69 protein-coding genes and 5 tRNA genes (2 of these 74 running past the window's edge) are annotated in these 55,452 nt (G+C 30.5%); 18 read left to right on the top strand and 56 right to left on the bottom strand.

All coding sequences use genetic code 11. From position 1 onward, the window contains the following. The 5 genes in view from AC5SLT_RS02775 to AC5SLT_RS02755 are tightly spaced (at most 40 nt apart) and all read left to right on the top strand, a layout consistent with a single transcriptional unit that may run on beyond the window. Positions 1-521: the 3' portion of a sarcosine oxidase subunit alpha family protein gene (locus tag AC5SLT_RS02775; RefSeq protein ID WP_006996860.1), read on the top strand. The gene continues 2,488 nt to the left of window position 1, outside the view; only the last 521 of its 3,009 coding nucleotides appear in the window; the start codon falls outside the window, past its left edge; the stop codon is at positions 519-521. After that, positions 514-1,077 (top strand): sarcosine oxidase subunit gamma, encoded by a 564-nt coding sequence (locus AC5SLT_RS02770; RefSeq protein ID WP_006996859.1) that lies wholly within the window; start codon positions 514-516, stop codon positions 1,075-1,077. Before AC5SLT_RS02775 ends, AC5SLT_RS02770 begins: the two co-directional genes overlap by 8 nt. 36 nt (positions 1,078-1,113) lie before the next feature. Next, a complete protein-coding gene (locus AC5SLT_RS02765) occupies positions 1,114-1,881 on the top strand; it encodes a transporter substrate-binding domain-containing protein (RefSeq protein WP_018414158.1) in 768 nt (255 codons plus the stop codon). A gap of 40 nt (positions 1,882-1,921) precedes the next feature. Next, a complete protein-coding gene (locus AC5SLT_RS02760) occupies positions 1,922-2,662 on the top strand; it encodes an amino acid ABC transporter permease (protein ID WP_006996857.1) in 741 nt (246 codons plus the stop codon). Continuing rightward, positions 2,662-2,925 (top strand): GNAT family N-acetyltransferase, encoded by a 264-nt coding sequence (locus AC5SLT_RS02755; RefSeq protein ID WP_006996856.1) that lies wholly within the window; start codon positions 2,662-2,664, stop codon positions 2,923-2,925. The genes AC5SLT_RS02760 and AC5SLT_RS02755 overlap by 1 nt, the downstream gene beginning before the upstream one ends. A gap of 39 nt (positions 2,926-2,964) precedes the next feature. Here AC5SLT_RS02755 and AC5SLT_RS02750 read toward each other — a convergent pair whose 3' ends face one another. From AC5SLT_RS02750 to gatC, 7 genes are read right to left on the bottom strand one after another with little or no spacing between them, the layout of a single operon-like run. Further along, complete coding sequence (locus AC5SLT_RS02750; protein ID WP_006996855.1) at positions 2,965-3,450, bottom strand: thermonuclease family protein; 486 nt, start codon at positions 3,448-3,450, stop codon at positions 2,965-2,967. After that, the gene (locus AC5SLT_RS02745; RefSeq protein ID WP_494592435.1) at positions 3,413-4,783 is read right to left on the bottom strand and encodes an MATE family efflux transporter; all 1,371 of its coding nucleotides are present in this window, start codon (positions 4,781-4,783) and stop codon (positions 3,413-3,415) included. The genes AC5SLT_RS02750 and AC5SLT_RS02745 overlap by 38 nt, the downstream gene beginning before the upstream one ends. Positions 4,784-4,792: 9 nt before the next feature. Further along, a complete protein-coding gene (gene trhO, locus AC5SLT_RS02740; RefSeq protein WP_006996853.1) occupies positions 4,793-5,698 on the bottom strand; it encodes an oxygen-dependent tRNA uridine(34) hydroxylase TrhO in 906 nt (301 codons plus the stop codon). Continuing rightward, on the bottom strand, positions 5,698-6,348 hold the full coding sequence (locus tag AC5SLT_RS02735) for an O-methyltransferase (RefSeq protein ID WP_006996852.1): 651 nt from the start codon (positions 6,346-6,348) through the stop codon (positions 5,698-5,700). The genes trhO and AC5SLT_RS02735 overlap by 1 nt, the downstream gene beginning before the upstream one ends. Before the next feature lie 36 nt (positions 6,349-6,384). Then, entirely contained in the window at positions 6,385-7,863 is a 1,479-nt protein-coding gene (gatB, locus tag AC5SLT_RS02730) for an Asp-tRNA(Asn)/Glu-tRNA(Gln) amidotransferase subunit GatB (protein ID WP_006996851.1), read from the bottom strand. Beyond that, entirely contained in the window at positions 7,864-9,321 is a 1,458-nt protein-coding gene (gene gatA, locus AC5SLT_RS02725; protein ID WP_494592433.1) for an Asp-tRNA(Asn)/Glu-tRNA(Gln) amidotransferase subunit GatA, read from the bottom strand. Continuing rightward, positions 9,321-9,608, bottom strand: a complete 288-nt coding sequence (gatC, locus tag AC5SLT_RS02720; protein WP_006996849.1) for an Asp-tRNA(Asn)/Glu-tRNA(Gln) amidotransferase subunit GatC — start codon at positions 9,606-9,608, stop codon at positions 9,321-9,323. The genes gatA and gatC overlap by 1 nt, the downstream gene beginning before the upstream one ends. A 51-nt stretch (positions 9,609-9,659) precedes the next feature. On the opposite strand from gatC, the gene ruvX reads away from it, so the two are divergent. The 7 genes from ruvX to AC5SLT_RS02685 are packed head-to-tail and all read left to right on the top strand — an operon-like array spanning position 9,660 to position 16,356. After that, complete coding sequence (gene ruvX / locus AC5SLT_RS02715) at positions 9,660-10,115, top strand: Holliday junction resolvase RuvX (protein WP_006996848.1); 456 nt, start codon at positions 9,660-9,662, stop codon at positions 10,113-10,115. 42 nt (positions 10,116-10,157) lie between these two features. Next, the gene (locus tag AC5SLT_RS02710; RefSeq protein ID WP_006996847.1) at positions 10,158-11,099 is read left to right on the top strand and encodes an aspartate carbamoyltransferase catalytic subunit; all 942 of its coding nucleotides are present in this window, start codon (positions 10,158-10,160) and stop codon (positions 11,097-11,099) included. Then, complete coding sequence (pyrC, locus tag AC5SLT_RS02705; RefSeq protein ID WP_494592431.1) at positions 11,100-12,386, top strand: dihydroorotase; 1,287 nt, start codon at positions 11,100-11,102, stop codon at positions 12,384-12,386. 2 nt (positions 12,387-12,388) lie between these two features. Then, positions 12,389-12,964, top strand: coding sequence for a glycerol-3-phosphate 1-O-acyltransferase PlsY (gene plsY, locus AC5SLT_RS02700; protein WP_494592429.1), 576 nt, complete (start codon positions 12,389-12,391; stop codon positions 12,962-12,964). Positions 12,965-13,001: 37 nt separating this feature from the next. Further along, the gene (topA, locus tag AC5SLT_RS02695; protein WP_494592428.1) at positions 13,002-15,593 is read left to right on the top strand and encodes a type I DNA topoisomerase; all 2,592 of its coding nucleotides are present in this window, start codon (positions 13,002-13,004) and stop codon (positions 15,591-15,593) included. Further along, the gene (locus tag AC5SLT_RS02690; protein ID WP_494592426.1) at positions 15,590-15,892 is read left to right on the top strand and encodes a hypothetical protein; all 303 of its coding nucleotides are present in this window, start codon (positions 15,590-15,592) and stop codon (positions 15,890-15,892) included. The genes topA and AC5SLT_RS02690 overlap by 4 nt, the downstream gene beginning before the upstream one ends. Before the next feature lie 2 nt (positions 15,893-15,894). Continuing rightward, positions 15,895-16,356, top strand: coding sequence for a RidA family protein (locus AC5SLT_RS02685; RefSeq protein ID WP_271479709.1), 462 nt, complete (start codon positions 15,895-15,897; stop codon positions 16,354-16,356). Here the strand turns inward: AC5SLT_RS02685 and AC5SLT_RS02680 are convergent. Continuing rightward, positions 16,353-17,651 carry a UDP-glucose dehydrogenase family protein gene (locus AC5SLT_RS02680; protein ID WP_494592424.1) on the bottom strand — a complete coding sequence of 433 codons (1,299 nt, stop codon included), beginning with the start codon at positions 17,649-17,651 and terminating at the stop codon, positions 16,353-16,355. The two genes, AC5SLT_RS02685 and AC5SLT_RS02680, sit on opposite strands and share 4 nt — an antisense overlap. Beyond that, the gene (locus tag AC5SLT_RS02675; protein WP_494592423.1) at positions 17,651-18,463 is read right to left on the bottom strand and encodes a sugar phosphate nucleotidyltransferase; all 813 of its coding nucleotides are present in this window, start codon (positions 18,461-18,463) and stop codon (positions 17,651-17,653) included. Before AC5SLT_RS02675 ends, AC5SLT_RS02680 begins: the two co-directional genes overlap by 1 nt. Before the next feature lie 4 nt (positions 18,464-18,467). Between AC5SLT_RS02675 and panC the strand changes: the two genes are divergently transcribed. After that, on the top strand, positions 18,468-19,310 hold the full coding sequence (gene panC / locus AC5SLT_RS02670; RefSeq protein ID WP_494592421.1) for a pantoate--beta-alanine ligase: 843 nt from the start codon (positions 18,468-18,470) through the stop codon (positions 19,308-19,310). On the opposite strand, the gene mgtE is transcribed toward panC, so the two are convergent. Further along, a complete protein-coding gene (gene mgtE / locus AC5SLT_RS02665) occupies positions 19,307-20,680 on the bottom strand; it encodes a magnesium transporter (protein ID WP_271563419.1) in 1,374 nt (457 codons plus the stop codon). The genes panC and mgtE overlap by 4 nt on opposite strands. A 61-nt stretch (positions 20,681-20,741) precedes the next feature. Between mgtE and lipB the strand changes: the two genes are divergently transcribed. Then, positions 20,742-21,362, top strand: coding sequence for a lipoyl(octanoyl) transferase LipB (gene lipB / locus AC5SLT_RS02660; protein WP_494592419.1), 621 nt, complete (start codon positions 20,742-20,744; stop codon positions 21,360-21,362). Here lipB and AC5SLT_RS02655 read toward each other — a convergent pair. The 42 genes from AC5SLT_RS02655 to AC5SLT_RS02450 form a co-directional block, all read right to left on the bottom strand. Next, a complete protein-coding gene (locus AC5SLT_RS02655) occupies positions 21,343-22,257 on the bottom strand; it encodes an RluA family pseudouridine synthase (protein ID WP_494592417.1) in 915 nt (304 codons plus the stop codon). The genes lipB and AC5SLT_RS02655 overlap by 20 nt on opposite strands. Before the next feature lie 24 nt (positions 22,258-22,281). Beyond that, positions 22,282-22,719 (bottom strand): 50S ribosomal protein L17, encoded by a 438-nt coding sequence (gene rplQ, locus AC5SLT_RS02650; RefSeq protein WP_006996835.1) that lies wholly within the window; start codon positions 22,717-22,719, stop codon positions 22,282-22,284. Next, positions 22,719-23,747 (bottom strand): DNA-directed RNA polymerase subunit alpha, encoded by a 1,029-nt coding sequence (locus tag AC5SLT_RS02645; protein WP_271487074.1) that lies wholly within the window; start codon positions 23,745-23,747, stop codon positions 22,719-22,721. Before AC5SLT_RS02645 ends, rplQ begins: the two co-directional genes overlap by 1 nt. Positions 23,748-23,750: 3 nt before the next feature. Further along, on the bottom strand, positions 23,751-24,203 hold the full coding sequence (gene rpsK, locus AC5SLT_RS02640) for a 30S ribosomal protein S11 (protein WP_006996833.1): 453 nt from the start codon (positions 24,201-24,203) through the stop codon (positions 23,751-23,753). A gap of 7 nt (positions 24,204-24,210) precedes the next feature. Then, positions 24,211-24,594: a 30S ribosomal protein S13 gene (gene rpsM, locus AC5SLT_RS02635; RefSeq protein WP_006996832.1), complete on the bottom strand. Its 384-nt coding sequence runs from the start codon at positions 24,592-24,594 to the stop codon at positions 24,211-24,213. A gap of 55 nt (positions 24,595-24,649) precedes the next feature. Continuing rightward, positions 24,650-25,291 (bottom strand): adenylate kinase, encoded by a 642-nt coding sequence (locus AC5SLT_RS02630; RefSeq protein ID WP_494592415.1) that lies wholly within the window; start codon positions 25,289-25,291, stop codon positions 24,650-24,652. A 4-nt stretch (positions 25,292-25,295) separates the two neighbouring features. Further along, on the bottom strand, positions 25,296-26,576 hold the full coding sequence (secY, locus tag AC5SLT_RS02625; RefSeq protein WP_006996830.1) for a preprotein translocase subunit SecY: 1,281 nt from the start codon (positions 26,574-26,576) through the stop codon (positions 25,296-25,298). A 10-nt stretch (positions 26,577-26,586) separates the two neighbouring features. Further along, positions 26,587-27,048: a 50S ribosomal protein L15 gene (rplO, locus tag AC5SLT_RS02620; RefSeq protein WP_006996829.1), complete on the bottom strand. Its 462-nt coding sequence runs from the start codon at positions 27,046-27,048 to the stop codon at positions 26,587-26,589. Further along, positions 27,048-27,560, bottom strand: coding sequence for a 30S ribosomal protein S5 (gene rpsE, locus AC5SLT_RS02615; protein WP_006996828.1), 513 nt, complete (start codon positions 27,558-27,560; stop codon positions 27,048-27,050). The genes rplO and rpsE overlap by 1 nt, the downstream gene beginning before the upstream one ends. A gap of 2 nt (positions 27,561-27,562) precedes the next feature. Beyond that, the gene (gene rplR, locus AC5SLT_RS02610) at positions 27,563-27,919 is read right to left on the bottom strand and encodes a 50S ribosomal protein L18 (RefSeq protein ID WP_006996827.1); all 357 of its coding nucleotides are present in this window, start codon (positions 27,917-27,919) and stop codon (positions 27,563-27,565) included. Next, on the bottom strand, positions 27,919-28,458 hold the full coding sequence (rplF, locus tag AC5SLT_RS02605; RefSeq protein ID WP_006996826.1) for a 50S ribosomal protein L6: 540 nt from the start codon (positions 28,456-28,458) through the stop codon (positions 27,919-27,921). Before rplF ends, rplR begins: the two co-directional genes overlap by 1 nt. Further along, positions 28,458-28,853, bottom strand: coding sequence for a 30S ribosomal protein S8 (rpsH, locus tag AC5SLT_RS02600; protein WP_006996825.1), 396 nt, complete (start codon positions 28,851-28,853; stop codon positions 28,458-28,460). Before rpsH ends, rplF begins: the two co-directional genes overlap by 1 nt. A 10-nt stretch (positions 28,854-28,863) precedes the next feature. After that, positions 28,864-29,169 carry a 30S ribosomal protein S14 gene (gene rpsN / locus AC5SLT_RS02595; protein WP_006996824.1) on the bottom strand — a complete coding sequence of 102 codons (306 nt, stop codon included), beginning with the start codon at positions 29,167-29,169 and terminating at the stop codon, positions 28,864-28,866. Positions 29,170-29,171: 2 nt separating this feature from the next. Next, positions 29,172-29,726: a 50S ribosomal protein L5 gene (gene rplE, locus AC5SLT_RS02590; RefSeq protein ID WP_494592413.1), complete on the bottom strand. Its 555-nt coding sequence runs from the start codon at positions 29,724-29,726 to the stop codon at positions 29,172-29,174. Then, a complete protein-coding gene (gene rplX / locus AC5SLT_RS02585) occupies positions 29,726-29,974 on the bottom strand; it encodes a 50S ribosomal protein L24 (RefSeq protein ID WP_494592412.1) in 249 nt (82 codons plus the stop codon). Before rplX ends, rplE begins: the two co-directional genes overlap by 1 nt. Further along, the gene (rplN, locus tag AC5SLT_RS02580) at positions 29,975-30,343 is read right to left on the bottom strand and encodes a 50S ribosomal protein L14 (protein ID WP_006996821.1); all 369 of its coding nucleotides are present in this window, start codon (positions 30,341-30,343) and stop codon (positions 29,975-29,977) included. Continuing rightward, a complete protein-coding gene (gene rpsQ, locus AC5SLT_RS02575; protein ID WP_006996820.1) occupies positions 30,340-30,576 on the bottom strand; it encodes a 30S ribosomal protein S17 in 237 nt (78 codons plus the stop codon). The genes rplN and rpsQ overlap by 4 nt, the downstream gene beginning before the upstream one ends. Then, positions 30,569-30,760, bottom strand: coding sequence for a 50S ribosomal protein L29 (rpmC, locus tag AC5SLT_RS02570; protein ID WP_006996819.1), 192 nt, complete (start codon positions 30,758-30,760; stop codon positions 30,569-30,571). Before rpmC ends, rpsQ begins: the two co-directional genes overlap by 8 nt. A gap of 1 nt (position 30,761) precedes the next feature. Then, positions 30,762-31,172 (bottom strand): 50S ribosomal protein L16, encoded by a 411-nt coding sequence (gene rplP / locus AC5SLT_RS02565; protein WP_006996818.1) that lies wholly within the window; start codon positions 31,170-31,172, stop codon positions 30,762-30,764. 2 nt (positions 31,173-31,174) lie between these two features. Beyond that, the gene (gene rpsC, locus AC5SLT_RS02560; RefSeq protein WP_011282155.1) at positions 31,175-31,855 is read right to left on the bottom strand and encodes a 30S ribosomal protein S3; all 681 of its coding nucleotides are present in this window, start codon (positions 31,853-31,855) and stop codon (positions 31,175-31,177) included. Then, a complete protein-coding gene (rplV, locus tag AC5SLT_RS02555) occupies positions 31,839-32,237 on the bottom strand; it encodes a 50S ribosomal protein L22 (RefSeq protein ID WP_006996816.1) in 399 nt (132 codons plus the stop codon). The genes rpsC and rplV overlap by 17 nt, the downstream gene beginning before the upstream one ends. A 2-nt stretch (positions 32,238-32,239) precedes the next feature. Beyond that, positions 32,240-32,533 carry a 30S ribosomal protein S19 gene (gene rpsS, locus AC5SLT_RS02550; protein WP_494592410.1) on the bottom strand — a complete coding sequence of 98 codons (294 nt, stop codon included), beginning with the start codon at positions 32,531-32,533 and terminating at the stop codon, positions 32,240-32,242. After that, complete coding sequence (rplB, locus tag AC5SLT_RS02545) at positions 32,533-33,378, bottom strand: 50S ribosomal protein L2 (protein ID WP_494592408.1); 846 nt, start codon at positions 33,376-33,378, stop codon at positions 32,533-32,535. Before rplB ends, rpsS begins: the two co-directional genes overlap by 1 nt. A 2-nt stretch (positions 33,379-33,380) precedes the next feature. Then, positions 33,381-33,674, bottom strand: coding sequence for a 50S ribosomal protein L23 (gene rplW, locus AC5SLT_RS02540; protein WP_020169482.1), 294 nt, complete (start codon positions 33,672-33,674; stop codon positions 33,381-33,383). 1 nt (position 33,675) lies between these two features. After that, the gene (gene rplD, locus AC5SLT_RS02535; RefSeq protein WP_494592406.1) at positions 33,676-34,299 is read right to left on the bottom strand and encodes a 50S ribosomal protein L4; all 624 of its coding nucleotides are present in this window, start codon (positions 34,297-34,299) and stop codon (positions 33,676-33,678) included. Then, positions 34,299-35,009 (bottom strand): 50S ribosomal protein L3, encoded by a 711-nt coding sequence (rplC, locus tag AC5SLT_RS02530; protein ID WP_494592404.1) that lies wholly within the window; start codon positions 35,007-35,009, stop codon positions 34,299-34,301. Before rplC ends, rplD begins: the two co-directional genes overlap by 1 nt. Positions 35,010-35,011: 2 nt before the next feature. Continuing rightward, the gene (gene rpsJ / locus AC5SLT_RS02525) at positions 35,012-35,320 is read right to left on the bottom strand and encodes a 30S ribosomal protein S10 (protein ID WP_006996810.1); all 309 of its coding nucleotides are present in this window, start codon (positions 35,318-35,320) and stop codon (positions 35,012-35,014) included. Positions 35,321-35,325: 5 nt separating this feature from the next. Next, complete coding sequence (fusA, locus tag AC5SLT_RS02520) at positions 35,326-37,404, bottom strand: elongation factor G (RefSeq protein ID WP_494592402.1); 2,079 nt, start codon at positions 37,402-37,404, stop codon at positions 35,326-35,328. 6 nt (positions 37,405-37,410) lie between these two features. Continuing rightward, positions 37,411-37,881, bottom strand: coding sequence for a 30S ribosomal protein S7 (gene rpsG, locus AC5SLT_RS02515; RefSeq protein WP_006996808.1), 471 nt, complete (start codon positions 37,879-37,881; stop codon positions 37,411-37,413). A 2-nt stretch (positions 37,882-37,883) separates the two neighbouring features. Then, positions 37,884-38,255 (bottom strand): 30S ribosomal protein S12, encoded by a 372-nt coding sequence (gene rpsL, locus AC5SLT_RS02510; RefSeq protein ID WP_006996807.1) that lies wholly within the window; start codon positions 38,253-38,255, stop codon positions 37,884-37,886. A 171-nt stretch (positions 38,256-38,426) separates the two neighbouring features. Next, positions 38,427-42,596: a DNA-directed RNA polymerase subunit beta' gene (gene rpoC / locus AC5SLT_RS02505; protein ID WP_006996806.1), complete on the bottom strand. Its 4,170-nt coding sequence runs from the start codon at positions 42,594-42,596 to the stop codon at positions 38,427-38,429. 2 nt (positions 42,597-42,598) lie between these two features. Continuing rightward, positions 42,599-46,690 carry a DNA-directed RNA polymerase subunit beta gene (gene rpoB, locus AC5SLT_RS02500; RefSeq protein ID WP_494592400.1) on the bottom strand — a complete coding sequence of 1,364 codons (4,092 nt, stop codon included), beginning with the start codon at positions 46,688-46,690 and terminating at the stop codon, positions 42,599-42,601. Positions 46,691-46,745: 55 nt separating this feature from the next. Further along, positions 46,746-47,111 (bottom strand): 50S ribosomal protein L7/L12, encoded by a 366-nt coding sequence (gene rplL / locus AC5SLT_RS02495; RefSeq protein WP_006996804.1) that lies wholly within the window; start codon positions 47,109-47,111, stop codon positions 46,746-46,748. A gap of 27 nt (positions 47,112-47,138) precedes the next feature. Continuing rightward, a complete protein-coding gene (gene rplJ / locus AC5SLT_RS02490) occupies positions 47,139-47,639 on the bottom strand; it encodes a 50S ribosomal protein L10 (RefSeq protein WP_006996803.1) in 501 nt (166 codons plus the stop codon). 5 nt (positions 47,640-47,644) lie between these two features. Further along, positions 47,645-48,334 carry a 50S ribosomal protein L1 gene (rplA, locus tag AC5SLT_RS02485; protein ID WP_494592398.1) on the bottom strand — a complete coding sequence of 230 codons (690 nt, stop codon included), beginning with the start codon at positions 48,332-48,334 and terminating at the stop codon, positions 47,645-47,647. Continuing rightward, positions 48,334-48,759, bottom strand: a complete 426-nt coding sequence (rplK, locus tag AC5SLT_RS02480; RefSeq protein ID WP_006996801.1) for a 50S ribosomal protein L11 — start codon at positions 48,757-48,759, stop codon at positions 48,334-48,336. Before rplK ends, rplA begins: the two co-directional genes overlap by 1 nt. Further along, the gene (gene nusG / locus AC5SLT_RS02475) at positions 48,759-49,289 is read right to left on the bottom strand and encodes a transcription termination/antitermination protein NusG (protein WP_006996800.1); all 531 of its coding nucleotides are present in this window, start codon (positions 49,287-49,289) and stop codon (positions 48,759-48,761) included. The genes rplK and nusG overlap by 1 nt, the downstream gene beginning before the upstream one ends. Next, the gene (gene secE / locus AC5SLT_RS02470; protein ID WP_006996799.1) at positions 49,289-49,480 is read right to left on the bottom strand and encodes a preprotein translocase subunit SecE; all 192 of its coding nucleotides are present in this window, start codon (positions 49,478-49,480) and stop codon (positions 49,289-49,291) included. Before secE ends, nusG begins: the two co-directional genes overlap by 1 nt. A 19-nt stretch (positions 49,481-49,499) precedes the next feature. Beyond that, positions 49,500-49,575, bottom strand: a tRNA-Trp gene (locus tag AC5SLT_RS02465). Positions 49,576-49,582: 7 nt separating this feature from the next. After that, a complete protein-coding gene (gene tuf / locus AC5SLT_RS02460) occupies positions 49,583-50,773 on the bottom strand; it encodes an elongation factor Tu (protein ID WP_271563404.1) in 1,191 nt (396 codons plus the stop codon). Between the two features lie 47 nt (positions 50,774-50,820). Continuing rightward, positions 50,821-50,894: transfer RNA gene (locus tag AC5SLT_RS02455), tRNA-Gly, on the bottom strand. 46 nt (positions 50,895-50,940) lie between these two features. Next, positions 50,941-51,026 (bottom strand) — tRNA-Tyr (locus AC5SLT_RS02450). A 131-nt stretch (positions 51,027-51,157) separates the two neighbouring features. Between AC5SLT_RS02450 and rlmB the strand changes: the two genes are divergently transcribed. Together rlmB and AC5SLT_RS02440 are read left to right on the top strand one after the other, a co-directional pair. Further along, on the top strand, positions 51,158-51,901 hold the full coding sequence (gene rlmB, locus AC5SLT_RS02445; RefSeq protein ID WP_018414179.1) for a 23S rRNA (guanosine(2251)-2'-O)-methyltransferase RlmB: 744 nt from the start codon (positions 51,158-51,160) through the stop codon (positions 51,899-51,901). Positions 51,902-51,934: 33 nt separating this feature from the next. After that, a tRNA-Thr gene (locus AC5SLT_RS02440) sits at positions 51,935-52,010 on the top strand. A gap of 4 nt (positions 52,011-52,014) precedes the next feature. Here AC5SLT_RS02440 and AC5SLT_RS02435 read toward each other — a convergent pair. The 4 genes from AC5SLT_RS02435 to AC5SLT_RS02420 form a co-directional block, all read right to left on the bottom strand. Next, the gene (locus AC5SLT_RS02435; protein ID WP_494592396.1) at positions 52,015-52,794 is read right to left on the bottom strand and encodes an NAD kinase; all 780 of its coding nucleotides are present in this window, start codon (positions 52,792-52,794) and stop codon (positions 52,015-52,017) included. 4 nt (positions 52,795-52,798) lie between these two features. Then, positions 52,799-52,883, bottom strand: a tRNA-Leu gene (locus AC5SLT_RS02430). Between the two features lie 79 nt (positions 52,884-52,962). Next, complete coding sequence (locus tag AC5SLT_RS02425; RefSeq protein WP_011282161.1) at positions 52,963-53,364, bottom strand: gamma-glutamylcyclotransferase family protein; 402 nt, start codon at positions 53,362-53,364, stop codon at positions 52,963-52,965. Between the two features lie 4 nt (positions 53,365-53,368). Next, positions 53,369-54,118, bottom strand: a complete 750-nt coding sequence (locus AC5SLT_RS02420) for a competence/damage-inducible protein A (RefSeq protein WP_494592394.1) — start codon at positions 54,116-54,118, stop codon at positions 53,369-53,371. A 21-nt stretch (positions 54,119-54,139) separates the two neighbouring features. Between AC5SLT_RS02420 and sfsA the strand changes: the two genes are divergently transcribed. Continuing rightward, positions 54,140-54,838 (top strand): DNA/RNA nuclease SfsA, encoded by a 699-nt coding sequence (gene sfsA / locus AC5SLT_RS02415; RefSeq protein WP_494592392.1) that lies wholly within the window; start codon positions 54,140-54,142, stop codon positions 54,836-54,838. Then, on the top strand, positions 54,831-55,452 hold the 5' portion of the coding sequence (gene map, locus AC5SLT_RS02410) for a type I methionyl aminopeptidase (RefSeq protein ID WP_271485654.1). Its footprint extends 149 nt past the window's final position; the window shows 622 of its 771 coding nt (coding positions 1-622); its start codon is at positions 54,831-54,833; the stop codon falls past the right edge of the window. Before sfsA ends, map begins: the two co-directional genes overlap by 8 nt.

The raw sequence follows: 55,452 nt of genomic DNA, 5'->3' as shown, positions 1-55,452 counted from the left end.
ATGGTGAAGACTTATGGAAAAAATGCATGGAAGCAGGTAAAGAATTTAACATCACTCCTTATGGCACTGAGACAATGCACTTATTAAGAGCAGAAAAAGGATTTATTATTGTTGGCCAAGATACGGATGCAACGATGACACCTATAGATTTACAGATGGATTGGATTGTTAGTAAAAAGAAATATGACTTTATTGGTAAAAGATCTCTTTATAGATCTGACACCATGAAAGAAGATAGAAAACAATTAGTAGGTTTACTGACAGATAATCCAAGTGAAGTTTTAGAAGAAGGAGCTCAAATAGTTGCTGACACTAGTTTAAAACCAGTTGAAATGCTAGGTCATGTAACTTCAAGTTACTATAGCCCTAATTTAAATAAATCAATTGCCCTAGCAGTAGTTAGAGGTGGAAAAAATATGCTAGGTCAAAAATTATTTATCCCAATGGAAAATAAAAATATTAATGTGACGATTGTTGATCCTGTTTTTTTTGACAAAGAAAATTTGAGGTTAAATGCTTAATTATAAAACTTCTATTAAAGGGGATATAACATATTCTGATTTAGAAATTAAAGAAATCAAACCTATTATGAAATTAATCATAAGAGGTAAAACAAAAGATTTTATTACTGCAGTAGGTAAAAATCTTAATATGGTTTTACCCACTGAGGCTAATACGTCTACATCAGCAGAGAAATTAACTGCATTTTGGTTAAGTCCCGATGAATGGATGTTAATATCAAATGAAACTGTGAGTGAGGAAAGTAACACTTATCAAGTTGAAGATGAATTAATTAAAAATATATCTAAAGTTAAATTGGGCGCTGTAACTGATGTTAGCGACCAATTTGTAATGTTAAATATCAAAGGTGGTAAGGTTTTTGATTTATTTGCTACAGGTTCCCCTTTCAATTTTAATGATTTTAAAACAAAAAAAGGACCAGTTGTTCAAACAATATTATCTCATATTGATGTAATTATTCATCATAAAGAGATTAATGAGGTAAATTTATTTGTTAGAAGGTCTTTTTCTGAGCATTTACACTCTTGGTTGAGTGATAGTGCGTCAAGGTTATAAGCTTATATTTATTAAAATTATTGTTATAAAAAGTTTATGAAAAAAATACTTCTTGTGGTGCTATTAGCACTTTTACCCTTCTCTCTTAACGCAGAATCAAAACTTGATCAGATTTTATCCTCTGGTGAGTTAAAAGTTGGAACAACAGGCGACTGGGATCCAATGACCATGAAAGATCCTGCTACAAATAAATATAAGGGATTTGATATTGATGTCATGCAAGAATTAGCAAAAGATATGGGTGTGAAAATTACCTTTGTACCAACTGAATGGAAAACAATTGTTTCAGGAATTACCGCAGGAAGATATGATATTTCCACAAGTGTCACTAAAACTCCAAAAAGAGCAGAAGTTGCTGGATTTACAGATTCTTATTACAAGTATGGAACTGTTCCATTGGTACTTAAAAAGAATTTAAAAAAATATTCAACATGGAAATCTTTAAACAATAAAGATGTAACGATTGCTACAACACTTGGGACTTCTCAAGAGGAAAAAGCTAAAGAGTTCTTTCCTTTGTCTAAATTACAATCAGTTGAGTCACCTGCAAGAGACTTTCAAGAAGTATTAGCTGGTAGAGCTGATGGAAACATTACAAGTTCAACAGAGGCTAATAAATTAGTTGTCAAGTACCCTCAATTAGCAATTGTTCCTGATGGAGAAAAAAATCCTGCCTTTTTAGCAATGATGGTTAGTAAAAATGATCAAGTTTGGAATGATTATGTAAATGAGTGGATCAAAAGTAAAAAATCCTCTGGTTTCTTTAATAAACTACTCGCTAAATATAATTTAAAAAGCTTATAAAAAATTAGATATTAATCTCTAATTCATTATAACTTTAAGAGTGAAAAATTTACTTTTTTTACTTTTAATTTTACCCCTTACCTCTTGTAGTGGTCAGGAATTGGGTTGGTTTATTCTATCACCTAACAATGTTGAAGGTTTAACAAACCTAAAATTTTTATTAAGTGGTTTAACTACAACTATTTATATTTCAGTAGTATCTATAATTATATCTGCAATTTTAGGGTTTATCGTTGCAATTCCTTCTTTAGCTAAGAATAAATTTTTAACATACATAAATATTGGATATGTGGAAATTGTAAGAGCAATACCGTTACTTGTTTTAATATTATGGATTTATTATGGTTTACCTATAATGACTGGATTAAGTTTCAGTCCATTTGTGTCTGGAATAATTGCGCTGGCAATAAGTGAAAGTGCTTTTCAAGCAGAAATTTTTAGAGCAGGAATAAACTCAATTAAAAAATCACAATGGGAAGCAGGCTCATCACTGGGTTTAACTTTTTATAAAAGGTTAAGATTAGTAATTCTTCCACAAGCAATTAAAAATATCCTTCCTGCATTAGGCAACCAGTTTGTATATGTATTAAAAATGTCTTCATTGGTATCAATTATAGGTATTGGTGACTTAACAAGAAAAGCAAATGAATTAGTTGTGTCAACCTATAGACCATTAGAAATTTATACATTTTTAATCTTGGAATATTTAATTTTGATATTAATTGTTTCTTTCATAGTAAGAAAATTTGAAAAAAAACTTAAACAAGATGGTAATAATTAATGAGTAATTTAGACTATGATGTTGAACTAAATGATGGTGTTATTACTTTTAAAAACATTAATACTACACTTGGTTTTGTTCGGTATAATGAGACAGCCGAAGTGGAGTATATTTTTGTTAACCCTATGTTTAGACGTCAAGGACTTGCTAAAAAACTATTAAGTATCGTTGAGGAAAAAACTAAAATCAAACCCACACCTCAAGACCCAATCAGTCCTTTAGGTGAAAAGCTCTTTAAAATTAATAAACAAGAGATTAACTAGAATTTTGGAGCACCTGTTAACAGAACTACCCTATTAGCTTTAATTTTTCTTAGATTTTCTGTAATCCCAAGGATAATCAAATTCCATAGACCACATACCTATTTTATTAATTCTTGCATAATCTTCATCAGATACAAATTTTTTTGAATACCTTCTATAGGCAAATGCATAGCCACTTCTAACTAAATAACTTGATAAGCTTTCGTTATTAACAAAACATTCAGCCAGTGTTCTTTTGTATTGATCTTTTCCTTCACTAATACATTCAACGCTATTGTTTGAAATTTTATCAATAAGGATTTGTTTTGCTGTAATTCCACAAGGATCCTTAGCTCCTTCGTTAAGGCAAGTTTGTTTTAATTCAGGTGTATCTATCCCTGTAAATCTAATTTTTTCTCCATTAAGATGAATTGTGTCTCCATCTACAATTTTAATTGTTTGAGATTTGACTTGGTTAATAGTTAAAATAAATATTAGTGCGGAAACACTAATAAGAAAAATGGCTTTTTTTTTGTTTAAAAACATTATTTAAAAAATATCCAATAAAGATGATTACTGCAATACCCATAAACCAATTGGTTGCCATGATGGTATAAAAAATATCCACATAATCTCCTCCTCTAATATTAATTACATACCATAATGATAAGAACGGAAATGCAGTTAACCTTAGAACGCTTAAGTAAAGACTATAAATTGGTTTTTTAAGTGCCTGAAAGACTGCTGTTGTAATAAAGAATACTGGGTAAATAGGAGCTATTAATGCAGCAACTTTTAAATATATAGCACCATGATAAATAGCTTCTACATTATCTGTAAACTGAGATACAAAAAACTCTGCACCGAAGAATAAAACCACACCTGCTACGGCCATAAACGATGATCCAAAAAATAATGCCTTAGTATAAAGCTCTCTAATACGGTTATAATTTTTAGCACCAAAGTTTTGTCCACCGATAGAAAGTACTGCTGTATTTAAACCAATTACTGGAAGTAAGAAGACTTGCTCAACTCTTAAAGCTGCACCATAGCCTGCTGTTGCAAGATCACCAAATTGTCCAATAAAATATAATATGTTAAAAATACCTACTCCAATAAACAACATACTAATCATAATTGGCATTGCTTGTGCGAACAATTCTTTAAGAAGAATAAACTTAGGAATAAAGCATTTAATAGATAAATACTTTCTTAATTTACATGAGTTAATTTTATAGGCTAAATAAATAGTACCAATAGATTGAGCGATAACAGTTGCTATTGCAAGGCCACCTATACCATAAGCTGGAACAATTCCGTATCCCCAGATAAATAATGGGTTTAAAAAAATATTTAAAAAGAAGCTAAAGATAAGAACATTTCTATAACTTTTAGTATCTCCCTGTGCATTTAAAGCTCCATTTAAAGAGATTTGGATCATAACTATAAATGTTCCATAAAAAATTATATCTAAATACTCTCTAGTTAAAGCGATACCAGCAGCATCAGAGCCCATAACACTCAAGAGAAAATTAGAGGCGTTTAATCCAAATAAAGTAACTACAATAGAAGTAACCAATGAAAAAATTACTGATTGAGCAATAAGTAGTGAAGCTTTATTAATTTTTTTAGCACCTAATAAATTGCCAATACATGAGTTCGTTGCAGCTCCAATACCAACACCAACAGCAATGATAACAAAATATATGGGAAATGACTTAGCAATAGCACCTATAGCTTCTGCAGAAATTCTACCCGCAAACCATGTATCAACTAAATTATAAAATGTTTGAAATAATGAACCAACACTTGCTGGGATAGTTACTTTTCTAAGTAATTCCCAAATTGGATCTTTAGTTAATTTAATGGCTTTGGACAATTATTTTTCCTATTTAAATTCTTTTTGAAATATATGCTTCGATCCAGTCTTTTTAGCAAGGTTTATTTGCTTTTGTCTCATTCGAAATCTCTCTTTTTGAGTTTGAGTTAAATTATCATGACAGTTTACGCATGAAACACCCTCCTCATATTTTTTAGACTTCTTATCTTTTGGTGAAACCGGTTTTCTACATCCACTACACATTGAGTATGTGCCAGTTATTAATCCATGTTTAACACTGATTCTGTTATCAAAGACAAAACATTCCCCATTCCATAAACTTTCCTTTTTCTTAATATTTTTTAAATAATTTAAAATTCCACCTTTTAACTGATAAACATTTTTAAAACCTTTTTTTTCTAAAAATACTGAAGCTTTCTCACATCTTATTCCACCAGTACAAAACATTGCAATTGGTTTTGTTTTTTTTAGTTTATTCAGGTATTTTGGAAATTCTCTAAAATTAGCAACATCAGGATTAACTGATCTTTTAAAGGTACCCACATTATATTCAAATGGTTTTCTTGAATCTAAAACTAATGTGTCTTTATCATTAATTAACTTATTCCATTTTTTAGGATCTATATGATTATTTTTCTTATTTTTTGATGACAAAGAAAGACCCATGGGAACTACTTCTTTTTTAATTTTTACTTTTGGCTTATGAAATGGTTGAAATTTACTTTTTGAAATATTTTCACTATCAAACTTTTTAAAATTCAATATCTTTTTAATCTTGGTGATAGTTGACTTTAGATCGTTATCTTTTCCTGAGATTGTTGCATTTACTCCTTCATTAGCTATAATTATTGTTCCTCGAATATTTTTTTTAATCAAATAATCCTGTAGTAAAATCTTATTTTTTTTTAAAGAAGTGAGTTTTTTAAATTTGTAAAAACCAAAAACATCAAACATTATATCACTCTACAAACAGTCATACCGTCACCTAAAGGGACAATGATTTGTTCCACTCTTTTATCGTTTGCAACATAAGTATTAAAATCTCTAATATTTACAGTGAATTTATCTAAATTATCTTCATCAGCGACCTCACCATGCCATAAAACATTGTCTACAATAATCAATCCTCCTTTATCTAATAACTTCAGTGATCTTTCATAATATTCTTTATAATTCATTTTATCGGCATCAATAAAAACCATATCAAATTTACTATTCTTTAATTCATCTAAACTATCTAATGCAGGCTTAACAATTGTTTGAATTTTATTATTAAGATTAGCTTTTTTAAAAAAATTTACTGCAATCTTGTTGGTTTCTTTGTCTTTATCTAGCGCTATAAGTTTGCCATCATCTGGTAGTGCTAAAGCTATTGAAAGTGCACTTAACCCAGTAAAAGTACCAATTTCAAGTACATTTTTAATGTTAGAAGTTTTTATAATTAAATGAAGAAAATGACATTGAGATGTTGCTACTTGCATTCTCTTAACGTCTCCAAGTGTATTATTGTATTCGATTATTTCTTGCTGGATGGGATTTAACTTTAAACTAAAATTATTTATATATTTTTCAAGCTTTTCAGTAATTCTAATTGCTTTACCCATGGTATTTTAAGTCCTTTGTATCTACCTATTTTAAGACTATTGAAGTTTTTTCTTTAATATTTCATTTATTAGTTGTGGATTAGCTTTACCACCTGAAACTTTCATTGCTTGACCTACAAAGAAACCAAATAGCTTTTCTTTACCATTCTTATATTCAATAGCTTTTTCTCTATTAGTATCAATTATTTTATCTATTAACGCCTCTAAAGCTTTAGGGTCACTTTCCTGTTTTAAACCTTTTTCTTCAACAATTATTTGAGGATCTATGTCTCCATCAATCATCAATTCAAATATTGTTTTAGCTATTTTTCCAGAAATTGTTCCATTCTTAATTAGATTAATTAACTTTGCTAAATTTTTGGCACTTACTGGGCTTTCAGATATTTCTAAATTTTTATTATTTAAAACAGCAAATAATTCACCTGTAATCCAGTTAACTGCTAACTTCATATCTTTGTTTTTGCCCATTTTAGCAACTACCTCTTCAAAATATTTAGCTGTTTCAATATCTGATACTAAAATTGTTGCTTCGTAAGCAGAGACTTTAAACTCATCAATAAATCTTTTTTTCTTATCGTCTGGTAATTCTGGGATATCTGCTTTAAGTTTTTCTATAAATTCATCTGTTACTTCTAATGGTAATAAATCTGGATCTGGAAAATATCTATAATCATGAGCATCTTCTTTAGATCTCATAGATCTTGTTTCATTTTTCTTAGTATCAAATAATCTTGTTTCTTGATCAATTGTTTTACCTTCTTCAATTAAATCAACTTGTCTATTAGCTTCATAATCAATAGCCATTTGCATAAATTTAATTGAGTTAACATTTTTAATCTCACAACGAGTTCCAAGTTTATCAGAACCTTTAATTCTAACAGAAATATTGACATCAGCTCTTAAAGAGCCTTCCTGCATATTTCCATCACACGTACCAAGGTATCTCATAATAGATCTTAATTTTTTAATATAAGCACTAACTTCATCTGGAGTTCTCATGTCTGGTTTGCTAACAATTTCCATCAAAGCTACACCAGATCTATTTAAGTCAACCAATGTATTTTGTGGGTCCATATCATGAATACTTTTTCCAGCATCTTGTTCTAGGTGTAATCTTTCAATCCCTACTTCTTTTTGGCCATGTGCCATATCAAGAATTACAGTACCCTCTCCTACTATTGGATACTTAAACTGTGAGATCTGATAACCTTGTGGAAGATCTGCATAAAAATAATTTTTTCTATCGAAAACTGATCTTTTATTAATTTGAGCTCTTAAGCCTATTCCCGTTTTAATTGCTTGCTTTACACAGTACTCATTAATAACCGGAAGCATTCCTGGAAATGCTGCATCTACTAAACTTACTTGTGTATTAGGTTCGGCACCGAATGTTGTTGATGAAGATGAAAATAATTTTGAATTTGATGTAACCTGAGCATGAACTTCAAGACCAATTACAACTTCGTAAACATTGTCTCGTCTTTCGATTAAGTATTCTGAATTATCTTTAGTCATTTATTTAATCCACCAGTCAGTAATTTTGTTTTTAAACTGGATTTTTTCTTCCATAGCATAAGCAATATTTAAAATATTTTGCTCATCAAATGCTTTACCAATAATTTGTAGTCCCAATGGATAACCTTTAACATCTATTCCTGCTGGAATTGAAATTGCTGGTAAACCAGCTAAATTCACTGGAACTGTAAATATATCATTTAAATACATTGAAACTGGGTCATTAGTTTTTTCACCAATTTTAAAAGCAGCACTTGGTGTTGATGGAGTTAAAATTGCATCAACTTTTTTGTAAGCTTCATCAAAATCGTTTTTTATTAATTTTCTAACTTTTTGTGCCTTTAGATAATAAGCATCATAATAACCAGAGGATAAAACATAAGTTCCAATCATTATTCTTCTTTGAACTTCGCTACCAAAACCTTCAGATCTTGTCTTTTCATACATATCAATAAGGTTTTCACCTTTAGATCTAAAACCATACTTAACACCATCATATCTTGCTAAGTTTGAAGAAGCTTCCGCAGGGGCCACTATATAATAAGTAGGTAGAGCATAGTTTGTATGAGGTAATGAAATTTCTACAATTTCAGCACCACAATCTTTTGCATACTCAATGCCCTTCGTCCATAAATCCTCTATTTCTTTTGGCATTCCATCAACTCTATATTCTTTAGGAATTCCAATTTTCTTACCTTTAATATTATTTGTTAATTCTTTACTGTATTCATTTCTTTTAAAATCAATTGATGTTGAGTCTTTTTCATCATAAGTACTAATTATTTCTTGAAGCAATGCGCAATCTTTTACATCTTGAGACATTGGTCCTGCTTGATCTAATGAAGATGCAAAAGCAACAATTCCATATCGTGAACAACTTCCATAAGTAGGCTTTAATCCAACGGTACCTGTAAATGAAGCAGGTTGTCTAATAGAGCCACCTGTATCAGTTCCAATTGTAATAGGCGTTAAATTAGCTGCTAGAGCTGATGCAGAGCCTCCTGAAGAGCCACCTGGTACTAAACCTTTGTCTATTGGACTTTGTACATTTCCAAAAAAACTAGTTTCATTAGATGAGCCCATTGCAAATTCATCACAATTTAACTTACCAAGTAATATCGCACCTTCATTCCAAATATTTTGAGTAACAGTAGATTCGTACGGCGGAATAAAATTATTTAAAATTTTACTACCTGCTGTAGTTTTAACATCATTGGTACAAAACAAATCCTTAACAGCTATTGGAACACCCGGAAGTTTTAAATCAAAATTTGGTTTTTGATCAAAACTTTTAGCTTTCAAAAGTGCATTAGAAAAATCTTCTGTTATGTATGTATTTAAATCTCTAGATTTTTCTCCTCTATCAATAAAAGCTTTTGTAGTTTCTTCAGAAGAAATCTTTTTATCTTTAATATTTTTAACTAATTCAGTTAAAGTGAGTGATGTAATATCAGACATTATTCAACAACCCTTGGTACTACAAAAAAATCTTCATTTTCCTCTGGTGAGTTTTTTAATATTTGATCTCTAATATTTTCACTTTTAACCTCGTCGGCTCTTAATTTTAATGTTGTCTCTGCAACAGAAGTTAAAGGCTCAATATTATCAGTATTGAGTTCATTTAATTTTTCAATAAAATCAAATATAGAGTTAAGATCTCCAGCTAATTTATTAGCTTTTGCATCATCAACTGAGATTCTTGATAATTTAGATATATGCTTTATTGTTTTAAGATCAATTGTCATGTGGTAATTAAATATGTCGGCAAACTATCACTTAAGTATAAAATATACAATATGATCACAATTGAAGATTTTAAAATAAAACACACAAATAAGGTGAGATTTATTGGTTTAGATTTAGGGTCTAAAAGAATTGGCGTCTCAATTTGTGATGAAAGACAATCCATAGCCACACCCTTTAAAACCATAAACAAAACCAACACAAACGAACTAATTGATGAACTTAAGATAATAATTAAAGATAATAATATTGGTGGAATAATTGTAGGGAACCCAGTTAATATGGATGGCAGTCTAGGTAGATCCGCTCAATCAGTTAATGATGTTGCATCAAATATATCAAAATCTATAGACCTACCAGTAATTTTGTGGGATGAGAGACTTTCAACAGTTGGAGCATTTAATCTATCGAGTTTATTAGACGTTAACGTTTCAAAAAGAGTTAAAACAATTGATCAAAATGCTGCGGCCTTTATTTTACAAGGGGCAATAGACTTTTTAAATAATTAATACTTGCCATAGTGATGGTTAATAGTTATAGAGTTAATTTTAATGGCAACCAAAATAAATAAAGCTATTAAAATCTCTCAAAAACACCTCCTAGGGATTCAAGATCTATCAATTAATGATGTTAATTTTATTTTAGAAGAAGCTAAAAGTTTCATCAAATTAAATCAAAGTAAAAACAAAAGATTAAATGTCTTAAGTGGTAAAACTCAAATTAATTTGTTTTTTGAGCCTTCTACTAGAACACAGAGTTCATTTGAATTAGCTGGAAAAAGATTAGGTGCAGATGTTATGTCAATGAATATGGCAAATTCAGCTATTAAGAAAGGTGAAACACTAATAGATACCGCAATGACTTTAAATGCAATGCATCCTGATATAATTGTAATTAGACACCAAGACTCAGGAGCATGTAATCTTTTATCTCAAAAAGTAAATTGTGCAGTACTTAATGCTGGTGATGGAAGCCGTGAACACCCTACTCAAGCTTTATTAGACGCTTTAACAATTATAAATCGTAAAAAGAAAATTGAAGGTTTAAGAGTTGCGATTTGTGGTGACATAACTCATTCACGTGTTGCAAGATCAAATATTTATCTTTTAAATATGTTAGGTGCAGAAGTTAACATTATTGCACCATCAAATTTAATGCCAAAAGAAATAGAAAAGTTTGGGGTTAATACTTTTACAGATATGAAAAAAGGTTTGAAAGATTGTGATATTGTAATGATGTTAAGGTTACAAAATGAAAGGATGACTAGTTCTTTCTTGTCTTCTAATAGAGAGTACTATGAATATTATGGACTAACTCCAGATAAACTTGCTCATGCAAAAGATGATGCTTTAATTATGCATCCAGGCCCTATGAATAGAGGGATCGAAATTGACACTAAATTAGCAGATGACATTAACAGAAGCGTAATTAAGGAACAGGTTGAACTAGGTGTTGCAGTAAGAATGGCTTGTTTAAAAATATTTTGTGAATAAATGAAAAAACAATACTTTATAAATGCAAATATAATTGACCCTTATAACTCTATCAATGAGAATGGCGGATTAATTATTGGAGAAGATGGCTTTATTGAAGCTGTTGGTAAAAAAGTAAATATTAATAACATTCCTTCAAGAGAAAAAGTAATAGATTTAAATGGCAAATATATATTCCCAGGTCTAGTTGATATGCGTGTCTTTGCAGGTGAGCCTGGTTATGAATATAAAGAAAATTTTAGAACGCTAAGTAATGCAGCTCTTGCAGGAGGTGTTACTTCAGTTGTTACTATGCCAAATACAGATCCAATTATTGATAACGTTTCAATAGTAGATTTTTTAAAAAGACGTGGAAGAGATAAATCTAAAATTAATGTTTTTCCAAGTGCAGCCCTTACCAAAAATATTGAAGGAACTACCATGACTGAATTTGGTCTACTTCAAAGCAGAGGAATAATTGGATTTACTGATGGAGTTAAAACAATTCAAAATACTAGATTAATGTCACGTATAATGAATTCAGCTAAAGACTTGGGCACACTAATCATGCAACATGCTGAAGATTATGATTTATCCAAAAATGGAATGATTAATTCTGGAATTATTGCAACTAAACTTGGATTATCTGGAATTCCTGCTGTTGCTGAAAGAATAATTATTGAAAGAGATTTAACGTTACTTGAAAACATTAAATGCAGATATCACATATCACAGATTTCAGCTGCTAAATCAGTAGAAATTATCGAGGAAAGAAAAAATAAAGTTAAATTTACGACAGGTGTATCTATAAATAATCTTTCTTTAAATGAAAATGATATAGGAGATTTTAGAACTTTTTTAAAATTATCACCGCCATTAAGAACTGAAGAAGATAGAATTGCTCTAGTGCAAGGATTAAAAGATGAAACAATCGACATTATTGTATCTGATCACAAACCAGAAGACGAAGAGCAAAAAAGATTAACATTTGCACAAGCGTCAACAGGGGCCTCTGGAATAGAAACGCTTTTATCATTAAGTCTAGAATTATATCACAATGGCTCTGTTAAATTAGAAACTATTATTAAAGCTTTAACATCAAACCCTGCAAAAATTTTAAAAATTAATAAGGGTAATCTTTCAGTGGGCAATGAAGCAGATTTTTGCATTGTTGATATTGACAAGCCATGGGTTGTCAAAAAAGATAAGCTTGTCTCCAAATCAAAAAATACCTCTATTGAAGACAAAAAACTCCAAGGAAAAGTCACTAATACATTTGTAAAAGGTGAAGAATTATTTAAGTTATAATAATGGAATATTTAATTGTTGCATTAAGCTCATATTTATTAGGATCAATACCCTTTGGTTTTATACTTACAAAAATATTTTTAAAAAAAGATATTAGAGATATTGGCTCAGGAAACATTGGAGCTACAAACGCCCTTAGAACAGGCAATAAAACATTAGGCTACGCAACTTTACTACTGGATATAACAAAAGCTGTATTGCCTGTTTTATATGTAAAATTTAATTATCCTGATTATATCTTTATTGCATCATTAAGTGCATTTTTAGGTCATGTTTTTCCAATATGGCTTAAGTTTAAAGGGGGTAAAGGTGTTGCAACATATGTTGGAATATTATTTTCGATAAACATAGTTTTGGGTTTAGTATTTATTATTAGTTGGGCTGTTACATTTCTTATTTCAAAATACTCATCATTTTCATCACTAGTTGGTAGTTTAATGGTGCCAATGTATTTAATAATTTTTGAAAATTATAATTCAATATTTTTCATAATAATGTTTGTGCTTATATTCTACACGCACAGAGAAAACGTCAAACGATTGAAAAACAAAGAAGAAACTAAGACTAAAATTTATTGATTTGACTATCTAAGTCTTTTAAGTAATTTGTTTAGTAATGAATCTTGTAGTCGTAGAAAGTCCAGCTAAAGCAAAAACTATCAACAAATATCTTGGTGATGAATATATTGTTTTAGCGAGTTATGGTCATATTAGAGACCTTCCTTCAAAAAATGGTTCTGTTGATCCAGAAAATAATTTTAAAATGGAATGGGAAGTCGATAGTTTTTCTAAAAAATATCTTAAAGAAATTACAGATGCAGTTAAGATTTCATCAAAAATTATACTAGCAACTGACCCAGACAGAGAGGGAGAAGCAATTGCTTGGCATGTTAAAGAATATTTAAATGAAAAAAAATTAATTAAAGACAAGCATATAGAAAGAGTTGTTTTTAATGAAATTACAAAAAAAGCTGTTATTCATGGAATTGAAAACCCTCGACAAATAGAGCCATTACTTGTTGATGCCTATATGGCTAGAAGAGCCTTAGACTATTTAGTTGGCTTTAATATATCACCAATTTTGTGGACAAAGTTACCAGGTTCTAAATCTGCAGGTCGTGTTCAGTCAGTTGCCTTAAAATTAATTACAGAACGAGAACATGAAATAGAGCTTTTTGATCCTGAGGAATTTTGGACTTTAAGTATTCAATTCAACGATAGTGATAAAAATTCTATATTAGCAAGTATCACTCAATTGAATGATAAAAAAATTGAAAAATTTTCTTTTAAAAATAAAGCTGAAATTGATAAAGCAATGGAAGAGGTTAAATCTAAGAATTTCAATATAAATGACATCTCTAGCAAAGTTGTTAATAGAAACCCTTCTGGCCCTTTTACTACCTCCACATTACAGCAAGTTTCTTCTGGTAGGTTAGGATTTGGAGCGTCACGTACAATGCAAATAGCTCAAAAACTTTACCAAGGTATAGAAATTGACGGTGAAACTATTGGTCTTATTACGTATATGCGAACAGATGGCACTAACCTGTCCACAGACGCTATAGATACTTTTAGAAAATATATAAAAAATGAATTTGGTGATGAATATGTTCCAGATAACGCAGCAAGTTACTCTGGAAAAAAAGCTAAAAATGCTCAAGAGGCACATGAAGCAATTAGACCCACAGATATAATTCGAGCACCAGATACAGTTAAAAAATACCTAAGTCCAGATCAGCATAAATTATATGATTTAATTTGGAGTAGAGCCCTATCCTCTCAAATGAAACCCGCTCAATTTGACAGAAATACTATAACGATAACTTCGGATGATAATGGAACAATTTGTAAAGCTAGTGGATCTGTTATTAAATTTGATGGCTTTTTAAAGGTTATGAAAGATACTAAAAAAGATGATGATGAAGATATCCTTCCTGAAATGAGCAAGGGTCCAGTAAATATAGAATCTCTATTAGATGAACAGCATTTTACACAGCCACCACCAAGATATTCAGAAGCTAGTTTGGTTAAGAAATTAGAAGAATTAGGTATTGGAAGACCTTCAACATATGCAAGTATAATATCTGTTATATCTACTAGAGGATATGCGGAAACAATTAATAAAAGATTTCACCCAACTGATCGTGGTAAATTAATTTCTGCTTTTCTTGAAAAGCTTTTCTCTAAATATGTTGATTATAACTTCACAGCAAGTTTAGAAAATCAACTTGATGATATTACTACCGGGAAGGAAGGATGGATAAAAGTTCTAGAGTTATTTTGGAAAGACTTTAATCAAAACGTATCTGACGTTAAAGAGAAAAGAACTAGGGAGGTTTTAGATCTATTAAACGATAGTCTAGGAAGTTTAATTTTTGAAAGAGATGCGGATGGAAATATTAATAGACAATGCAAATTATGTGACAGTGGATCATTAAGTTTAAAAAATAGTTTTAGAGGTGGTGCTTTTATTGGTTGCTCAAATTATCCAGATTGTAAATTTACCAGACCCCTGTCTAAAGCAAAAGCAGCTGCTCAATCTCAATTAGCTGAACCAAAGTTTATAGGTAAGCATGAAAATGGAAATGACATGTACCTTAAAAATGGAAGATTTGGTCCCTACTTACAATATGAAAAAATTGAGGAAATAAAAGAAGAGATTATAATTGAAACAAAAAAGAAAAAGAAAACAAAAAAAAAGAAGATAGAAAAAGAAGATAATAATTTAAGAAATGTCTCAATACCTAAAGGAATTACATTGGATAGCGTGGATCTTGATAGAGCTAAATTTTTATGCTCATTACCAAAAAGTTTAGGCATTAACCCTGAAAATCAGAAAGATATAATATTAAACTCAGGAAGATTTGGCCCATATTTGAAATGTGAAAACAAATCAGCAAGAATTGAAAATGTTGAGGAGATCTTCTCAATTGGACTTAATAGAGCAATAACTCTAATAGCGGAGGCTAAACCTGGTAGAATGTCTGCATCAATTATAAAAGATCTAGGAGAACACCCTGAAGACAAAAAACCTGTTAGAGTAATGAAAGGACAATATGGGCCTTATATTAAATATAAATCTCTTAATGCAACAATTCCAGAGGAAAAAGACCCCTTAGAACTTAATATGGAAGAGGCTTTAATATTAATTGAGAAAAGAAAAGAATACGATAAAAATAAAAAAGTTAAAAAAAAGAAAAAGAAATGAAAAAAATAGTATTTATAACATTAATTACATCAGTCCTTATGTCTAAAACTATGGCTGAAAAAATTGATTGTAATCAGTTTGAAAAGATTAGTGCAAAATACATAGAGTGTTCAGCAAAAAATCTAAAAGAAAAATCTTCAGGACTTAAATTAAAAGCGACGGTTGGAGCTGAAGAACTTAAAGATAAAATAACTACTAATGCTAAGAGTGGAAAAAAGAAATTTGACAAATCTAGTTTAAAAGAAAAGCTTGTTAAATTTAAAAACAGTAAAACATTAACTGAATCTATGGAGAAATAATCATGTCATATGAAGATAAAATAAAAGAATTAAACTTAGAACTACCAGAAGCAAGAGATCCTGTTGGATCATATCTTGCATCAAAACAAATTGGTAAAATGTTATTTATCTCAGGACAAATTTCTATTGCAGCAAATGGAGAATTGATCAAAGGTAAGGTTGGTAAGGATTTAAAAACTGAAGATGGATATGAGGCAGCTAAACGTTGTGGCCTAAATATAATATCTCAAGTTAAAAAAGCTTGTGGCAATGATCTTTCAAAAGTAAAATCTTGTATAAAACTTACAGGGTTTGTTAATTCAACAGAAGACTTTATAGAACAACCCAAAGTAATAAATGGTGCTTCAGATTTAATAGTTTCAGTTTTTGGAGACTCTGGAATGCACACAAGAGCTGCAGTTAGTACAAATAGTTTGCCGCTTGGTGTGTCCGTTGAGGTTGATGCTATTTTTGAATTAAATTAATTTCCAATACTAAAATATTTAATTTTCTGATCTTTCATCTTATTAGCAGAGTAAATATTTCTCATATCAAAAATTGAGAATTTTTTATTTTTAACATCTTTTTTGAAATTAATAGTTTTAAAATCATTCCATTCTGTATGAATAATGATTAAATCTGATTTTTTAATTGCGTCTTTAATGTTGTTTGAAAAAGTAACATTATTAAATTTTTTAAAATCTGACTTTTCACCAGTAGGATCAAAATAATTTATTTTTGCACCTTTTTTAATTAATGCAGGGATCATTGTTAGACTTGAAGAATCTCTCATGTCATCAGTATTTGCCTTAAATGTAACACCTAAGAAACAAATATTTTTATTGTTTACTTTATTTTTTAAAATATCAAAAACTCTTTTTAACATTAATGATGATCTATTTTCATTCGATTTAATGACACTTTTAATAACTGTTAAATTTGTTTTAAATTTATTGGCAGTAGCTGTAATAGCTTTAGTATCTTTAGGAAAACAAGATCCACCATAAGCAGGACCTGCTCTTAAAAAACGGCTGCCAATACGATCATCAAGCCCCATCCCAATGGAGATATCCTCCACATTAACATTAATTTTTTCACACAAATTGGCTAGCTCATTAATAAAAGTAATCTTTGTTGCGAGAAAAGCATTAGAAGCATACTTTATTAATTCCGCTGCTCTTCGAGACGTATTAACGTACTTTGCACCTTTTGATATCAATGGTGAATAAAGATTTTTTAATATCTTATTAGATTTTTTATTATTTGTACCTATTACTACTCTATCTGGATAAGTAAAATCTCTTATAGCATCACCTTCTCTTAAAAATTCAGGATTTGAAACTACTGAAAAAAAATTTTTTGATACTTTTTTTGAAATAATTTTTTCTATTTCGTCTCCAGTGGTCACAGGTACAGTAGATTTAGTTATAATAACTTTAAATTTTTTAATAGATTTACTAATTTCTATTGCAACATTGAATACCTGACTTAAGTCAGCGTTATTTCCATTTTTTTTAGTGGGTGTGCCAACACAAATAAAAATAATATCGGACTTTGAAATTGAATCTTTTAAGTTCGTAGAGAACTTTAAACGATTATTTTTATAATTTTTAATGAGTAATTCATCTAAACCAGGTTCGTATATTGGGATAATACCATTTTTTAAGTTTTCAATTTTATTCAAATCTTTATCAACACAAATTACGTCATTTCCTAAGTCGGAAAAACAAACTCCACTTACTAAACCAACATACCCCGTTCCTATCATACAAAGTTTCATTATTTAGAAATCTCCAAAGTTGATTTGATATAACCCTTCATTGTTCCACAATCTAAGTATTTACCTGAAAAATTGTGACCGATAAATTGATTATCATCTTCTATTAAAGCTTGGATCGCGTCAGTGATATGAAATTCACCACTTTTACCTGGTTTTAGAGATTTTAATTTAGAAAAAATTGTTTTAGGTAATATATATCTTCCTATTACAGCATTATTAGAAGGTGAAGTTTTTATAGAAGGTTTTTCAACAACATTATTTATAATAAAATTATTTTTATCAATTTTTTTTCTGATGTTGTAGATACCCCACCTAGATACATCATTTTTATTAACCTTCATACTTGCCATAACTGATGCTTTAAATTTATTATGCACAGCAATCATGGACTTAGAGCAGTTTTTTTTAATTATCAAATCATCAGGTAATAACATTAAAAAATATTTATCTGTAATAAATTTTTTAGTCTTGTAGACAGCATCACCAGTTCCTAATGGTTTGTCTTGAAAAACAAATTTAATCATTTTTTTATATTTGAGAATTTTTTTATATTCTTTGATAATTTTTGGATCATTTTTTTTCTTGATAATATCTTTATAAAATTTATCATTATAAAAATATTTCTTTATCATCAATTTTTTTTTAGAAATAATAAATACAATTTCCTTAATACCAGCCTCAATACATTCTTCGATAATATATTCTAACCCTGGTTTTCCATTAATAGGTAGAAGCTCTTTAGCAAAAACACTTGTTAGTGGTAGTAGTCTAGTACCAAGACCAGCTAAAGGAATTATAGCTTGTTTAATCATATAAATGTTTTACTTATTAATATTCTTATTACAAATGAAATTAATAAAATTAAAAACTGATTTAATTAAGGCAATTGAGTTAGATAAAAGATTAGGTTTTGTCCCAACAATGGGTAGTTTGCACGAAGGTCACAAAACATTAATAAAAACATCACAAAAAAACTGCAAAAAAACATTAGTAAGTATTTTTATTAATCCAACTCAATTTAATAATAAAAAAGATTACAAAACATACCCTAAGAATTTAAAGCAAGATTTGAGTTACCTTAAAAAACTTAAAGTTGACTATGTATATTTGCCAACCATTAAACAAATTTATTGGAAAAAAAATAATGAAATTAAACTAAATAAATCACAAAAAATATTATGTGCAAAATTTAGAAAAGGACATTTTGAAGGTGTACTTGATGTTTTGGATCGTTTTATTGAATCAATTTCTCCACAAAAAATGTTTATGGGAGAAAAAGATTTTCAACAATTTTTCTTGGTTAAAAACTATATTGAAAATAAGTACAATACCAAAGTTCACGTATGTAAAACAGTCAGAGAAAAAAACAAACTAGCTTTATCTTCCAGAAACTCTTTATTAAATAAGAAAAGTTTTATTAATTCAGGAATAATTGCAAAAAAATTTTTATCTTTAAAAAATGAGATTAAAAATAATAAAAAAAATTACAAAAAAATGATATTTAATTTAAAAGAAGAACTATCTAAAAATTTTGATATTAAAATTGAATATTTGGAATGTAGAAACACACATAATTTAAGCACAAATATTATGAACAAACCTTTTAAACTTTTTGTGGCCTACTATATTAATAACGTACGATTAATTGACAATTTTTAGAGAAAATAAGCACTAACACCAAGAAATGAAACAAAACCTATAACATCAGTAATAGTTGTTACAAACACACTTGATGCAATAGCAGGATCAATATCCATTTTTTTTAAAGTTATAGGTACTAAAATTCCAAATAAACCTGCAACAATCATTGTAACTATCATTGACATGGAAATTATTAGAGAAAGTAGAGAGTCTTGAAACCAAACTTGAACTACTAAAGCACTTATTATTGCAAATATGATGCCATTTAAAATACCAATATTAAATTCTTTTAAAATATTTTGTGTAAAATTGTTTTTTGTTAAGTCATTTGTTGCTAATGTTCTTACAGTTACAGCCAAAGTTTGCATTCCAGCATTACCACCCATAGATGCAACGATTGGCATAAGAAATGCAAGGACAACCATTTGTTCGATTGTTGCACCAAATAAACTAATAACCCACGTTGCAAGAAATGCTGTAAATAAGTTTAATAAAAGCCAGTTAAATCTTCTTCTAGTTTTCTTAAAAACTCCATCAGTAATTTCTTCATCCCCTACCCCAGCTAATCTCAAAGCATCTTCTTCGGCTTCTTCTTTTAATACAGTTAAGACATCGTCATACATGATCATACCAACCAACTTGTTTGATTTATCGACAACAGCCGCTGAATTTAAGTTATAATTTTCAAACACGTTACCAACTTCTTCTTTGTCCATATCAACCGGAATAAGTAGTTGAGATTCTGACATAATAGAAAGCATTTTAGTTTCTCTCGAAGTAGTTAAAACTTTAGATGATGGAACGGTTCCAATCGGTTTAAAATCTTCATCTATAATAAAAATTTCTAAAAATTCCTCAGGTAAATCTTTATTTTCTCTTAAATAGTCAATTGTTTGACCAACAGACCAATTGCTAGGAATGGCCGTGAATTCACGTTGCATTATTCTAGCAGCTGTGTCTTCTGGATAACTTAAGCTTTCAAGTAAAGCAAATCTATCTTTTGGAGGTAAGGAGCTTAATATTGTATTTTTATCTTTTTCATCAACATTTTCTAAAATTGTAATCGCATCATCAGATTCAAGATTTTTTAAAAGTCTAACAATAGTATCAGGTGAAAGATAAGCTATGATTTCAGACTGCACCGACTCGTTTAATTCAATAAAAACTTCTGGATCTATATTAAAATTATTAAGTTTAATTAAGCTTTCTCTATCATTTTGACCAAGATGTTCAATTATATCAGCCGCATCAGCTGGGTGCATCTCGTTAAAAGAATTAGTAATAAATTGAGCATCATTATTAGCAATCTTAGAAGTAACAACTTTTATGTACTCTTTATTAAACTCAAAATTAACTTTTTTATCTTTTATTTTTTTTATTAAAGACATAAATTTACCTATAAATCAATTTTGCACTAATAGTGCATAATAAAAATAATACAATTTATAAATGAATATAGAGATTAAAAAGTCAATAAAACCAATAAAATATGAAGATGCAATAAAACTGCTTGAAGAAAGATTATTGCAGATAAACAATGGTCAAAAAGAGGATTTAATATGGATCTTAGAACATGAAGAGGTTTATTCTGCAGGTACGAGCTATAAAGAAAAAGAAATTCTTAATAAAGATATTAGTCTAGTAAAAACAAACCGTGGAGGAAAAATTACTTATCATGGTCCAGGTCAATTGATTTGTTATTTTGTGATAGATTTAAAAAAAAGAAAAAAAGATATAAGAAAATTTATAACTTTAATTGAAGAGACGATTATTGACAGTTTATCAAAATTCAATATCAAGACATTTGGTGATCCAAAAAACATTGGTATTTGGACTGACCATCAAGGTAAAATTAATAAAGTTGCAGCAATTGGTGTAAGAGTAAGTAAGTGGATAGCTTATCATGGATTTGCAATAAATATTAATAACGATCTTTCAAAATATAAAAATATTATTCCGTGTGGTATTTCGGACAAAGGCGTAATTAATCTTAAAGCAATTAAAGATCAAGACTATAAGAATTTAGATGAAGTTATTATTGAAACCTTTTCTAAGAATTTGGAAATCTAAGTCTTTTTGTCTTTAAAAGTTTTTTAAAATAATCTGGTAATAATGCTGTGTAGGTATATTTTTTATCATTAATCATAAATTTAATTTGATATGAATGAAGCATTAAATTTTTATTTATTGCTTTATCTGTGTTACTAAATTTATATTTTTGATCCCCATAGATTGGGCATCCTACAGCATAAAGTTGTTTTCTTAGTTGATGTTTTCTTCCTGTGATTGGTTTCATTTCAACTAGACTACATATAGAATTTTTATCTAAAACTTTGTAAAGTGTTCTAGCTTTTTCAACTACCTCTCTATCATTATCATATCTGGTTAAATCATCATTCCACTCACCAGAGTCCTTTTGCAATTCTCCATGGCATATAGCCAGGTAAGTTTTATGAACTTTTCGAAGTCTAAATAAAGAGGTTAATAACTGAGCAGATTGTCTGTGTTTTGCCATAATAAAAACTCCAGATGTATCTTTATCAAGTCTATGTACAGAAAATGGTTTTGTGTCCTGAAAAATTTCACTACGAGCAAATATATCTACAAGATTTTTTTTAGATTTAGTTCCACCTTGAACTGAAATACCAGAGCTTTTATTAAGAACAATGAAATCATCATTATTATCAATTATTAATTCTTCATTTTCTTTAATAACTTCTTCTGAAGGTACAAATTTAATTGTCTTTTGAACAATTGTTTCTTTAAAATCAAAGTTGAATAAATCTATAGTGTCACCTGTCTTTACTTTATGGGAGCTTTTAATTTTTTTATTATTGATTTTAACTTTTCCACTTTTTAAACTTTTTTCAATTAGACCTTGAGGGTAATTGCCAAGATTATTACGTATCCATCTATCGATACGCATATCGTTAAACGTTGTATCAACGTTAAAAGACTTTTTCATGATGATATAATTTTATATAAAAAATTAAGCAGTAGCTAATTTTTTCTCTTCAGTTTTATCTTTAGCTGGATCTTTTTTCTTTCTATCAACTCTTTTTGCCTCAACATCTCTATCTACAAATTCAATTACAGCCATAGGTGCATTGTCACCATATCTAAAGCCAGCTTTGATGATTCTTGTGTAGCCACCATTTCTTGCTTCATATCTTTTTGACAATGTTTTTTTTACTTTATTCGCAGATGTTATGTCTTGTAATTTAGACATTAACATTTTTGTAGTTTGAAGAGTCTCTTTTTTTCCTAAAGTTATGATTTTATCAGCTTGAGGTTTTAAGAATTTAGCTTTTGGAAGTGTTGTAGTGATCTGCTCATATTTTATTAAAGAATTAAGCATATTCTTCAATAAAGCTTTTCTATGTTCAGAAGTTCTATTTAACTTCTTATTAGCCATTCCATGTCTCATTAGATTTGCTCCTCTAACTTTTTAGACATTTCAGCTATATTTTCTGGTGGCCAGTTCGGAATCTCCATACCTAAGTATAAAGACATACCAGTTAAAACTTCTTTTATTTCATTAAGTGATTTTCTTCCAAAGTTAGGTGTTCTAAGCATTTCACCTTCTGACTTTTGAACTAGATCTCCAATGTAAATAATATTATCATTTTTAAGACAATTCATAGAACGCACAGATAATTCAAGTTCATCAACTTTTCTTAATAAATTCTTATTGAATTCAGGCTCAGATGAAACTTCTTTTACAGGTGCTTCAACAGGTTCGTCAAAATTAACAAACATATTTAGTTGATCTTGGAAAATTCTAGCAGAATAAGCAACGGCATCTTCAGCAGAAATTGATCCATTAGTTTCAACTTCCATAATTAATTTGTCATAATCCAGGGCTTTTCCTTCTCTTGCTGTGCTTATAGAGTAAGAAACCTTCTTAACTGGACTATATAAAGAATCTATAGCAATTAATCCCAAAGGTGGTTCTTCTGGCTTGTTCATTACTGCAGGAACGTATCCCTTACCTGTTCCAACATTCATTTCCATATGGAAATGCGTATTTTCATCTAAATTACAAATAACCAGATCAGGATTTAAAATTTCAATATCAGCAACTGGTGCTATGTCAGAAGCTTTAATTTCTCCAGGACCCTTAGCATCTAAAATAAGTTTTTTAGTAGTTTCTGATGAGCTTTTTAAAGCTAATGATTTAACGTTTAAAACTATGTCAGTAACATCTTCTCTAACACCTTTGATAGATGTAAATTCATGTAAAACACCATCAATTTGAATTGAAGTTACAGCAGCACCTCTGATTGATGAAAGTAAAATTCTTCTTAAAGAATTACCTAAAGTTAAACCATATCCTTTTTCTAAAGGTTCTGCGATAATTTTTGCATGTGATTTGTCTTCACTAATTTTAACATCTAATTGAGCTGGTTTAATTAATGCTTTCCAATTTTTAGCATTTACATTTAAACTTTCCATTTATTAAACTCTCCTTTTTTTTGGTGGTCTTACGCCGTTATGTGGCATTGGTGTTGTATCTTTTATTGAAAGAATCTTAAATCCTCTCGCTTGTAAAGCTCTTAATGCGGTTTCTCTTCCTGAACCAGGTCCTTTAACCTCAACTGACAAAGTTTTCATTCCATACTCTAAAGCTTTAGATGCAGCAGAATCTGCAGCAATTTGTGCAGCATAAGGTGTTGATTTTCTTGAACCTTTAAAACCTTTTTGTCCAGCGGATGCCCAAGAAATTACATTTCCATTAGTATCTGCAATTGAAATTATTGTATTGTTAAAAGTAGACTGTACATAAGCAATACCATTAAGAATATTTTTTTTTATTTTCTTTTTTTTGGAATAAGAACTTTTCTTAGATTTTTTATCTACTTTTTTTTCTACAACAGCATCTTTATTCTCAACTTTATCTACTTTAGCCATAAATTAATTATTTTTTAAGTGGAGTTAATTTTTTACCAGCAATTGCTATTGCTTTACCTTTTCTTGTTCTTGCATTACATCTTGTTCTTTGTCCTCTAACAGGAAGTTTTTTTCTATGTCTAGATCCCCTGTAGCAAGCAAGGTCAATTAATCTTTTAATAGTTAAAGAGTAATCTCTTCTAAGATCACCTTCGACTTTAAAATTTGCATCAATGTATTCTCTAATTTTTAAAATATCTTCGTCGGTAAGTTCATTTATTCTTTTTGCTTTAGGAATTTCTAAAGAAGTACAAATTTGGCTAGAAAATTTATTACCAATACCATAGATGTACGTTAGTCCTATGTGGACAAGTTTGTTTTGCGGAATGTTTACACCTGCTATACGAGCCATATTTTTGAGAATAAATTTAGCCTTTTATATAAGAAGATGTTCCAAAGTCAACGTCTTAAACCTTAAGAATTTCATTAATTTTATTGGTTATTTGATCAATTTCACCTGCTCCATCAATTTCAGTGAAATTTGAATTTTTTGAATAGAAATCTAACACTGGTTTTGTTGAATACATATAAGTGTCATATCTAGAAATAACAATTTCAAGATTGTCATCTTTTCTTTTCTTTAAGTGTTCAACACCACAAGGATGAAGCTCTATTTGTTCCTTATTAAAATATTCATTTAACGTCATATTACATTTTTCACAGGTCATTCTGCCCATAATACGTTTTTCAATAATGTCTCTTGATACATTTAAAAATATAGTATGTCCTATTGTTTGGTTAAACTCATTTAATAAAACTTCTAAATTAATAGCTTGTTCAACATTTCTTGGATAGCCGTCAAAAATAATTCTATCTCTATATTTTAAATTAGTTAAAGATTGTCTTAATAAAGTATTTACGATCTCATCTGAAACAAATTTGCCATTAGATATTAGCTTTTCTATATCCACTCCAAGATCAGTTTTAGATTTAACTTCATCTCTTAATAGATTTCCTGTTGATAGTTGGAAGTAATTATGTTTTTTAACAATAGATTGAGCTTGAGTCCCCTTACCCGCTCCTGGAGGACCAAAAAGAATTATATTCACTTAATTATTTTCCGAATTTTGTTTTTTTAATTAATTGCTCATATTGAGAGCTCATTAATCTAGTTTGGATTTGTGTAACGGTATCAATTGCAACTACAACAACAATCAAGATTGAAGTCCCGCCTAAATAAAAGGGTATTGGATAATTAGCAATTAGAAATTCTGGCATTAAACAAACTATTGTTAAATACAATGCCCCAATTGTCGTAAGTTTTGTCACAATTTTTTCAATATACAAAGCTGTATTTTCACCTGGTCTAATCCCAGGTACAAAACCACCATATTTTCTTAAATTATCAGCAGTCTCAGTTGGATTAAATGTTATGGATGTGTAGAAAAAAGTAAAAAATATTATTCCAGAAGCATAAAGCAACATGTAAAGGGGTTGTCCTTGTGTAAAGTATGAACTTAAATTTAAGAATGTATCATTGTCTGAAAAACTAAAATTAGAAAAGGTAACAGGCAATAATAATAAAGCTGAAGCAAAGATTGCTGGAATAACACCGGCTTGGTTAATTTTTAAAGGTAAATGAGAAGATTCACCACCGTACATTTTATTTCCCATTTGTCTTTTAGGGTAATTTATTAAAATTTTTCTTAATGCTCTTTCCATGAAAACAATGAACATAATTGTTGCGACTAATAATACAAAAATTCCAATAATCATAATTGTAGATACAGCGCCCGTTCTACCCAACTCGAATGTAGTCACTAAAGCACGTGGAATTTCAGCAACAATACCAGCAAAAATAATCAACGAAATACCATTACCGATACCTCTTTGTGTTATTTGTTCACCAAGCCACATTAAAAACATTGTACCAGCAACAATGGTTGATACCGCTGTTATAGTAAAAAATAAGCCTGGATTAATAACTAAGTCAGCAGAAGATTGTAAACCTATAGATAATCCGTAACCCTGAATAGTAGCAAGAATTACAGTTCCATATCTTGTGATTTGAGTTATTTTTGCTCTTCCGGTTTCACCTTGTGCCTTTAAATTTTTAAAATAATCAGATACGCCAGTTAATAACTGAACTATGATTGAAGATGAAATATAAGGCATAATTCCAAGTGCGAATATAGCCATTCTACTTACAGCTCCGCCTGAAAAAACATTGAACATTCCAAGTAATCCTTTTTGATTACCACTCATCATTGTTTGTAATTGCTCAGGGTCAATGCCTGGAATTGGCACAAAAGTACCAAATCTATAAACTGCTAAGATAAATATTGTAAAGATTATACGATTTTTAAGATCATTAGTTTGAGAAGAAGAGCTCATAATATCTTAATTATTTTTTTAATTGTATTGTTCCGCCAGCTTTCTCTAATTTTTCTACAGCAGATTTAGAGATTAAGTCAGCTTCGATATTAACTTTATCTTTAATTTCACCTGTACCTAGTATCTTTAATTTTTGTGAATTTTTATTGATCAATTTAAGTTTTTTAAGTAATGCCATATTAATAACATCGCCAGAATTAATTGTTTTTTCAGTTATAAAAGTTTGAATTTTTTCCAAGTTCATTATTGCAATAACAGCTTGGTATCTCTTAATTGCATTAAAGCCTCTTTTAGGTAATCTTCTATATAAAGGCATTTGACCACCTTCAAAAGCTTTAATAGCAACACCAGATCTAGATTTTTGACCTTTAACACCTCTGCCAGATGTTTTTCCTTTTCCAGAACCGATACCTCTACCGACTCTCATCTTTTTTTTGTATAAAACTTTTCCTGTAGTATTTAATGTAGTCATTATCCTCTTTTTTCGATTACATCAGAAATTTTTTTATTTCTAATTGTTGCAATATGCTTTGGTGAATTTTGTTTTGAAAGAGCTTTCATCGTCGCTCTTATCATATTGTGAGGGTTTGATGTACCCATTGATTTAGCAACTATATCTTTAATTCCTAAAACTTCACAAACTGCTCTTACAGGACCTCCTGCAATAATACCTGTTCCCTTAGGAGCAGATCTTAAAATAATTTTACCAGCACCATCTTTACCATAAACATCATGATGAATAGTTCTACCTTCTCTTAGCGGCACATGGATTAAAACTCTTCTTGCTGTTTCATTGGCTTTTTTAATTGCATCAGGCACCTGTTTGGCTTTAGCATGTGCTACTCCAATTTTACCTGCTTGATTACCAACTACAACTAAAGCTGAAAAACCAAATCTACGACCACCTTTAACTACTTTTGTAATTCTGTTGATGTGAACTAATTTTTCTAAAATACCGTCGTCTTTTTTGTCTTTAAAATCCATAATTAAAATTCCATTCCATTTTTACGTAGTGTTTCAGCAAAAACTTTAACTCTGCCGTGGTATTTGTATATACCTCTATCAAAAAATATTTTTGATATTTTCTTTTCTTGGGCTTTCTTTGCAAGTTTCTCCGCTACTATTTTAGAAATTTCTGTTTTATTTACTTTGTCCATAGAACGAATGTCTTTTTCAACAGAAGAACATGACACTAAAGTAATGTTTTTAACATCATCAATAATTTGAGCTGAAATATTTTTTGCAGATCTTGATATGCTAAGTCTTAATCTATCAGATGATGCAACTTTTTTTAATTTACCAGTTACTCTAAATTTTTTTCTTTGGATGGTATTTAATTTCATTATTTCTTCTTCCCTTCTTTTCTTAGAATGTATTGACCTTGCTCTCTAATACCTTTGCCTTTATATGGCTCTGGTTTTCTAAAAGCTTTGATTTTTGAAACAACCATACCTACTTGCTGTTTATCAGATCCACTAACTTTAACTACCGTCTGTTTTTCAACAACAATTTTAATTCCTTCAGGAATATCAAAATTAATATCGTGGCTATAACCTAATTGCAAATTTAACTGTTTATCTTTTAATGCAGCTCTGTAACCCACTCCAACAAGCTCAAGAATTTTTTCATAGCCAGTACTTGACCCAATAACAGCATTATTGATTAAGCTTCTATTCATGCCCCATAATCGTTTTGAGTTTTGATCCTTTACTTTAGGGCTGATAGATATTTCTTTTCCTTCGGTAACATCAAGATTAAACATTTCAAGATCAATATTAAGTGATTTTTTACCTAAAGGTCCCTCAATGTTAAGAACACTACCAGAAAGCACTGCTTTAACTTTTTCAGGGATTGAAATACTTATTTTACCAATTTTAGACATTAAAATACCTTACAGATTATTTCGCCACCAACTTTTTGTTTTCTAGCTTCAATATCAGTCATTACACCTTTTGGTGTTGATACAATAGCTATTCCTAGTCCACCATTAATTTTTGGCAAACTATCAGCACTTGAAAATATTCTTCTACCAGGCTTAGATACTCTCTCAAAAGTACTAATTACTGGATTTCCAGAATAATATTTTAAGTCAACTGACAATGTAGGCTTATTATTTTCAGTTTCAATTTTATAGTCTTTTATAAATCCTTCACTTTTAAGAATATCTGCAATCTTAACTTTAAAGTTAGAAGAAGGTAATGCTACTTTCTTGTGATTTCTCACTTGTGCATTTTTTATTCTTGCGATCATATCCCCTATTGGGTCACTTAAACTCATATTGTCCTTTCTACCAACTCGACTTAGTCATGCCAGGAATTAATCCATGCAGTCCCAAGTCTCTTAAGGCTATTCTTGATATTTTTAATTTTCTGTAAACACCGTGTGGTCTTCCAGTAATTTGGCATCTATTCATAACTCTGTTTTTTGCAGAATTACGAGGTAAATTTGAAAGCTTTTGCTGTGCTTTAAATCTTTCTTCTAATGATATTTTTTTATCCATTACAATTTTCTTTAATGCTTGTCTTTTTTTGAAAAGCCTATCTGAAAGTTTAATTCTTTTATTATTTTTATTTACTGCGCTTACTTTAGCCATTCTTAATTGTCTCCTTTTTTAATAAATGGAAAATTTAGTTTTTCTAAAAGAGCAAAACTATGATCTTTATTTAAAGCAGAGATCACAACTACAACATCAAGACCTCTAATCTTATCAATTCTATCAAAATTAACTTCTGGAAAAATTATATGTTCTTTTATGCCAAACGTATAATTACCAAACTTATCAAATCCCTTGGTTGATAAGCCTCTAAAGTCTTTAATTCTTGGTAAAGCAATATTTACAAGTCTATCTAAAAATTCATACATTTTGTTACCTCTTAAAGTAACTTTTAAACCAGCGTTTGTACCTTTTCTTGTTTTAAAATTTGCTACTGATTTTTTAAATTTAGTCACAGTTGGTTTTTGACCTGTAATTTTCCCTAAATCTTCTTCAGTAGATTTCATAATTTTTGCATCAGCACCATCAAGACCAAGACCCATGTTAATAACAACTTTTTCAACTTTTGGCCCCATATAGGTATTTTTATATCCAAGGGTTTCTTTAAGCTGTGGTTGGATTTCTTTGTAATAAAGTTCTTTTAATCTAGGTATCATTATTTCTTAGCCTCAGTTTTTTTTGTTTTAGCTTTTTCGTCAATAAGTTTAAGGTTTGAAATGTGGATGAAGCTCTCTTTAGAGACTATTCCACCTTTTTTTTCTTTTGAAGTTTTAACATGTTTTTTCACAATATTAATTCCTTGAACTTTTGCTCTGTTATTAGGTCTATCGATTTCAATAACCTCACCCTCTTTTTTTTTATCTCTTCCAGTTAAAACTCTAACTTTTAATCCTTTTTTAATCATTTATAAAACCTCTGGAGCCAATGAAATTATTTTCATTTGACCTCTACTTCTTAATTCTCTTGTTACTGGACCAAAAATCCTAGTCCCCACTGGTTCACCTTTATCATCAACTAAAACAGCTGCATTATTATCAAATCTAACTTTAGATCCATCTTCCCTATGAATTCCCTTTTTAACTCTAACTACAACAGCTTTATGAACAGAACCTTTTTTAACTTTTCCTTTAGGTAATGCCTCTTTAACTGCGATAACGATAGTATCACCAATACTTGCGTATCTACGTTTAGAGCCACCTAAAACTTTAATGCATTCTATTCTTTTTGCACCAGTGTTATCAGCTACTAATAATTCAGTTTGTACTTGTATCATTTAGATCCATCCATTACTTGAAATTTTTTATTCTTAGAAAAAGGCTTACACTCAATTATTGACACTGTGTCTCCAGTTTTAAATTTATTATTTTCATCGTGAGCGTTATATTTTTTTCTAACTTTAACTACTTTTTTTAATACTGGGTGTGAATATTTTCTTTCAACAGATACAGTTATAGTTTTGTTTGGTTTATCGCTTGTTACTACTCCTGTTAATATTTTTTTAGGCATTTAATTTTCCTTTTAGTGTAGTTTTTAATCTAGCTATAGTTTTTTTAGTTTGTCCAATTTTAGATGGATCTGTAACTTGTGAATTAATTTTTTGAAATCTAAAGTTAAATAAATCTTTTTTTAATTTATCAATATTTTTGATAACTTCGTCCTTAGATAATTTTTTAATTTCTTGTTTTTTCATATTATGCAAATCTCTTAATAAATTTTGTTTTTATAGGTAGTTTAGCTGAAGCCTTATAAAGTGCTTCTTTTGCTATTGTTTCTGAAACACCATCAATTTCAAATAAAATTCTACCTGGCTTTACTCTACAAGCCCAATATTCAGGAGCTCCTTTACCTTTACCCATACGTACTTCAACAGGTTTTTTTGAAACAGGTATATTTGGAAAGATTCTTGTCCAAACACGTCCCTGTCTTTTCATGTGTCTTGTTAAAGCAACTCTAGCAGCTTCTATTTGTTTTCCTATAATTCTCTCTGGCGCCATAGCTTTTAATGCAAAAGATCCATAGTTAATCTTGCTAGCACGTGTAGCTGTTCCATGAATTCTTCCTTTATGTGCTTTTCTGTATTTTGTTCTAACTGGCTGTAACATAATTATTCTTTAACCTCTTTTGGAACTATCTTGTTAGTTTCTTGGCTAAATTCTTTAGCGAATACTTCACCTTTATAAATCCAAATTTTTATTCCAATAATACCAAATGTTGTTAATGCTTCAGCTTCTGCATAGTCAATATCTGCTCTTAAAGTATGTGATGGTATACTTCCTTCTCTTAACCATTCAGTTCTAGCTATTTCATTTCCACCTAGTCTACCACTAATAGAAACTTTAATGCCTTTTGCACCAAGTCTTAAACATGATTGCATAGCTCTCTTCATGGCTCTTCTATATGATATTCTTTTAACTAATTGTTGTGCTATATTTTCAGCAACTAAATAAGCATTAGTTTCCGGCTTTTTAACTTCTTTAATATTAAGTGTTACTTCATTGTTAGTAAATTTAGATAAATTGTTTTTTATTTTATCAATATCGCTACCTTTCTTTCCAATTACAAATCCTGGTCTTGATGTGTAAATAGTAACAAAACATTTATTAGAGGTTCTCTCTATCATAACTTTAGATACACCAGAGTTAACAACGTTTTTCTTGATATATGCTCTGATCTTAAAATCTTCGATAAGATAATTTCCAAAATCTTTCTTTTTTGCATACCAGACAGAATCCCAACCTCTGTTTACACCTAGTCTGAAACCAACTGGATTAACTTTTTGACCCATGACTCTCCATTTGTTTTGCTTCTGATAATATAATTGTAATAGTTGAATAAGGTTTTAAAATTGGTGCAGCTCTACCTTTTGCTCTTGGTCTAAATCTTTTCATAACAACTTTTTTCCCACAGTATGCTTCTTTAACAATTAGTTTATCTATGTCGTATTGATTGTTATTTTCAGCGTTAGCAACAGCTGATGAAACTGTTTTTCTTATTTCTCTAGTAATTCTTTTTGCAGAAAATTGAAGCTCTCTAATAGCCACATCAACTTTTTTTCCAACAATTGCTTTAAGTATTGGGTTAAGTTTTCTAACACTAGATCTAATATTATTATTCACAGATCTAACTGTATCTACTTTAGTTCTGTTAATTTTCTTTTTTTTATTCATAATTATTTTTTCTTCTCAGCTGGTTTTCCTTTTTTTTCAGCTGGTGTATGTCCAAAAAATGTTCTAGTTGGAGAAAATTCACCTAATTTATGACCCACCATATCTTCAGATATAGTAACTGGAATGAATTTTTTTCCATTATAAATCAAAAAACCAACCCCTATAAACTCAGGAATAATTGTTGATTTTCTTGACCACGTTTTAATAGGCATTTTTTTTGGATCTAATTTTTGTTTTTCAACTTTTTTAATCAAGCTCTCTTCAACAAAAGGTCCTTTCCATACTGATCTAGCCATTATTTTTTAGAATCCTTCCTGTTGTTTCTTCTTTTAACTATAAATTTATCTGTGCTCTTATTGTCTCTAGTTTTTAATCCTTTTGCAGATTGACCTGTTGGAGATACTGGATGTCTTCCACCTGCAGTTTTACCTTCACCACCTCCGTGTGGGTGATCAACAGGATTCATCACAACTCCTCTAGTATGAGGTCTTCTACCAAGCCATCTTGATCTTCCAGCTTTACCAATCTTAATGTTTTTTTGATCTGGGTTTGAAAGCACGCCAATTGTTGCCATGCATCTTGAGTCAATTTTTCTAACTTCTCCAGAGGTCATTTTAATTAATGAGTAGTTTCCATCTAATCCACTGATAGTAACTGATGTACCAGCAGATCTAGCTATTTTTCCACCAGCTCCAGGTTTTAGCTCTACATTATGGATATTGATACCTACAGGAATATCTCTAAGTGGCATACAGTTTCCAACTTTAATTTCTTTTTCCGATCCATTTTCAACTTTATCACCTACTTTAATTTTTTGAGGAGCTAAATAGTAAAAATGTTGTCCATCATCAAACTTAACTAACATGATGTAGCAAGATCTATTTGGATCATATTCAATTCTTTCGACAGTACCTGGCATGTCGATTTTCTTTCTGTAGAAATCAACCAACCTATACATTTTCTTGTGCCCACCGCCCGACATATTACGAGAAGTTATGTGTCCATTATTATTTCTTCCACGCATTGAATTTTTTGGCTCAACTAAGGCCTTAAATGGCTTGCCTTTCCAAAGACCAGCTCTATCAACTAAGATTGTTCCTCTTGTTGATTTTGTATACGGTTTGAATGTTTTTAATACCATTTTTAAATTCCAGATGTTAGATCAATACTTTGACCCTTTTTAAGTGTTATTATTGCTTTTTTGTAACCTTGAACATTAACTTTTTTACCCCTAGTTACTTTAGTTCGATTTTGTTTATTGATAATATTTATCTTCGTAACATTAACTTTAAAAATCTTTTCAATATTTTTCTTCAAATTAGTTTTATTGGCAGCTCTAGGTACTTTAAAAACAATTTTATTTTGTTCTGACAAGTTAGTAGTTTTCTCAGTAACCATTGGTGATAGAATTTTATCGTATAAATGTATTTTATCCATTTTAAGAATATCTCTTTTCTAGTTCTTTAATTGAACTTTCTGTAAAAACTACTTTTTTAAACTTTATAATATCAAATGCACTGAAATGATTAATATCCGTAACTTTAACGTTTGGAATATTTCTAGCTGACTTTTCAATTTTCTCTTTAGATGATTTATCTAAAATTATTAATGAATTTGTAATTTCAAATTTTTTAATAATTGAATGCATTTCTTTAGTTTTTTTAATCTCATTTCCAAAATCACTAAAAATTATTAAATTATTAAGTTTATTCTTCTCAGTAATTAGTGAAGCTATACTTAGTTTTTTTTCACTTTTATTTAATTTTCTTTTTTTGTATGCCAGTTCACCTTTAGGTCCATGTGCTACACCACCACCAACAAAAATAGGTGCTTTTCTACTTGCGTGTCTAGCTCCACCAGTACCTTTTTGAGCGTAAATTTTTGATGTAGATCCAGTAATCTCATTTTGTTGTTTAGTTTTTGCGTGTCTGCCTTTGTAATTAGCATTAGTTTTATATAATACGTTATCAACCAATCTTTTATTAATTTTAGCAGAGAAAATTTTATCTAAAACTACAATTGAATCTTTTTTACCGTCTAAGTTTAATTTATCAATTTTCATTATTTTTTCTTTTTATCTGGTGTTTTTTTAGCTTCTTCAGCAGCAGCAATTTTTTCATTAATAGTCATTTTGTTTATAACTTTTACTGACTTTTTAACTAAGATTTCAGTATTTTTTGAACCAGGAATTGATCCTTTTAAATATAACAATTCATTTTCAATATCTGTCTTAATGATCTCTAAGTTTTGCATAGTTCTAACTCTATCACCCATATGACCAGCCATTTTTTTACCTTTAAAGACTTTACCAGGATCTTGTCTTTGTCCAGTAGATCCATGAGATCTATGTGATACAGAAACACCGTGTGTAGCTCTTAATCCACCAAAATTGTGTCTCTTCATGGCACCTGCAAAACCTTTACCAATAGTTTTTGAAGTTGTATCAACAAACTTAACTTCATTAAATATTTCAAGACCAAATTCGTTACCTTCTTTGTATAACTCTGTATCTTGAACTCTAAATTCTTTTAATTTTTTCTTAGCTTCTGTATTTTTCTTTGCATAAAAGCCTTTCATTGCTTTTGTAAGTTTAGATGCTTTAATTTTACCAAACCCTAGTTGCACAGCTTTATATCCACGTTTTTCTTTATCAATAACTTGGATCACTCTAGCCTTTTCCATTTTAATAACAGTTACTGGAACTAAACGCCCTGTTTTATAGAACTCTCTAGTCATACCAATTTTTTTTCCAACTAATGCAATTTCACTCATAATTAAATTTTTATCTCCACATCAACACCTGATGCTAAATCAAGTTTCATTAAAGCTTCAACAGTTTGAGGTGTTGGCTCTATAATATCTATTAATCTTTTGTGTGTTCTTGTTTCAAATTGCTCTCTACTTTTTTTATCAATGTGAGGACCTTTTAAAACGGTGTATCTTTCAATTCTAGTTGGTAAAGGTATTGGTCCTTTTATCGTGGCACCTGTTCTTTTTACAGTATTTACAATTTCTTCTGTAGAGGCATCTAGAATCTTATTGTCGTATGCTCTTAATTTAATTCTTATATTTTGTTTTTCCATAATGATTAGCCTGCAATCTTTTTAGTTACTTCATCCTGAACATTTTGTGGGACTTTAGAATAATGGTCAAAAAACATAGAATATTGAGCTCTACCTTGAGACATTGATCTTAAACTATTTATATAACCAAACATATTAGCTAAAGGAACCATCGCAGTGATAACAGTTGCGTTCCCTCTTTGCTCTTGAGTACTAATTTGTCCTCTTCTGCTGTTTAAGTCTCCAATAACATCTCCCATGTAATCTTCAGGTGTAACAACTTCAACTCTCATTACTGGTTCTAATAATTTTAATGTTCCTCTTGTGCAAGCTTCTTTAAAACAAGCTCTTCCTGCTAACTCAAAAGCTAAGACACTTGAGTCAACATCATGATGTAAACCATCTAGTATTGTTACTTTATAATCAATCATAGGAAATCCAGCTAGAATTCCACCATCTGAAATTGTTTCAATTCCTTTTTCAACACCTGGGATAAATTCTTTTGGGATGGCCCCACCTTTAATTTTACTTTCAACTAATCTTCCAGAGCCAGGTTCTTGCGGTTCAACTAAAAGCTTAACTTTTGCAAACTGTCCAGCACCACCACTTTGTTTTTTGTGAGTGTACTCAAATTCAGAAGTATTTTGTAAAGTTTCTCTATAAGCAACTTGAGGGGCTCCTACATTTGCTTCTACTTTGAATTCTCTTTTCATTCTATCAACGATAATATCTAGGTGTAATTCTCCCATACCTTTAATAATAGTTTGTCCTGACTCTTCATCAGAGGTAACTCTAAATGAAGGATCTTCAGCTGCTAATCTACCAAGTGCTTCACCCATTTTTTCTTGGTCAGCTTTTGTTTTGGGTTCAACTGCAATTTCTATTACTGGTTCAGGGAATTCCATTGGTTCAAGTAATACAGGATTATTTTCATCACATAATGTGTGCCCTGTAATAGTATATTTAAGGCCGGCCAGAGCAACTATATCACCAGCATTAGCCTCTTTAATATCTTCTCTAGAGTTTGCATGCATTAATAACATTCTACCAACTCTCTCCTCTTTGTCTTTTGATGTGTTGTAGACAGCTGTACCAGTTTTAATTGTACCAGAATAAATTCTAATAAAAGTAAGAGATCCAACAAATGGATCGTTAGCAACTTTAAAAGCTAACGCAGAAAAAGCTTCTTTATCGTCAAATTTCATATCAATTTCATCTTCAGAACCAGGTTTTGTACCTTTAATAGATCCAATATCGATTGGACTTGGAAGATAGTTAATTGTTGCATCAAGCAATGGTTGCACACCTTTATTTTTAAAAGCAGAACCGGTAGTTATTGGAACAAAAGTAAAATTTAATGTTCCTTTTCTAATGCATTTAATCAAATCTTCTTCTTTAATTTCTTCTCCATTTAAATAAGCTTCCATCAGTTTCTCATCTTGCTCTACAGCTAACTCTACTAATTCTGTTCTATATTTTTGAGCAAGCTCTTTTAAATCGTCTGGTATTTCTTTGTATTCCCATTCTGCTCCTAGAGCTTCATTTTTCCAAACTTGAGCTTTCATTTTTACTAAATCAACAACACCCACTAAATCTGCTTCAATTCCGATAGGAATTTGAATGGGTAGAGGTGTGCAACCCAGTCTATCTTTAATCATTTCAACACATCTATAGAAATCAGCACCTGTTCTATCTAATTTATTAACAAAACATATTCTAGGAACCTTATACTTGTCAGCTTGTCTCCAAACTGTTTCTGATTGAGGTTCTACACCTGCAACACCATCAAAAACACAAACAGCACCATCTAAAACTTTAAGTGATCTCTCAACTTCAATGGTAAAATCTACGTGGCCAGGGGTATCAATAATATTAATTCTATGATCGTTCCAGAAACAAGTTGTTGCTGCTGATGTAATTGTAATACCTCTTTCTTGCTCTTGTTCCATCCAATCCATTGTTGCAGCACCATCATGTACTTCACCAATTTTATGACTTTTTCCTGTGTAATATAAAATTCTTTCGGTCGTAGTGGTTTTACCAGCATCAATATGGGCCATGATACCAATGTTTCTGTACTTATTTAATGTATGTGTTCTAGCCATAATTTATTACCACCTAAAATGAGCAAAAGCTTTATTTGATTCTGCCATTTTATGTACATCTTCTCTTTTTTTAACTGCAGAACCTTTTTTTTCATAAGCATCATACAGTTCGTTAAAAATTTTATCTGACATATGTTTGTCTTTTCTTTTTCTAGAAGCATCAACTAACCATCTAATTGCTAGTGCTTGTGCACGTTTAGTTTTAACTTCAACAGGAACTTGATAAGTTGCACCACCTACTCTTCTAGATCTAACTTCTACAGTTGGTTTAATATTATTTATTGCTTCATTAAAAACATTAATGGGCTCTTCTTTTGTTTTTGATTTTATTTTTTCTATAGCTTCATAGACAATTTTTTCAGCAACTACTTTTTTGCCGTCGTACATTATTGAGTTAATTAATTTAGGGATTATTGTAGAATTAAATATTGGGTCTGGAGTAACAACTTTTTTGGGTTGTGTTTTTTTTCTAGACATAATTATTTACCTTTTTTAGTTCCATACAAAGATCTACGTTTCTTTCTATTTGCAACACCTTGTGTGTCTAGGTTTCCTCTAAGGATATGATAACGAACACCAGGTAAATCTTTTACACGACCGCCCCTAATTAAAACAACTGAGTGTTCTTGTAAATTATGACCTTCACCACCAATATAAGCTGTAACTTCAAAACCATTTGATAGTCTAACTCTAGCAACTTTTCTTAATGCTGAGTTGGGTTTTTTAGGAGTTGTTGTGTAAACTTTTACACAAACGCCTCTCTTCAAAGGTTGTTTCTGAAGTGCAGGAACTTTATTCCTAGCAACAGGTTTAATTCTTTTTTTTCTTAACAACTGGTTAATAGTTGGCATAATTTTTTTTAATTAATTAATATATTTTTGAGTGAAAATAACTGACAGGTTATTTTGTGGCAGCGTTTAGTTCCGTAAAGTAGGTACTACATTCCAACCAAAAACAGCGTCAAAATACTATTAAATCTCTGATTGTCAAACTAAAACTACAAGTTAAACGTGTTTTTTTTATTAATTTGCTGGAGTTTCTGTAGTCTCTAAAGGCTCAATTTTCTCTTGCTCAGCTAAGAATTTATTATCAGCATCAATGGCATTCTTGTTCCATTTATTCTTAATGTGACCTGTTCCAGCTGGAACTAATCTACCTACAATAACGTTCTCTTTTAAGCCATTTAATGGGTCAACTTTACCTTTAATTGCAGCATCAGTTAAAACTCTAGTAGTTTCTTGGAATGAAGCAGCAGAAATAAATGACTCAGTTTGAAGTGAAGCTTTAGTAATACCCATTAAAACTCTTTCACCAGATGCTGGATTCTTTCCTTCAGCAACTAGTTTTTCATTTGTATTATCAAACTTAATTCTGTCAATCATTTCACCTGGTAAGTAAGACGAATCTCCTGACTCTTTGATTTCAACTTTTTTAAGCATTTGTCTTAATATCGTTTCGATATGTTTGTCGTTAATAATTACACCTTGTAACCTATAAACTTCTTGTACTTGATTAACAAAGTATTCTGTTAAATCTTTTATACCAAGTATTCTTAAAATATCATGAGGTAATGGTTGTCCATCTAAAAGATACTCACCTTTTTTTATTTTTTCACCTTGGTTAAAATTAATATGTTTACCTTTTGGAATTAGATAGTTTGAAGGTTCACCATTATCTGGTTGAATGGAAATTCTTTGTTTTCCTCTAACTTCTTTACCAAATAAAACTTGGCCATCATTTTCTGCAATTATTGCGCTATCTTTTGCTTTTCTAGCTTCAAATAATTCTGCAACACGAGGTAATCCTCCAGTAATATCTTTTGTTTTAGTAGTTTCTTTTGGAAGTCTAGCTATTATGTCACCAGCAAATATTTTTTGACCATCTTTCACTGAAAGAATTGAATCTGGAACCAAATAATATCTGGCTTCATTATCGTCAGCTTTTTTAATAACATTACCTTTATCATCTCTTAAAGTAATTCTTGGTTTCAAATCTGTATTTTTAGATTGAGCTCTCCAATCAATAACTGATTTAGATGAAATTCCTGTTGCATCATCAGTTGTTTCTTGAATTGAAACACCATCAATTAAATCTACATAACCAGCTATACCACTTTTCTCTGCGATAACTGGAGTTGTATAAGGATCCCATTCACAAATCTTTTCATTTGCTTTTACTTTATCACCATTCTGGAAAAATAATTTCGAGCCGTAAGCAACTTTATAAACAGCAACTTGAACTCCATTATTATCTTCAATTGATAATTGAGTGTTTCTTCCCATTACAATTAAATTTTTCTTAGAATCTTCTAGTAAGTTAGAATTTATAATTTTTAAAGTTCCAGCTGTTTTTGTTACGATCTGAGATTCTTGTTTAACAGAAGCAGTACCACCAACGTGGAAGGTTCTCATTGTTAATTGCGTACCTGGTTCACCAATCGATTGAGCTGAAATCATACCAATTGCTTCACCAACATGAACCATTTTTCCTCTAGATAAATCTCTTCCATAACAAGTAGCACAAACACCAAGTTTAGAGCTACAAGTCATAACTGAATAAGCTTTGATAAATTTAACACCAGCTGCATCAATTTTATCGCAACCAGCTTCATCAATCATTGTTTCTTTTTTAATAACTACTTCGCCAGTGATTGGATTTTTTACATCGAAAGCTGTAACTCTTCCAAGTGCTCTTTCTGATAAACTAACAACAACATTTCCACCTTCCAAAATTTCTGCTAATTCAATAAACCCTGGATTATCACACTTAATTTTAGATATAGTAAGATCTTGAGCTACGTCACAAAGTCTTCTTGTTAAATAACCCGAGCTTGCAGTTTTTAGGGCTGTATCAGCTAAACCTTTTCTGGCTCCGTGTGTTGAGTTAAAATATTCTAGGGCAGTTAAACCTTCTTTGAAATTAGAAATAATTGGTGTTTCGATAATTTCTCCAGATGGTTTTGCAATAAGACCTCTCATACCAGCCAACTGTTTCATTTGCGCAGCTGAACCTCTAGCTCCACTATCTGCCATCATAAATACTGAGTTAATCTTCATGCCATCAGGAGTACTTTCCGTAGCCGAAATACCTCTCATCATTTCACCAGCAACTTTATCTGTACATTTTGACCAAGCATCAACAACTTTGTTATATTTTTCACCTCTAGTAATTAAACCTTCTGAATATTGATTTTCATAATCTGCAATTAATTTTTTAGTATCTTCAATTAGTTGTCCTTTATTTACAGGTATAACCAAATCATCTTTACCAAAAGAAATACCAGCTTTAAATGCATGTTTGAAACCTAAATCTTTTAAATGATCGCAAAATATAACAGTAGTTTTCTGACCACAAAATCTAAATACACTATCAATAATTTCTGAAACAGTTTTTTTAGGAAGCAATCTATCAATCATTGAAAAAGTAATATCTTTATGTTTTGGAAGTAAGTTAGCTAATAAGAATCTTCCAGCAGTCGTAGTGTGTTTTTCAACTCTTTTGTTGCCCTTCTCATCTAATGTTTCAAATCTAGAAACAATAGTAGAGTGAACTTTTATTTGACCTGTAGATAGTGCATGTTCAATTTCATCATTATTTATGAAGTAACCATCTGGCTTTTCAGTTTGAAAAGGCGCTTGAGATAAATAGTAAAGACCTAAGATCATATCCTGACTGGGTACTATTATAGGTTTACCGTTTGATGGACTTAAAATGTTATTTGTTGATAACATTAAAATTCTTGCTTCTAGTTGAGCTTCTAAACTTAGAGGTACGTGAACAGCCATTTGGTCACCATCAAAGTCAGCATTAAAGGCCGCACAACATAAAGGATGAAGTTCAATTGCATCTCCTTCAATTAACTTAGGTTCAAAAGCTTGAACCCCAAGTCTGTGAAGTGTAGGTGCACGGTTTAATAAAACTGGGTGTTCTCTTACAATAAGTTCTAGTGCATCCCAAACAGCATTAGTTTCTTTTTCAACTAATTTTTTTGCTTGTTTGATTGTAGAAGCTAATCCTAGTTTATTTAATCTAGCATACAAGAATGGTTTAAATAATTCTAAAGCCATCTTCTTAGGTAAACCACATTCATGTAATTTAAGGTCTGGCCCTACAACGATTACAGATCTTCCTGAATAATCTACTCTTTTTCCTAGTAAGTTTTGTCTAAATCTACCTTGTTTACCTTTAAGCATCTCTGCTAAAGATTTAAGTGGACGTTTACCGGTTCCAGTAATTACTCTTCCTCTACGACCATTATCAAATAATGCATCAACAGATTCTTGAAGCATTCTTTTCTCATTTCTAACAATAATATCTGGAGCCTTTAAATCCATTAATCTCTTAAGACGATTATTTCTGTTTATAACTCTTCTATAAAGATCATTAAGATCTGATGTAGCAAATCGTCCACCATCTAATGGAACTAAAGGTCTTAATTCAGGTGGTATAACTGGTATTACAGTTAAAATCATCCATTCTGGCTTTTGACCAGTTTCAATAAATGACTCGATCAATTTAAGTCTTTTAATTGATCTTTCTTCATTAACTTTTGATTTTGTTTCTTTAATTGTGTTAATTAAAAGCTTTCTTTCAAGCTCAAGATCCATTGATTTAAGAATAGATAAAATTGCTTCAGCTCCAATTCCAGCTTCAAAAGACTCTTCACCAAACTCGTCTTGGTATTTTGCTAATTCTTCTTCATTAAGTAATTGATTTTTTTGAAGACCGGTTAAACCAGGCTCAATAACTATGAAGTTTTCAAAATAAAGAACTCTTTCAACTTCTTTTAACTTCATGTCAACAGCTAAAGAAATTCTACTAGGTAAAGATTTTAAAAACCAAATGTGTGCAACAGGAGTAGCAAGGTTTATGTGACCCATTCTCTCCCTTCTTACATTAGATTTTGTTACCTCAACTCCACATTTTTCACAAATAATTCCTCTAAACTTCATACGCTTGTACTTACCGCACAAACATTCGTAATCCTTTATAGGTCCAAAAATTCTAGCACAAAACAAACCATCTTTTTCTGGTCTAAAAGTTCTATAGTTAATAGTTTCAGGTTTTTTAATTTCACCATATGTCCAAGATTTAATTTTTTCAGGGCTAGCTAAAGTAATTTTAATGCTATTAAAATTTTGTGCTTCCGAAACTTCACTATTTTTAAATAAATCTGTTAATTCTTTTTTCATATTTAATTTAACTCTATGTTTAGTGCTAATGATTTAATTTCTTTAACTAGAACGTTGAATGACTCTGGAATTCCAGACTCAAAATTCTCTTCACCTTTAACAATCGTTTCGTAAACTTTAACTCTTCCAGCAACGTCATCTGACTTGACTGTTAAAATTTCTTGTAATGTGTACGAAGCTCCATACGCTTCAAGAGCCCACACTTCCATTTCACCAAATCTTTGTCCACCAAGTTGGGCTTTACCACCCAATGGCTGCTGTGTAACAAGACTATAAGGACCAGTAGATCTTGCATGAATTTTATCTTCAACCAAGTGATGCAGTTTAAGCATATAAATAATACCAACGGTTACAGGTCTATCAAACATTTCACCTGTTCTACCATCCCATAAATTAGTTTGACCTGAAGTAGGTAATTTTGCTAACTCAAGCATTTCAGAAACATCTTTTTCTTTAGCTCCATCAAATACTGGAGTTGAAATAGCTATACCATTTTGTAAGTTTTCACATAAATCTGAAAATTCAGTTTTGTTTAATTTCTCAATACCGCCATCAAACACTTCTTTACCATAAACAGATTTTAGGAATGATGAAATTTTTTCAGTTTTTTCAAATTTTTTATTATTTTCATTAACTAATCTTTTAACTTCTTCACCAAATTCTTTACAAGCCCAACCTAAGTGAGTTTCTAAGATTTGACCTACGTTCATACGACTTGGAACTCCAAGTGGATTTAATACAATGTCAACAGGTCTTCCATCTTCTCTATAAGGCATATCTTCAACAGGGACAATTTTACTGACTACACCCTTGTTTCCGTGTCTACCTGACATTTTATCACCTGGTCTTAATCTTCTTTTAATCGCAACAAAAACTTTTACCATTTTCATAACACTTGGTAATAAATCATCACCACTTCTAATTTTTAAAACCTTATCTTCAAATCTTTCTTGAATATCTTGTTTTGCTTGATTGTATTGATCTTTTAATTGAGCAATACTCGCTTCATCATTAACATTACCTACTGTTATTTTGAATACATCGTTAATATTAATTTTATTAATTGTCTCAAGATCAAGTTTGGTACCTACGTCTAAATCTTTTATTTTTTTAGTTAAAGAAGCTCCTGATAAAATTTGATTAGCTCTTTGTTTTATGCTTCTTTCTAGAATTTCTTCCTCTACAATTTTGTCTTGTTGAACAGTATCAATTTCTGCTCTTTCAATTGTAATAGATCTTTCATCTTTTTCTATACCATGTCTATTAAATACTCTAACATCAACAACCGTTCCACTGCTTCCTCTAGACATTTTTAATGATGTGTCAGTTACATCGATTGCTTTTTCTCCAAAAATAGATCTTAATAATTTTTCCTCAGGTCCAGATGCTGAATCTCCTTTAGGTGTAACTTTACCAACTAATATATCGCCAGCTTTTACTTCAGCGCCTATATAAACAATTCCAGATTCATCAAGGTTTTTTAGGGCTTCTTCATTTACATTTGGAATATCTCTAGTGATTTCTTCTTCACCCAATTTTGTATCTCTAGCCATAACTTCATATTCAACAATATGAACTGATGTAAATACATCATCTGTGACACATCTTTCTGATATTAAAATAGAATCTTCAAAATTGTAACCTTGCCAAGGCATAAATGCTACTGTCACATTTTTTCCGAGTGCTAGCTCACCTAGTTTAGTAGATGGTCCGTCAGCAATAATATCTCCTGATTTAACTTTATCACCTACTCTAACAAGTGGTTTTTGGTTAATACATGTATTTTGGTTTGATCTTTTAAATTTTTGCAGGTTATAAATATCCACACCAGATTTAGTGAAATCCGTTTCTTCAGTTGCTTTGATGACAATTCTTTTTCCATCAATTTTATCAACTGTACCATCACGACTAGCAACAATAGTTACACCAGAATCAAGAGCAACATCACTTTCAATTCCAGTACCAACTAAAGGAGACTCCGGTTTTAATAAAGGAACCGCTTGTCTCATCATGTTAGATCCCATTAGAGCTCTGTTCGCATCATCATTTTCTAAGAAAGGGATTAGAGAGGCTGCAACAGAAACTAACTGTTTAGGTGAAACATCAATATAATCAATTTTACTTGGATTTGATAAAACGAAGTTTAAATTTTCTCTACAAGGAACAAGTTCTTCTAAAATTTTTCCAGATTTATCTATTTTTGCATTAGCTTGAGCAATTGTATATTTTGTTTCTTCCATCGCTGAAAGATATTCAACTTTATCTTGAACTACACCGTTTAGAACTTTTTTATAAGGACTTTCAATGAAACCATACTTATTAATTTTAGCATAAGTAGATAAGCTATTAATCAAACCAATGTTCGGTCCTTCAGGTGTTTCAATTGGACAAATTCTTCCGTAATGAGTTGGATGAACGTCACGTACTTCAAACCCAGCTCTTTCTCTAGTTAACCCACCTGGTCCTAAAGCAGAAACTCTTCTTTTGTGTGTAATTTCTGATAATGGATTTGTTTGATCCATAAATTGAGAAAGTTGTGAACTTACAAAAAAATCTTTAAGAGAAACTGTTAATGGTTTTGCGTTAATCAAATCTTGTGGCATTGCTGATTCAATATCAAGAGTTGTCATTTTTTCTTTAATCGCTCTTTCCATTCTGTAAACACCAATACGTGCTTGGTTTTCAACAAGTTCACCTACAGATCTTACTCTTCTGTTGCCTAAGTGATCAATATCATCAACTTCATCTTTACCATCTCTTAAATCTAACATTTTATGAACGATAGCAATTATGTCGTCATTTCTTAAAATTGTAATTTTATCAGAACATTCAAGGTTAAGTCTCGAGTTCATCTTAACTCTACCAACATCAGAAAGGTCGTATCTATCTGAACTAAAGAACAAGTTGTTAAATATCTGTGTAGCAATCTCAACTGTTGGTGGTTCACCTGGTCTTAAAACCTTGTAAATTTCAGTAATTGCATCATTTTTTGAATTATTTTTATCATTTAAAATTGTTGTTAATAAATAAGGTCCTTTATTAATAGAATTAGTAATAGAAATTTCAATTGAGCTAATATTAGCTTCTAAAATTTGCTTAATAATAGTGTCATTTAACTCTGTACCTATTCCAAAAGTACCTTCTTCTTCATCATCACTAACTTTAACTTCATTATGCAAATATTTTCCAATTAAAGACTCTTGAGATACAAGAATGTCTTTAAGTCCATCTGAAGCTAACTTTTTAGCAGTTAAAAAATTAATTTTATCCCCAAGCTTAATTACTACATTTCCTGTTTTAACGTCAGTAACTTCTTCAGAAAAATTTTTTGCTTTGTAATTTTCAGGATTAAATTTTGTTTTCCATTTACCTGTTTTCGCATCAAATGAATAAGTGTCTTTATCATAAAACTCATCCGCTATTTCTGATTTAGTTAAACCTAAAGCCATCAAAAGAGTTGAAGCAAATATTTTTTTCTTTCTGTCAATCTTAAAATATAAAAAATCTTTAACATCATATTCTAAATCTAACCAAGATCCTCTGTTAGGAATAACTCTACAATTAAATAATAATTTACCACTTGCATGTGATTTGCCTTTATCATGATCAAAGAAAACACCCGGACTTCTGTGCATTTGGTTTACAACAACTCTTTGAACACCGTTTGTTATAAAAGTTCCACTATCAGTCATCATAGGTACTTCACCCATATAAACTTCTTGCTCTTTGGCAGATAAAATATCTTTAGTATTATTTTCTTGGTCAATTTCGTAAACAACCAATCTTAAAGTACATTTTAATGCTGACGTAAAAGATAATCCTCTTTGAATACATTCTTCGGTATCAAATTTTGGTTTTTCAAGTCTATAAGAAACGTATTCTAATGTTGCTTTATCATTTAGATCTTCTATCGGAAAAATACTTTTAAAAACTCTATCAAATCCTTTTGATAAATCCCCAGCATCACTGTCAAAATCAGTAAGTTGTTTGTATGAATTTTTTTGAACTTCAATTAAATTTGGAATAGATAAAGTTTCAGAAAGCTTTCCAAAGCTTTTTCTTACATTTTTCTTTTGAGTAAAAGATAATTGCATTTAATACTAATCACTGATTAATAAATTAACCAGTTATGAAATCTTTCTAATTAATTTATTTAAGTTCTACTTTTGCGCCAGCTGCTTCCAACTTAGCCTTGATCTCTTCAGCGTCTTTTTTGTTTACACCAGACTTAACTTCTTTTGGTGCACCCTCAACTAAATCTTTTGCCTCTTTAAGACCTAAAGATGTTGCTGCTCTAACTTCTTTAATAACATTAATTTTTTTATCACCTGCAGAAATTAACATGATTGTAAAATCATCTTTTGCTTCTTCAGCTGCACCACCTGCTGCTGCTGCTGGTGCTGCTGCAGCCATAGCTGTAACACCCCACTTTTCTTCAAGCTGTTTTGAAAGTTCAGCTGCTTCAACGACAGTTAAACTTGATAAGTCTTCAATAATTTTGTTTAGATCAGGCATATTTTTTTATACTCTTTAGGTTGTTTTTTAAGAATTTTCTGGGCTCAAACTACTCATTTTTTCGGATCGTGCAAGTAAAATACTTACTAATTTTGATGCTGGTGTAGCCAAAATTCCGACAAGATTAGCTCTTGCTTCATCAAGTGTTGGTAAATTTGCTACATTTTGAACTGCAGCTTGGTCTAATACCTCATTACCCATAATTCCACCTAAAAGTTTCAAACTTTCGTTTGTTTTGGCAAATTTAGATAAAATTCTAGCTGATATTATCGCGTCATTAGAAAAAGCAACTGCAGTAGCGCCTGTAAATAAATTTGATAGCTCCTTACACTTAGTTTTTTCTAGTGCAATTTTTGTAATTCTATTTTTTGTTATAGTGAACTTAATGCCATGTTCTCTCATTTGCGCTCTAAGTTCATCAAGTTGAGACATTGTAAGTCCTTGGTAGTGAGTTACCATTACAGCTTCGTTATTCTGAAACTGTGTTTCCATTTCACTAATATAATTCTTTTTTTGTTCCTTGTTCATCATAACTATATAGCTTTTCCTAATTTAACTTTATACGAAACACCCATGCTTGACGTTATAAAAGTATTTTTTATTAAGTCACCTTTTAAAGTTAGGTTTCCTTTTTCTTTTTCTAAAGTATCTAAAATAGCATGAAAATTTTTAAGTAATTGATCATCATGGAAAGATTTCTTACCTATACTTACACCAATATTTCCATCTTTATCGTTTCTAATTTCTGCTTGTCCTGATTTAGCATTTGTTACAGCTTGTTTAATATCCTCTGAAACTGATCCTAATTTTGGGTTAGGCATTAATCCTTTTGGACCTAAAACTTTTCCTAGCTTAGATAATTTAACCATCATACCTGGTGTACAAATTAATTTTTCAAAATTAAGTTCACCTGCTTTAATTTTATCTATAAATTCGTCGCTACCAACTATATCTGCACCAGCATCTTTGGCTTCTTTGGCTTTTGTATCCTCACAAACAACAGCCACTTTCACTTTTTTACCTGTTCCACCAGGTAAGTTAACTACAGTTCTAATATTTACTTCACCTTTTTTTTGTTTGTTGTTTACTTGAAAACTCAAATCAATTGATTCATCAAATTTTGTAGTACAATTTTTTTTAACAGTTGTTAATAAATTTTCAATAACTTCAGCTGTTAAATCTTTTGTTTTTTCAGGTAATTGTTTAAATCTTTTTGATGGCATTAGTCTTTAACCTCTATCCCCATTGATCTTGCAGATCCTGCAATAATTTTTACCGCTTGCTCAAGATCGTGAGCATTAAGATCTTTCATTTTTTGCGTTGCAATTTCTTCTGCTTGTTTTTTTGTAATTGATCCAGCGATACTTCTGCCTGGTTCTTTAGATCCACCTTTAAGTTTAGCAGCTTCTTTAATAAAATGTGATGCTGGCGGTGATTTAATTTCAAAATCAAATTTTTTATCTTTATATACTGTGATAACTACTGGAATTGGTTTTCCAGCAAATGCTTTTGTTTTATCGTTAAAAGCTTTACAAAATTCCATTATATTAATTCCACGTTGACCTAACGCAGGACCAACTGGCGGTGCTGGATTGGCTTGGCCACCCATAATTTGTAACTTTATATATCCACTAATTTCTTTTGCCATTAACTTGCTTTCTCTACTTGGTTATATTCTAAATCAACTGGTGTTGGTCTTCCAAATATTGAAACTGAAACCTTAAGTCTTGATTTCTCTTCATCTATATCTTCAACCATACCGCTGAATGATGCAAAAGGACCGTCAACGACCTGAACTTTTTCACCAATGCTGTATTCTATACCAGATTTTGGCTGAGCTACACCATCTTTTATTTGGCCTAAAATCTTTTCTATTTCTTTATCAGAAACAGGAACTGGAATGCCCTTTGAACCTAAAAACCCACTTACACGCTTTAAGTTTTTAATTAAATGATAAAGATCATTATCCATTTCACTTTTAATCAAAACATAACCAGGAAAGTATTTCTTTTTTCTCTGAATTCTCTTTCCTCTTTTTACTTCTGTTACATCGTGTGTTGGAACAACAATTTCTTCAATTTTGTCAGAAATTTTTGCTTTTTCAGCTTCTTCCTTAATTAATCCAGCAACTTTATTCTCAAAATTTGAGTGAGATTGAACAATATACCAATTTTTCATTAAATACTTACCTTTAGTAAAGCTTCCAATAAAAATTTAAGTACTTGATCAAGAAGCAAAAAGAAAAGAGACATAATAACTGCCATAGCAAATACCATTAATGCACCTTGCATTGTTTCTTTTCCTGTAGGCCAAGAAACTTTAAAGGCTTCTTGTTTAACTTCTTGGATAAATTTTATCGGGTTTTTCATAATATACTGTTTAGCTTATTGGCAGGAGCGGAGGGAATCGAACCCTCAACCTCCGGTTTTGGAGACCGGCACTCTACCAATTGAGCTACACTCCTATAGAGTTTACTCTATAATTTTAGTTACTACTCCAGCTCCAACTGTTCTACCACCTTCACGAATAGCAAAGTTTAATTTTTCACTCATCGCAATTGGAGTAATTAATGTAACAGTGAATTTAGCGTCATCACCAGGCATAACCATTTCAGTTCCAGCTGGTAATGTAACTTCTCCAGTTACATCAGTTGTTCTAAAGTAAAACTGAGGTCTGTATTTAGTAAAGAATGGAGTGTGTCTTCCACCCTCATCTTTTTTAAGTACATAAGCCTGAGCTTCAAATTTAGTGTGTGGTGTAATTGAAGCGGGTTTACAAAGAACTTGTCCTCTTTGAATGTCATCTCGCTCAACACCTCTTAATAGAATACCCACGTTATCACCTGCTTCACCTGAATCTAAAAGTTTTCTGAACATTTCAACACCAGTACAAACTGATTTTTTAGTTGCAGTAACTCCTACGATTTCAACTTCTTCACCTGTTTTAATAACACCAGATTCAATTCTTCCAGTTGCAACAGTTCCTCTACCTGAAATTGAGAAAACATCCTCAACAGGCATTAGGAAAGGCTTGTCAATATCTCTAGTTGGTTGAGGAATAAATTCATCAACAGCTTTCATTAATTCTACAATAGAATTTTTTCCAATTTCTTCATCTCTGCCTTCAACAGCAGCTAATGCAGATCCTTTAACGATAGGAGTTTTATCACCAGGATATTTGTATGAAGTTAAAAGTTCTCTAATTTCTTCTTCAACAAGTTCGATCATATCTTTATCATCAACTTGATCTACTTTATTTAAGTAAACAACAATTGCAGGAATACCAACTTGTCTACCTAAAAGAATGTGTTCTCTAGTTTGAGGCATAGGACCATCAGCAGCATTAACTACTAAGATAGCTCCATCCATTTGAGCTGCACCTGTAATCATGTTTTTTACATAGTCAGCGTGACCTGGACAATCAACGTGTGCGTAGTGTCTTTTTTCAGTTTCGTATTCAACGTGAGCAGTTGAAATTGTAATCCCTCTTTCTTTTTCTTCAGGGGCTTTATCAATCTGATCGTAAGCAACAGCTTTTCCTCCACCAAGTTCTGCTAATGTAATTGTGATAGCAGCTGTTAATGTTGTCTTACCGTGGTCGACATGACCAATTGTACCGATGTTACAGTGTGGTTTATTTCTTACGAACTTTTCTTTTGACATTACGTTTTTACCTCAGTTTTAGTTTTATTAATAATTTCTTTTTTTCTTGGAGCGGGTAAAGAGAATCGAACTCTTACATCCAGCTTGGAAGGCTAGCGTTCTACCATTGAACTACACCCGCACAACATCAAGAATAACACTCCATTGTTATAAAAAATTTTATTGATTGGTGGAGGGGGAAAGATTCGAACTTTCGAAGACCGAAGTCAACGGGTTTACAGCCCGCCCCATTTGACCGCTCTGGAACCCCTCCTTTTTGGGGAAGTGTCCCCTTGCTCAATAAAGCTTCAAACAATATGCGTTTTATATATTTTTATTATGCAATTGCAACACGAGATTTACTGTGAAAATGGAGGAAAATACGTATAAAACAAAGATAATTTTATGAATAAATCATCTTTTTTAATCGTTGGTCAACATGCTGTAATTGAGGCTTTAAGAAACCCCAAAAGAAAGGTTTTAAAAGTTTTTTTAACGGAAGAAAGTAAAAAAAATATTCATAGAAAGAACCCGAAGAAAAATGTCCTGGAAGACGTTAAAGTCTATTTTAAATCAAAAAAAGAATTGGACAAGTATACTTCTAAAGATCAAATTATGCACGGTGGGTACATTGCAGAAGTTGAGCATATCGATCAACCCGACTTAAAAGAATTTATAAAAGGAAAAAATAAATTAACATTTGTTTGCATTGATGAAGTAACGGATCCTAGAAATATTGGATCGTTAATTAGAAGTGCTTCTTCATTTCATATAGATGGATTAATAGTTAAAGAAAGACAATTTCCGTCTGATAGTAAGCTTATGTATAAAGCCGCAAGTGGATGCATGGAGCATATTAATATTTTTGAAGTATCTAACATAAATTCAACACTTAAAAATTTAAGAGAAAAAAATTTTTGGGTTTATGGATTTGATGCAAGAGGAGAAAAAGACTTTACAGATATCAAATGGGAAGGGAAAAATGTTCTTTTGTTCGGATCTGAAGGTTTTGGTATGAGAGAGCATACTGGAAAGTACACAGATTTTTTTGTGAAGATTGACATAAATAAGGATGTAGAAAGCTTAAATATCTCAAATAGTGCAGCGATTGTGTTTCATCATTTAAGTTATTTGAAAAAAAATTCTTGATTAGTCTAAGATTTCTTAATAGAAATCGTTTATGCCCTTGTAGCTCAGCTGGTAGAGCAATTGATTTGTAATCAATAGGTCCGCGGTTCGACTCCGTGCGGGGGCACCATCACTTAATTATTTGAAGTTTCTTTACGTGTTTGTTCAATCTTTATTTTTTTGTGAAGACTGTTATTTTTATCATATAATAATTCAAAGCTAATTTTTTTATTGGCTTGAATTTTAATTGTCTTTGCATTTCTAACCTCAAAATTATCTGCAACAGCGCTAATAGGTCTTTTACTTGTATCTAAATTTTTTATTAAAATTTTAGATTTATCACTAATAATTGTACCCTTCCATCTTCTAGGTCTAAAAGGACTAATCGGCGTTACTGCTAATTTTCTTGAATCTAAATTTAAAATTGGTCCATGTGCTGATAAATTATAAGCTGTACTACCTGCCGGTGTTGAAACTAACACACCATCAGAGATTAGATTTTTAATAATATTTTTCTTATTAGCGGTAATTGAAATTGATGATGCCTGCTTACTTTGTCTTAATATTGACACCTCATTGATAGCTATTGATTTTTTTGTTTGATTTTTTTTATTAGTCACAGTCATTTGTATAGGATAAATCTTTACACTATTAGAGATATTCAAATTTTTAATAAAGTTTTCATTAGAAAACTTATTCATCAAAAAACCATAGTTCCCAGAATTAATTCCATAGAAAGGTTTTTTATATATATGTAATTTTTTTAAAGTTTGAAGCATGAAACCATCTCCTCCTAGAACAATTATTACGTTGGATTTTCTTAAAGATGTAATGTTAACTTTTTTAATAAGAATTGACTTAATCTTAAGGGAGACTTTGGTTTTATCAAATACTAAATATACTTTATCTCTCATTTAGTGGTGCCCTCGGCCAGACTCGAACTGGCACTCCAAAAAGGCACGGATTTTAAGTCCGTTGTGTCTACCAATTTCACCACGAGGGCATGTACTATTTTCATTTGTTTAACTGTTTTTATTTATAACTCAACTTCTTTTTGTTAACAAATCATATCAATATTTTAATTAAGCTTTTAATGCTTTTTTAAGAATACGATTATCTAAATTACAATCTTTATAACCTCTCTTTACAACATTTAAATATCGTTCTGTTGGATATGCAAATAAAGTTTTTTTAGTCATGGTATATGTCATTACTTTTTTACCATAATAAGTAAAATAATATTTTTTATATAGAACTGGATAATCTTCATAAACGTCTAATTTTTTTTCATCACTTTTAGATATTTCAAATAAAGCACCAGGAACAATTGAGTTTTTTTTAGGTTCTATATCAGCAGCTCTATATTTGCTTCTAAAGGTTAGTTTGAAATTAGTTAAGTTAATTTTTTTTAAAAAGACACTATCTTTGCATCTTCTTTTCATTTGAAAATGATTAAGATTACTTCCGTAAGCAAAATAAAGCATTAAACTATCTAACAACTACTTCTATTTTTTTTAGATTAACAAACTCTAATACTTCAGAACTACACTTATCAATTTTAAGTTGGTCTTCAGATCTTATTACTATTGATACGCCTAATTTTCCTGCATGAAAAAATGGGTAACTTCCAATTTCAACATCTTTATTGTTATCTTGAACATTGGTTAAAGAGTTTGCAATTTCACTTTCAACAGTTTTTAAACTTATTGTATGGCTTAATATTGGATCTCCCCCTACTATCTTGTTTTTTAATCCACCCAACATTGATTTTAAAATTGAAGGAACTCCCGGTAAGCAAAAAACGTTTTCTATATAAAATCCCGGGGCACCACTTGTTGGATTTAATATTAAATTAGCATTACGTGGCATCCATACCATTTTTTGTCGACCTTCATTAAATTCACCCACTTTGTAATAAGCTTCTAATATTTTAAAAGCTTCTTTGTGAATTTCATACTCAAGATTAAATGCTTTAGAAATAGACTGAGCAGTAATATCATCATGAGTTGGTCCTATACCACCAGTTGTAAATACATAATTATTAACTTTTCTTAAATGATTAACGGTCTCAATAATTGTATTTTCTATATCTGGAATAACCCTAACTTCGTTAACTTTTACACCAATTGAGTTTAGCCATTGTGCTATTGTGCTGGTATTAGTGTCTTGCGTTCTTCCAGATAGGATCTCATTACCTATAATAAGTATTGCTGCATTAAATTTTGTATTTTGGGTCATTATTAAATATACAATTTAAATATGGAATTTACCAAAGCTTTAATAAAAGGCAAACTGATCAAACGTTATAAGAGGTTTTTTGCAGACGTTAAAATTGGCAAGGAAATTGTTACAGCACATTGCCCTAATACTGGATCTATGAAGGGCTTATTAGATGAAGGAAATATGGTTTATGTATCTAAAAATGATGACCCAAAAAGAAAGTTAAAATATACCCTTGAAATAGTTAAAGTTAAAAAAAATTTAGTTGGTGTTAATACTCATTTTGCAAATAAAATTGCCTTCCATGGTTTAGCAAATAATCTAGTTAAAGAAATTGCTAACATTGACAGTATCAAGGCTGAGGTATTTTTTGATAAAGAAACACGGTTTGATTTTTTAGTTGAAAAAAATAAACAAAAAATATTTGTAGAAGTTAAAAATGTTACTTTATTTAGAGAAGAAAAAACTGCAGAATTTCCAGATGCCGTTACAACTAGAGGGTCAAAGCATTTAAAAACACTTATAGAGGCGGTAAAAAAAGGCTATAAATCCTATCTATTATTTTTAGTCCAAATAGAGGGTGTGGATAATTTTAAAATAGCAAAAGACATTGATAAAGAATATTATGAAAATTATTTACTTGCAAAAAAAGCTGGAGTTAACTTTTTAGCTTATCAATGTAAAATAAATTCAAAAGAAATTAAAATTGATAAAAAAATTAAAATTATAAATGCCTGATTATTTAGAAAAATTTGAAAAGATGAGAGTTGCTGGAAATCTTGCAGCAAGAACTCTTGATATGCTTACAGATAATATTAAGCCAGGTGTAACTACAGATTTTGTAGATAAATTAGGATATGAATTTATTAGGGACAACGGTGGTTACTCAGCTCCACTTTTTTATAGAGGTTTTAAAAAATCATTATGCACTTCTTTAAATCATGTTGTTTGTCACGGTATACCTTCTGATAGAGTTTTAGTTGAAGGTGATGCTTTAAATGTTGATGTAACAGCTATAGTTGATGAACATTATGGTGACACAAGTCGAATGTTTTGTGTTGGAAAAACTCCTGTTAAAGTTAATAACTTAATTGATGCTACATACGAGTCGATGATGAGAGCAATCAACTTATTAAAACCAGGATTAAAATTGGGTGACATTGGATATGAAATACAATCTTTTGTTGAAAAAAAAGGCTACTCAGTCGTTAGAGATTTTTGTGGTCATGGAATAAGCACAACATTCCACGAACCACCTAATATTTTACATTATGGAAGAAGAAATACAGGGATGGAACTTAGACCTGGAATGACTTTTACAATTGAGCCTATGATAAATATCGGTGAATGGG

It is taken from the genome of Candidatus Pelagibacter sp. PS_11 (assembly GCF_059417975.1).
Note: the sequence above shows the minus strand (reverse complement) of the source record. Positions and strands in the feature narration are given on the sequence as shown.

Bases quoted from the DNA above. Each gene is read 5' to 3' on its own strand.
- AC5SLT_RS02770 (WP_006996859.1), top strand. From the start codon at position 514: ATGCTTAATTATAAAACTTCTATTAAAGGGGATATAACATATTCTGAT.
- AC5SLT_RS02765 (WP_018414158.1), top strand. From the start codon at position 1,114: ATGAAAAAAATACTTCTTGTGGTGCTATTAGCACTTTTACCCTTCTCT.
- AC5SLT_RS02755 (WP_006996856.1), top strand. From the start codon at position 2,662: ATGAGTAATTTAGACTATGATGTTGAACTAAATGATGGTGTTATTACT.
- AC5SLT_RS02750 (WP_006996855.1), bottom strand. From the start codon at position 3,450: ATGTTTTTAAACAAAAAAAAAGCCATTTTTCTTATTAGTGTTTCCGCA.
- trhO (WP_006996853.1), bottom strand. From the start codon at position 5,698: ATGTTTGATGTTTTTGGTTTTTACAAATTTAAAAAACTCACTTCTTTA.
- AC5SLT_RS02735 (WP_006996852.1), bottom strand. From the start codon at position 6,348: ATGGGTAAAGCAATTAGAATTACTGAAAAGCTTGAAAAATATATAAAT.
- gatB (WP_006996851.1), bottom strand. From the start codon at position 7,863: ATGACTAAAGATAATTCAGAATACTTAATCGAAAGACGAGACAATGTT.
- gatA (WP_494592433.1), bottom strand. From the start codon at position 9,321: ATGTCTGATATTACATCACTCACTTTAACTGAATTAGTTAAAAATATT.
- gatC (WP_006996849.1), bottom strand. From the start codon at position 9,608: ATGACAATTGATCTTAAAACAATAAAGCATATATCTAAATTATCAAGA.
- ruvX (WP_006996848.1), top strand. From the start codon at position 9,660: ATGATCACAATTGAAGATTTTAAAATAAAACACACAAATAAGGTGAGA.
- AC5SLT_RS02710 (WP_006996847.1), top strand. From the start codon at position 10,158: ATGGCAACCAAAATAAATAAAGCTATTAAAATCTCTCAAAAACACCTC.
- pyrC (WP_494592431.1), top strand. From the start codon at position 11,100: ATGAAAAAACAATACTTTATAAATGCAAATATAATTGACCCTTATAAC.
- plsY (WP_494592429.1), top strand. From the start codon at position 12,389: ATGGAATATTTAATTGTTGCATTAAGCTCATATTTATTAGGATCAATA.
- topA (WP_494592428.1), top strand. From the start codon at position 13,002: ATGAATCTTGTAGTCGTAGAAAGTCCAGCTAAAGCAAAAACTATCAAC.
- AC5SLT_RS02690 (WP_494592426.1), top strand. From the start codon at position 15,590: ATGAAAAAAATAGTATTTATAACATTAATTACATCAGTCCTTATGTCT.
- AC5SLT_RS02685 (WP_271479709.1), top strand. From the start codon at position 15,895: ATGTCATATGAAGATAAAATAAAAGAATTAAACTTAGAACTACCAGAA.
- AC5SLT_RS02680 (WP_494592424.1), bottom strand. From the start codon at position 17,651: ATGAAACTTTGTATGATAGGAACGGGGTATGTTGGTTTAGTAAGTGGA.
- AC5SLT_RS02675 (WP_494592423.1), bottom strand. From the start codon at position 18,463: ATGATTAAACAAGCTATAATTCCTTTAGCTGGTCTTGGTACTAGACTA.
- panC (WP_494592421.1), top strand. From the start codon at position 18,468: ATGTTTTACTTATTAATATTCTTATTACAAATGAAATTAATAAAATTA.
- mgtE (WP_271563419.1), bottom strand. From the start codon at position 20,680: ATGTCTTTAATAAAAAAAATAAAAGATAAAAAAGTTAATTTTGAGTTT.
- lipB (WP_494592419.1), top strand. From the start codon at position 20,742: ATGAATATAGAGATTAAAAAGTCAATAAAACCAATAAAATATGAAGAT.
- AC5SLT_RS02655 (WP_494592417.1), bottom strand. From the start codon at position 22,257: ATGAAAAAGTCTTTTAACGTTGATACAACGTTTAACGATATGCGTATC.
- rplQ (WP_006996835.1), bottom strand. From the start codon at position 22,719: ATGAGACATGGAATGGCTAATAAGAAGTTAAATAGAACTTCTGAACAT.
- AC5SLT_RS02645 (WP_271487074.1), bottom strand. From the start codon at position 23,747: ATGGAAAGTTTAAATGTAAATGCTAAAAATTGGAAAGCATTAATTAAA.
- rpsK (WP_006996833.1), bottom strand. From the start codon at position 24,203: ATGGCTAAAGTAGATAAAGTTGAGAATAAAGATGCTGTTGTAGAAAAA.
- rpsM (WP_006996832.1), bottom strand. From the start codon at position 24,594: ATGGCTCGTATAGCAGGTGTAAACATTCCGCAAAACAAACTTGTCCAC.
- secY (WP_006996830.1), bottom strand. From the start codon at position 26,576: ATGAGCTCTTCTTCTCAAACTAATGATCTTAAAAATCGTATAATCTTT.
- rplO (WP_006996829.1), bottom strand. From the start codon at position 27,048: ATGACTACATTAAATACTACAGGAAAAGTTTTATACAAAAAAAAGATG.
- rpsE (WP_006996828.1), bottom strand. From the start codon at position 27,560: ATGGATTTTAAAGACAAAAAAGACGACGGTATTTTAGAAAAATTAGTT.
- rplR (WP_006996827.1), bottom strand. From the start codon at position 27,919: ATGAAATTAAATACCATCCAAAGAAAAAAATTTAGAGTAACTGGTAAA.
- rplF (WP_006996826.1), bottom strand. From the start codon at position 28,458: ATGTCTAAAATTGGTAAAATAAGTATTTCAATCCCTGAAAAAGTTAAA.
- rpsH (WP_006996825.1), bottom strand. From the start codon at position 28,853: ATGAGTTTAAGTGACCCAATAGGGGATATGATCGCAAGAATAAAAAAT.
- rpsN (WP_006996824.1), bottom strand. From the start codon at position 29,169: ATGGCTAAAGTAAGCGCAGTAAATAAAAATAATAAAAGAATTAAACTT.
- rplE (WP_494592413.1), bottom strand. From the start codon at position 29,726: ATGATACCTAGATTAAAAGAACTTTATTACAAAGAAATCCAACCACAG.
- rplX (WP_494592412.1), bottom strand. From the start codon at position 29,974: ATGATTAAAAAAGGATTAAAAGTTAGAGTTTTAACTGGAAGAGATAAA.
- rplN (WP_006996821.1), bottom strand. From the start codon at position 30,343: ATGATACAAGTACAAACTGAATTATTAGTAGCTGATAACACTGGTGCA.
- rpsQ (WP_006996820.1), bottom strand. From the start codon at position 30,576: ATGCCTAAAAAAATATTAACAGGAGTAGTAACAAGCGATAAACCAAAC.
- rpmC (WP_006996819.1), bottom strand. From the start codon at position 30,760: ATGAAAAAACAAGAAATTAAAAAATTATCTAAGGACGAAGTTATCAAA.
- rplP (WP_006996818.1), bottom strand. From the start codon at position 31,172: ATGTTACAGCCAGTTAGAACAAAATACAGAAAAGCACATAAAGGAAGA.
- rpsC (WP_011282155.1), bottom strand. From the start codon at position 31,855: ATGGGTCAAAAAGTTAATCCAGTTGGTTTCAGACTAGGTGTAAACAGA.
- rplV (WP_006996816.1), bottom strand. From the start codon at position 32,237: ATGAATAAAAAAAAGAAAATTAACAGAACTAAAGTAGATACAGTTAGA.
- rpsS (WP_494592410.1), bottom strand. From the start codon at position 32,533: ATGGCTAGATCAGTATGGAAAGGACCTTTTGTTGAAGAGAGCTTGATT.
- rplB (WP_494592408.1), bottom strand. From the start codon at position 33,378: ATGGTATTAAAAACATTCAAACCGTATACAAAATCAACAAGAGGAACA.
- rplW (WP_020169482.1), bottom strand. From the start codon at position 33,674: ATGGATAAAATACATTTATACGATAAAATTCTATCACCAATGGTTACT.
- rplD (WP_494592406.1), bottom strand. From the start codon at position 34,299: ATGAAAATTGATAAATTAAACTTAGACGGTAAAAAAGATTCAATTGTA.
- rplC (WP_494592404.1), bottom strand. From the start codon at position 35,009: ATGAGTGAAATTGCATTAGTTGGAAAAAAAATTGGTATGACTAGAGAG.
- rpsJ (WP_006996810.1), bottom strand. From the start codon at position 35,320: ATGGAAAAACAAAATATAAGAATTAAATTAAGAGCATACGACAATAAG.
- fusA (WP_494592402.1), bottom strand. From the start codon at position 37,404: ATGGCTAGAACACATACATTAAATAAGTACAGAAACATTGGTATCATG.
- rpsG (WP_006996808.1), bottom strand. From the start codon at position 37,881: ATGTCTAGAAAAAAAACACAACCCAAAAAAGTTGTTACTCCAGACCCA.
- rpsL (WP_006996807.1), bottom strand. From the start codon at position 38,255: ATGCCAACTATTAACCAGTTGTTAAGAAAAAAAAGAATTAAACCTGTT.
- rpoC (WP_006996806.1), bottom strand. From the start codon at position 42,596: ATGAAAAAAGAATTAACAGATTTATTTAAAAATAGTGAAGTTTCGGAA.
- rpoB (WP_494592400.1), bottom strand. From the start codon at position 46,690: ATGCAATTATCTTTTACTCAAAAGAAAAATGTAAGAAAAAGCTTTGGA.
- rplL (WP_006996804.1), bottom strand. From the start codon at position 47,111: ATGCCTGATCTAAACAAAATTATTGAAGACTTATCAAGTTTAACTGTC.
- rplJ (WP_006996803.1), bottom strand. From the start codon at position 47,639: ATGAACAAGGAACAAAAAAAGAATTATATTAGTGAAATGGAAACACAG.
- rplA (WP_494592398.1), bottom strand. From the start codon at position 48,334: ATGCCATCAAAAAGATTTAAACAATTACCTGAAAAAACAAAAGATTTA.
- rplK (WP_006996801.1), bottom strand. From the start codon at position 48,759: ATGGCAAAAGAAATTAGTGGATATATAAAGTTACAAATTATGGGTGGC.
- nusG (WP_006996800.1), bottom strand. From the start codon at position 49,289: ATGAAAAATTGGTATATTGTTCAATCTCACTCAAATTTTGAGAATAAA.
- secE (WP_006996799.1), bottom strand. From the start codon at position 49,480: ATGAAAAACCCGATAAAATTTATCCAAGAAGTTAAACAAGAAGCCTTT.
- tuf (WP_271563404.1), bottom strand. From the start codon at position 50,773: ATGTCAAAAGAAAAGTTCGTAAGAAATAAACCACACTGTAACATCGGT.
- rlmB (WP_018414179.1), top strand. From the start codon at position 51,158: ATGAATAAATCATCTTTTTTAATCGTTGGTCAACATGCTGTAATTGAG.
- AC5SLT_RS02435 (WP_494592396.1), bottom strand. From the start codon at position 52,794: ATGAGAGATAAAGTATATTTAGTATTTGATAAAACCAAAGTCTCCCTT.
- AC5SLT_RS02425 (WP_011282161.1), bottom strand. From the start codon at position 53,364: ATGCTTTATTTTGCTTACGGAAGTAATCTTAATCATTTTCAAATGAAA.
- AC5SLT_RS02420 (WP_494592394.1), bottom strand. From the start codon at position 54,118: ATGACCCAAAATACAAAATTTAATGCAGCAATACTTATTATAGGTAAT.
- sfsA (WP_494592392.1), top strand. From the start codon at position 54,140: ATGGAATTTACCAAAGCTTTAATAAAAGGCAAACTGATCAAACGTTAT.